This window comes from Plesiocystis pacifica SIR-1, from assembly GCF_000170895.1.
In the GTDB taxonomy this organism is placed as follows: domain Bacteria; phylum Myxococcota_A; class Polyangia; order Nannocystales; family Nannocystaceae; genus Plesiocystis; species Plesiocystis pacifica.
In genome coordinates this window covers 1-57,671 of record NZ_ABCS01000046.1, presented here as the reverse complement: position 1 = coordinate 57,671, position 57,671 = coordinate 1, and the positions used below count along the sequence as shown (strand labels likewise).

The following is a 57,671-nucleotide window of genomic DNA, read 5'->3' as shown; positions in this document are numbered from 1 at the left end:
GGGACGCTCGAGTACATGCCCCGAGAGCGGCTCATGGGCGCGGCTGGGGATGAGCGGAGCGACCAGTTCGCTTTTTGCGTGGCGTTGTGGGAGGCGCTGGCGGGGGTCCACCCCTTTGGGCTCGCCCCTGAGCTCGACGAACAGCTCGCCGCCTTGGCGGGGCCGCCCCGAGGGCGACGGAGGGTCCCACGCCGGCTGCGAGCGCCGCTCGAGCGCGGGCTGGCGTCGCTGCCGGGGGATCGCTGGCCGACGATGGCGAGGCTGCTCGAGGCGCTCCGAGGAGCCGAGAGGCCGCGGCTGGGTTTGTGGGCAGGCTCGGCGCTGGTGCTCGCGCTCCTGGTCGGGGGGCTGGGCGCGGCGGTGACATCCGCGCCTGAATTTCAGATCCACGAGGACCCGGTCAGTGATACAGACGAGGCCATCCGGGAGATCCGCAAAGGGGTCGCCAAGCACGACGGCGATGCTGTCCTTCAGGGTCTGCGCTCGGGCTACACCGCCGCGAAGCGGGAAGGTCGGCGAGCGGACTTTCGTGATCTAGCGATGGAGGTCGCGCCCAAGCTCGAGGAGCAGGGCGAGCGGGATGTGGCCATCTACGCCCTGCATGTGGCGATCCGGTTCTGTCAGGACCTCAAGGACGAGCAATCTCTTTCCCACGCCCAGAGCCAGTTCGAGCGACTCACGAACCAGCCCTGAGTTCGTCAATCGAGGGGATCGGAGGCATCGAAGCAGGTGACGGTGCCGTCCTCGTTGCTGACACCGTCCTCGCACCAAAACAAGGTCCCGCCGCAGTCGGAGCCAGGCCAACAGATCGCCCCAACGCAGCAGATCGCTTCGGCGTTGGTCGGAGGAACGGGCCCATCGAGCATCGGCTCGCACATCCCAGGTTGGGCGCAGGCGTCGGCGAGGGGGGTGTAGGCGACGACCAGCTGCGCGATGGGATCGTAGACCTCGCCGTAGCGCACGTGAAAGGGCACCGCTCCCGCCGCACAGGGCACGGATCCCTTGAGATGGACTTGCCCGGTGGCGTCGAGGCACACGTCTGCGTCGAGCACGGGCGCGTCTGGTCCCGTGTACTCGCAGACCGGCGCGCTGTCGCACAGGTCGCGGTAGTCCGCGAGGGCTGGGCGGGGCGCCGAGGACAGCGCGAAGCCGAACAGCACGGGCAGGATGATGGTGGATTTTTTGGTCATCCCTGGATCCTACTCGTGGGCCCAGAGTGGCTCTGTACGTCGTTCTGACCGGCTTTAGATGTTGTCGAGCCGGCGTGCTCAAAAAAGGTCGGCTCCCGGGCGAACGTTCCATGGGCGCCGCGCAGGGGCTGGGAGATGACCCCAGCACCGAGCGGTAGACCCAATGCCGACCCTGCAGCTCGCACCACTACTCGCCAAGACGGAACGTCACATCCTCCTCGCCGTCCTCCGCGACCACCCACACTGGAGACTGAGCGAGCTGTTGCGGCTCATTGAGGGTGATGGGCCTCGCGCAGCGTTGCTTCGTGATCTGCGGATTGAGGAGCTCCTGTCCACGGAGGTCACAGTCATCGTACGCGGCCCCCTCACCACCGATCGAGACCGAGAGCGGCTCGAGGCCGCCCAACAGTCGTCTGGCGAACTTTTTGACGAGTTTGTCCGAGAGGTCCTGCACGAAGCATCGACGGCGGGTCCTGGCTGGGTCTCCGCGGGCTACCTGCGCGAGCGCGTTGGCGGTACACGTTGGAAGCTCCAGGCGTCCCTCGCTCGCTTGATCGACGCAGGTGTCGTCGAGCGTACGGGGCGAACGAGCTCGACCCGCTACCGTCGACTCTCAAAAAACGAGACTTCGCACTGAGCGTCCGGATGAAGCAAACCCAGGCACGTTTTGGCCGTCATGTCCGAAGCCTGCGTAAGGCGCGAGGTCTGACACAAGAGGCGCTCGCGGAACGCTCAGGGCTCTCCGCTGACACGATCCGACGCCTCGAGCACGGCGGCTTCTCACCCCTCTGTGCCAACAAGGGTGAGACAGCGAAGCCCCCGAGATTAGTGTAGAGGGCGAGAACCAGCCAGCTGATGACTCAGACAACCAAACCACGCCAGACTCAGCCCGAAGTACAGGTGGTGGCAAAACCAAAGCGGCGGCGCTTCACGGCCAAGTACAAGCGCAGGATCCTCGCGCAAGCCGATGCCTGCACCAAGCCTGGTGAGGTCAGCGCGCTGCTGCGTCGTGAGGGCTTGTACTCGTCACACCTGTCGAGCTGGAGGCAAGCCCGCGAGCTCGGTGAACTCGCGGCCCTCGAGCCGAAAAAGCGCGGGCCCAAGTCGAAGACCGACCCCCGCGATCAAAAGATCGCCGAGCTCGAGAAGCAGCTCGCCAAGGAGCGCGCCCGCCGTGAGCGCGCCGAGGCCCTCGTCGAGGTCCAAAAAAAATTGGCATCGATGCTCGAGGAACTCGGCAAGGACGAGGAGCCATGATCGACATCGTCAACCGGGTCGCCCCCGAGCTCGGCGTCGAGTCGACATGCGCCGCTCTCGGCCTGTCTCGTGCGACCTACTACCGCAAGCGCTACGGGGAGCTCCACGGACCCAAGCGGCCGCGCCCGAAGCCCTCGCGCGCGCTGTCGGGACAAGAGCGCCAGGCGGTGCTCGATACCCTCCACGAACAACGCTTCGTCGACCAAGCCCCTGCTGAGGTCTACGGGCGGCTGCTCGACGAAGGCAAGCACCTGTGCTCGGTCCGCACCATGTACCGGATCTTGACCGACAACGACGAAGTCCGCGAACGCAGGAACCAGCGCGTGCATCCCCCCAACGCCACCCCGCGGCTGTGCGCGAGGGCGCCAAACCAGGTGTGGACCTGGGACATCACCAAGCTGCTCGGCCCGCGCAAGTGGACCTACTTCTACCTCTACGTCGTCCTCGACCTCTTCAGTCGCTACGTCGTCGGCTGGCTCATCGCCGAGGCCGAGTCGGCAGGTCTAGCGCAGCGGCTCATCACCGAGACCTGCGCTCGGCAGGAGATCGAGCCGAAGGTGCTCACGCTGCACCAAGATCGCGGCTCGCCGATGACCTCCAAGACCTTCGCGCAGACCTGCGCCGACCTAGGCGTGACCAAGAGCTTCTCGAGGCCACGGGTCTCGAACGACAACCCCTTCTCCGAGTCCCACTTCAAGACGCTGAAGTACCGACCCGAGTACCCCGGGCGCTTCGATGACCTCGCCGCTGCCGAGAGCCACTGCCGCGACTTCTTCAGCTGGTACAACCACGAACATCTCCACAGCGGCCTGGGGCTGATGACCCCCCACGACATCCACCATGGCCTCGCTGAGGAGCGGCAGGAGGCCCGTGCCCGAGCGCTCGCCGCCGCATTCGCAGCGCATCCCGAGCGCTTCCCAAACGGACCCCCAACACCGCCCTCGCTGCCGACCGAGATCTGGATCAACCAGCCCTCGAACAAGACCATCGACACCCACGCGAGTCCCGCAGCGGGACACTAAACCCAACCCGAAGCTGTCTCATTTTCATTGACACCTTCCGCACCGAGCCTCGACACAGTGACCAAGCTGTGCGCAGGGCTCGACCTCATGGCGAGCACCCTGTTCATGAGCTTCGAGACGGGGGCGAGAGACGAGGCTCAGGAACTGATCGACCTCGTTCTTTCCCGCTGCACGCGCGATCTGGAGTTTGTGACCGGGATACTTCGGCTGTTGTTCGACGAGCTCAGCCGCCGGGCTGACGACCCAGACCAGGATTGAGCGAAACAATCAGCACGGACCTATCATGCGGCCAACAGATGAAGGCCTAGGCCGCGGTGAGTCCACCGCGAGCGGGGCGAGGCCCTGGACCGGTAGCGCGAGCAGGGTCCCGCAGGTGCGGCGCCCTCGGACGCGCTCACTACGAGGCCTGCGAGCAACGTGGTCAGGAACATCAATCAGCCGCTCGAACACGCTGAGCCGGTGGGCCGGCTCGTGCTTAGGAGCAGCCTGCGGCCAGCTTTGCGGGGCTCTGGCACTGGGGTTGCGCGCAGTGGGCGCGGGCCGCTAGCGTCATCGTGTGCAGACGCCGCGTGTGCCTCCCAAGCCGAGCTCGCTCGTTTCGTTCAGCCCCAAAACGGGCGCGCGGCTGGGCGAGGTCCCGGTTGCGGCGCCTGAAGATGTCGCTGCCACGGTCGCACGGGCGAGGCTTGCCCAGGTCGAGTGGGCCGGCCTGGATGTCGAGGAGCGCAACGCAAGACTCCTACGCTTTCGCGAAGTCCTGCTCGCGCGGGCGGACGAGATCGCCGCGCGCGTCTCGGAGGAGAACGGGAAGCCGGCCATCGAGTCCATGGGCTTGCTCGCCCCGATCTGCGCGACCATCGAGCTGCACACGGACCTAGCCAAGCGCCTCGCGCGAGGGCAAAAGGTCAGCCCGACCTTCTTTTTGGGCGCTCGCGCGGTGATCCACCACGAGCCCCTCGGTGTGGCGGGCTTCATTCTGCCGTGGAATTTCCCGTTCGAGCTGGGCGTCAAACACATGATCCCCGCGCTCGCGGCGGGCAACGCCGTCGTCCAAAAACCATCGCAGGCTAACCCGCTCATCGGCGAGCTGATCGTACGGCTGTTCGCAGAAGCTGGGCTCCCCAAAGACCTCGTGCAGGTCGTCCATGGCTACGCGGAGACGGGCAAGGCCCTGGTCGACGCGGCGGACACCATCTGCTTTGTCGGCTCGACCGCGACGGGCAAGCAGATCATGCGGCAAGCGGCCGAGACCTTGACTCCGGTCTTGCTGGAGCTCGGGGGCAACGACGCCGCGATCGTACGGCGCGACGCAGACATCCCGCTCACGGCCCGGGGGCTGATCAACAGCACCTGTTACAACGCCGGCCAAGTGTGCAACGGGGTCGAGCGCATCTATGTCCCCCACGAGCTCATCGACCCGCTGCTCGTGGAGCTCCAGCGGCTCATCCCCCGCCTGCGCTTAGCCTTCGAGGCCTCGGGCGACGACTACGAGCTCGGGCCGTTCATCTGGCCGCCGCAGCTCGAGGTATACGAGGAGCACACCGCCGACGCCCTGGCCAAGGGCGCGAAGGTGCATTGTGGGGGGGAGGTCGTCCGCCGAGGCGGCGGGCTGTACTGGCCCCCGACGCTGCTCACCGGGATGACCCACGAGATGTTGATGATGCGCGAGGAAACCTTCGGGCCCTTCATTGCGATCATGAGCGTCAGCGACGACGACGAGGCCGTCGCCCTCGCCAACGACTCCCGCTATGGCCTCGGCGCGAGCGTGTGGACGCGAGACACCGCGGCGGGTGAGGCCCTCGCCCGTCGGCTGCGCGCGGGCTCGGTGATGATCAACAACGCCATGCAGATCGGTGGCTGCGCGACCTTGCCCTTTGGCGGTGACGGCGACTCGGGGGTGGGTCGGGCTCAGGGTGAGCAGGTGTTCTTCCACTACGTGGCGACCAAGAGCGTGATGACGAGCCCTGGCAGCTCGGCCTCGCTGTGGATGCCCTACGGCCCTGAGGCTCAGCGCTTTTTTCGCGGGCTCTCGCGGACCTTCTACGCCTCAAAGCTGGGAGCGCGGGCAGCAGGCATTTACGACCTCATCGTCGGTCGTCCACAACTCTAGCGACAAGCGTCCCATGACCAAAATCAAGACTGAGACCCTCCCCTCGATCCCCCTCGACCTGTCCCCCGAGCAGGCGCGCGCGCGCGCGTTCGAATGCGAGCTCGCGCGGACCGCCTACAACTACACCTTCAGCTACCTCAGACCCGTCTCGCTAGCGGCGAAGGTTCCCCCGGGGCAGGGCTTCAACGAGGAGTACGTCGTCAAGTTTGGGGCCGCCGTCGAGGCTGTCGCGGAGAACTACCTCGCGGTCATGAAGACCCTGCTCGGCGAGGAGCTCGAGGGCCAAGCCAAGAAGCTGCTTTGGGACGGGGTCAAGGCCCTGCGCCGGGCGGTCCAGAGCGCGGAGGACGAGTCGAGGCTCGAGCTCGACGAGGCCAGCGTCGAAGGCCTCGAGTCCTTGCTCGAGGTGCTCGAGCTGCCCAACGACTTGGTTACCATCCTCGCAGGACTCGAGCAGTCCTTCGCAGCCTACCGGCGCTCGGGGCCCACGGCGCTACTCGAGTACCCGCTACGCGACACCCTCGTCCACAGCGCGCGCCACCTGCTGACGGCGAGCTCGACAGCGGACTTCGCCAAGCTATTCCAGACGCTCCCGCAGCCACTGAGCCTGTCGATTCCGCCGCGAGACTGGATGCAGCTCGGCACGGACGAGCAACCCTGGGAACAGGACTGGTACTTTGGCTACGAGCAGATCGCTGGCTACAACACGACCCGGCTCATGGGGGTCAAGTCCGCCGCTGAACCCGAGCGCGGCGGGGTCGAACTTGGGGAGCTCCTCGCCAAGATGCCGATCTCGGACGAGCAGCTCCAGCACAGCGTCGGCGACCCCAGCCTCACGCTGGAGCAGGCCGTGTCCGCGAAGCGCCTGTACGTCTGCGACTACAGCATGTTCGCGGGCATCGAGGCCGGTGAGCTGTTCGGGCGCCAGCGCTACCTCAGCGCTCCGCTCGCGTTGTTCTACTGGAACCCGAGCCCGCCCCCGGGCTACCCCCCGGTCAACGAGCACTCCGACGGCGCCATGCAGCCCGTCGCCATTCAACTCGGCCAAGAGCACCACCCCGAGCGCACCCCCATCTTCACCCCCGCAGACGGCACCAAGTGGGCCGTGGCCAAGTACTTTGTCCAAAACGCGTGCGGGGTCGAGCACGAGACCATCGCCCACCTCACCAAGACCCACCTGGTGATCGAGCCGATGATCGTGGCGACTCACCGGCGGCTGCCGAGCGTCCACCCGATCTTTGTGCTCTTGCAGCCTCACTTCCAGTTCACGCTGGCTATCAACGAGGCCGCGATGAGCAGCTTGATCATCCCCGGGGGGACGATTCCGGTCGTGCTATCGCCTAGCTGGAAGGGCAGCATGGACTTGATTCGGGGGGCGAGCGAGGACTGGCGCTTCGACGAGCAGACGCCACAGAGCTTGTTCGTTCGCCGTGGGGTGGGCGATGACGCTCTTCCCCAGTTCCCGTTCCGGGACGACACCTCGCTGATCTGGGCCGCGCTGGTGAAGTTCGTGCGCGGCTACATCGAGCTCTACTACACCTCGGACGCCGAGGTCGTCGCCGATGCCGAGATCCAAGCTTGGGTAAACGAGCTGAGCGCGTCGGACTGCGCGGCGGTCAAGGGAATGGACGGGCTACAAAGGATGGAGCGGGACGGGCGTGAGGTCGCCGTGATCACGACCCGGGAGTACCTCACCCGCGTGGTCGCGATGATGATCTACATCGCCGGGCCGCTGCACGCCTCGGTCAACTACGCTCAGTACCCGCTGATGTCCTTCATCCCCAGCGTCTCGGGCACGGCCTACAAGGCCCCACCCACCGCGAGCGAGGTGGTCGAGGACCCCTTGGAGTGGATGCCCCCTCTGGACATCGCGCTGTATCAGCTGTCCTTCCTCTACATCCTGAGCGCGATCCAGTACGACACCTTCGGCGTGTACAGCCCCAACCCGAGGAAGCCCTACTTCCTCGACCCAGCCGCGCGGGCGCTCGTCGGCGAGTTCCGCTACGAGCTCGCGCAGATCGAGCGCACGATCCACGAGCGCAACCTCCACCGGCCCTACCCCTACCAGCTCCAGCTGCCCTCGCGCATGCCTAACAGCATCAGCAGCTGAGCGGAGCGCGTAGCTGTGCGGCGGCGAGGTCCTGTGCGCCCCAAGCCCGGTAGTGGGCGAGGCACTGCTCGAGGGCCGTGTCGACGAAGAGCTTGTGCCCGGCGCGTTGGGCCTGCGTGGCGAGCCGCTGCGAGGCGAGCCCGGCCAGCCACTGGAGCTGCTGTTCACTCGCCCCCTCGCTCGCTCGCATGTAGAGATCCAGCGCGTCCCCAGGGCGGCCGCCCAAACTAGCCAGCTCGGCGTCCACGAGAGTGAGCATGGGCGCGTAGCTCTCGGCCCGGTAGAAGCGAGTCCACCGCTCCAGCACGGCCCGGTGGCGGTGCAGCGCCCGGAGGTCTCGCCGCCGTGTTTGCCGCGAGCTACTCCGCGCGCGCTCAGCGAGGAGCACGCTGGCTGCCGTGGCGAATACGGTCGTCGCCCAGTAGCCGTAGAGGCTGCGCTCGTAGTCCCGTGACATCGCCTGGGCCACGGGCCACGCGGCCGCGTAGTCTCGGTAGAGCACGTGCAGCCAGACCAGACGGGTCGCTATGGTGTCGTGGAAGAAGGCCGAGGCGAAGGCGTCCAGTTCGGGGGCGGGGGCGTCGGAGGAGCCGGTGCGGAGGCGGTCGATGAGCCAGTGCGTCCCCCGGACCGCTCGCTCGTTGTCGGGGTGGGGCTCGAGGCGAGCACGGGTCTCGAGTTCCCGGATTCGCGGGGGCACTTCGTCGAGGGGCGTCCCGGCCTCGAAGTGCAGCATGGATCCGATGCTCACGAATTGCGCTGCGGTCCCGTGTAGGCCGAGATCGCAGCAGCGATCGAAGCGGGGCTGGACCTGCCGCAGGCAGTCCTTGAAGGACCGGTCGCGCGGCTCGAAGAACAACGAGAAGATGTTGATGGCTGCGCGATCGCGCATCGATAGCGTGTCCTCGCCCTCGGCGAACTCGCACATCTGCGCCCACAGCTCCTGGGAGGCGGATGCCCTACCCACGATCGCCAAGCCGATGCTGGTCAGTCCAATGCCGAAGGAGAAGCCCTCGTGGCGGCCGCGGCGAGCGATCATCCTGGCGTGCCGGCCGATCAACCAACGCGCTCGTTTGCCTTGCCGGAGGTTGGCGAGGGAGAGGTAGATCGGGGGCAGCATGCTCATGAGGGTGCGCTGGCGGGGCTCGGCGACGATCTGGAGCTCGACGAGCGGGCGATCTCGAAGCCGCGAGAGCGCCCGGGCGCCTCGGACGAAGCGCCACAGCGCGGCTAGGCTCGACACGTGCTCGGGCAGACGAAGCCCGAGCCGCTGGAGCTCCGCGCCGCCTAGGGCCACGACCTGCTCGTTGCGGCTGTTGAAGAACAGCCTGAACAACCGCTCGACCGCGACATTCTCGTAGTCCGCCGGGGTCAAGGTCCAGGCGAGCAGGTCGTCGTAGAGTCGGTCTTCGACGCAGGGGTCGTCTGTGACCCGGGCCCAGCCGAAGGTGATGGCCAGGCACAGCGCATAGTGCTCGCCCCCGCACCGAGCGTCGTCCATGAACGGGGCGGCAAGGGCTTGTGCGCGCGCGAAGTAGGTCTCGGCCAGGGCGTGGGAGGACTGCGCCATGGCTCGCTCTCCCGCCAAGCAGCTGTAGCGTGCGAGCCGCAGCCGCTCCTCCAGGCAGCTCGGCGCTGCGGCGCTGGCATGGAACTGATCGAGCGCCCGGAACAGCAGCCCGTCGTCGCGGGTGCGCTCGTGGCGAGCGAGCAGGCCCTCCCCCAGCGCGTGGTGAAGGACCGCTCGTCGCTCTGGGCTGAGGGCGGCGATCGTGACCTCCCGGACGCGATCGTGCGCGGTCTCGAGCCACACGCCCTGGCGGCCCTCGTTGCGGACGATCAGTGCGCTGTCTTGGAGCTGGCTCGCCGCGCCCGTCGACGCCTCCGGACACAGCTCGAGGGCGAGGGCGCCAGCGAGGGGGCCGCCCGCGAGGGCGATGAGCTCGAGCAAGGCTCGCTGACCCTCGGGGAGTAGGTCGAGGCGGGTCCGGATGAAGGCGTCGAGATCCGAGTCCGCAGCGCTGACGTTTGAGAGCGCCTGGACGAGCTGGATGATGAAAAAGGGGTTGCCCGCCGAGCGCAGCGCGATGCGCTCGGTCGTCAGGGCGTCGAGCTCGCGCCCGTGCTGCTGCTGAGCTAGGAGCCGGGTCAAGCGCTGAGCGCTGGACGTCGACAAGGGCCGCAGTTCGATATCGAGGTCCGTCCGCCCGAGGAGCTCGCTGCCCTCGAGCCGCTCGCGGATGGTGGGCTGCCCCGCGTCGCTGCGCAGCGCGAGGATGAGGGTGAGGCCTGCGGGCGGGGAGCGCAAGACAGCCTCGAGGAGCTCGATGCTGTCGATGTCCGTCCACTGGAAGTCATCGATCTGGATGACCAGGTCGGTCTCATGGGTGAGCTTGGCGAGCAGGGCGGACAGCTCTGCGCGGGACTCGGCGCGGAGCTCTCGCGCGCTGAGCTCGGGATGCTGAGCGCTGGGCCACATGTCCTCGAGCACGGGGAAGGCCTGAGCGAGAGTGCTCGCCCCCCGAGGGCGCAGCGCCTCGCGTTCCTGGGGAAGCAGCTTGTGCAGGTAGACCGAGAGCCCGTCGATGACCTCGTCGACCCCCTTGTAGGGGATGGCCTCGTGCTCGCGGCAGCGACCTTGAAGGACGAGGCTGCCCCGCCCACGCAGCCACCCTCGGAAGTGGCGCAGGAGCTCGGACTTGCCCTGTCCGCTCGGGCCGCGCACGTGGACGACGACCGGTCGCGCGCGCCCTTGGGTGGTGTTGAACAGGGCGCGCAGCTGAGCGAGCTCCCGCGCGCGGCCGACGAGCTCTGCAGGGGAGCCCGGCACGTGGACACGCCGCCGCTCCTCGCTAGCGAGGCCGTCGAGGCGCACGCTCAGCTCCTCGACATCGGGGCGCTCGTCAGGCTCGCGCGCGAGCAGCTCGACGCACAAGTCGCGCAGCGGCTCGGGGACACGGTCGAGCTCGGGGCAGGGGAGAAGCGGCTCGTGTTTGCGCGCGAGCAGCTCGAGGAAGTTTCCGACATGTGGCCGGTGGCCGGTCAAGCACTCGAACAAGATGACCCCGACGGCGTAGAGGTCGGCGGCCGCGTCCGCGCGCCCTCCACGGGCCTGCTCGGGCGCCATGTAGGCCGGGGTCCCGAGGATGTTCCCCGAGTGGGTCATGCCCTGGTCTGGGTCCTCGAGTTCGGAGACGAGCCCGAAGTCCAAGAGCACGACACGGCCCTGCCTGGTGACGAGGATGTTCGACGGCTTGAGGTCTCGGTGAATGCAGTTTCGGGCGTGGAGCACCCCTAGGCCCGCTGCGAGCTGGCGGAAGGCCTCGAGTAGGCGCTCCAGAGGCGGGTGCTCGCCCGTGGGGGTGCCCCGACGGACCCAGTGAACGAAGGGCTCGCCCGCGATCAGCTCCATTGTGAAAAAGGGGCGCTCGCCGTCGACGATGTACAGCTCGAGCAGCTCGATCAAGTTGGGGTGGTGGACATCGCAGAGCGCCCGGAACTCGCGCTTGAACCGGTACAGGTGGCTCGCAGATGCGCGCGCCAAGGTCTTGAGCGCGACGCATGGCCCACCGTCGCTCGGTCTCGCCGCGTAGACCTCTCCCATGCCACCGGCGCCCAAAGGCCGCTCGATGACGTAGTCGCCGATTCGCTCGCGGGGGCTGGGTCTCCTACCAAAGCGCCGGGGCGCCGTGTCGTCGAAGGTCTCGGTTGCGCCGGACTCCATCGAAAGCGTCCTCGCTAGCGGCGGTGCGGATTTCTCCGGGTCCGGCATCTAGCCATGATAGCAATTCCCCGGCCCTCGCTCCGGGGATTGGCGCGCGACTCAGGCCGTGCCCTACCACACCGTTCTTCGGGTGTTTCCGCACCAGAGCCGCACTGCAAGGACCCGCTCTAAGCCTACGTCGACGGCGGGCGCTTCAAGCTGATCGAGCGGTTGGGTTCGGGGGCCTTCGGCGTCGTCTACCTCGCCGAGGACAACCAGCTCGGCCGCGAGGTCGCGCTCAAGGTCATGCCGCGCGGCGACCCGGAGGTGGCCGACCGCGAGGGCAAGATGCTCGCGGCGCTGAGCCACCCCAACGTGGTCACGATCTTCGACCACGGGCAGGCCGATGACTGCCGCTGGCTCGTGCTCGAGATCCTGCGCGGGCCCACCCTAGCGCAGTGGTGCGAGGGCAAGAGCAAGCGGGAGATCCTCGCGCGCTATCTCGAGGCGGGGGCCGGGCTCGACGCGGCGCACCGGCGGGGGTTGGTGCATCAGGACTTCAAGCCCACGAACGTGCGCCTCGACGAGGACGGGCACGCCGTGGTGATCGACTTTGGCCTGGCTCGGAACGCGGAGTCCCTCGACGGGCTCACCCCGGGGAGTGGGAGCCCCGAGGCCGTCGGCGGGACGCTGCTGTACATGGCGCGGGAGCGGCTGCTCGGGAAGCTGGGGAGTCCGGCGAGCGACCAGTTCGCGTTTTGTGTCGCGCTGTGGGAGGCGCTCTCGGGGGAGCGGCCCTTTGGGGAGCAAAGCGACGTGGACGCGCGGGTGCTCGAGCTGTCGAGGGCTCCGCGGGGTGGGCAGGGGATCGGGCGGCGGGTGCGGGCGGTGTTGGAGCGTGGGATGGCGCCGTTGCCTGGGGAGCGGTGGCCGACGATGACGGTGCTGCTCGAGGCGCTGGAGGAGGCGGTTCGGCCAGCGCCGCGGTGGCCGTGGGTGGCTGGGGGTGTGTGCGTGGGGCTGCTCGGGCTGGCGATGGGGTCGAGGCTCGTGACGCAGCCCGGGCTCGTGCTGCCGAGCGTCGTCCTCCCCGAGCCTGAACCCGACCCTGAGCCCGTCGCCGCCATCACGGAGATCCGCGACGCCCTCGAAGCGCGCGACCACAACCGCGCCCGGCAGGCGCTCGACAACGCTCGGCCGGTCTTGCGACGGGCGGGGCGACTGCGCGAGTTTGTCGATGAGGCGCAGATGGTGGCGGAGCGCTTCGAGGATGACGGACTGACCCACGAAGCGCTCGACGTGTGGATGATGGTCTTTCGCGCCGCCGAAGACCTCGACGACGAGACGCTCGAGGACACGGCCGACGAGAAGATCAAGGAGCTCGCCGGGAAGCTCTGACTCCCGACCGCGCCGCCTGGCAGAGCGCGATCCTAATAAGGGAAGGCCGTCCCCTCGAAGCAGGTCACCGTCCCGTCCTCGTTGCACACCCCGTCCTCGCACCACACCAGCGTCCCGCCGCAGTCGAAGCCCGGCCAGCAGACCTCGCCGATGCAGCAGATCCCCTGGGCCGTGGTCGAGCCCTCCGAGTACTCTCCGGGGACGCACAAGCCCGCGATCGAGCACGCGCTCTCGAGGGGGATGTACGCGACCACGAGCTGCTGGACAGGGTCGAGGACCTCGCCGTAGCGGGTGTGGAAGGCCACCTCTCCCGTGGAGCAGGGTGACGGGCCTTTGAGCCGGACTTGGCCCGCGCCGTCGAGGCAGACGTCGGCATCGAGGACCGGAGCGTTGGGGCCGGTGTACTCGCAGACGCGGGTGCTGTCGCAGAGGTCGCGGTACTGGGCTGAGGCCGACCCCGGGGTGAGGAGGTAGCCCAGCGCCGCGGTCGTGAGCGCCGCGGCCGTGAGCGCGAGCGAGGTCTTGTGTGACATGGGCGAAATTTTACCCGCGCGGTCTGAGGGGATCGGTTTGGGGTGCTAGGGGGGCGTGAAGGCCTGCCTGGGGGCGAGTCGCAAAAAAGTCGTGGCGGGACCGAACGCTTCGGGGGTGCGGGGTCTCCCCTCGGTGATGAGCTCGCCTGCTAAGTCTCTCCCTACCGAGAAACCAGTCTCTCGCAGAAAGTCAGCGGTCGGGCGTGAGGAGCGCTCGTCAAATGACCGCAGGACTCAAGCTATAGCCGAGCGCCTTGGCTTGACGGTGTAGTCGCAGAAGCTGTCGCCGCTGCCGACGCTCTTGCTCCTTGATGTCTTCGCTCGCCACGCGTTCTTCGTAGATCACGCCATCGCGCAGGAGCGCGTAGATGATGCGCAAGAGCTTGGCCGCCGTTGCCACGATCGCCTTCTTCGGCCCGCGCCGACGCTTGATGCCGTTGAAGTAGCGGCACAGCCTGCTGTTCTTCGTCCTCACCGCCGACCAGGCCGTCTGGATGAGTATCGGCTTGAGCCAGCTCGAGCCCTTCCGGGTCCTCGTACTTCGGGCCTTTCCGGCGGTCGAGTCTGCCTTCGGACAAAGACAGGCCCACGAGACCAGATGATCCGCGCTCGGGAAATGACTCATGTCCGTTCCGATCTGCGCGAGCACTTCGGTCGCGGTCTCCCGACTGAAGCCAGGGATCGCAACCAGCCACTCGACTGCTTCGTCAAAAGGGCGCGGAAGGACCTCTTCGATTCGAGCCCGGATCTGGTCGAGTTCCTTTTGCATCGCGTCGTACATCCGCAGCTCGGACGCCAACATGAACCGGTCATGCGGGCGTAACGTGCCCTTGAGCGACTTGGCGAGCGCCAGCCACTTGTTGGCGTAGATCGACCCTTCGGACAGGTCTGCGAGCTCAGCCGGGTCGATGATCTTCCCGTCGGCCAGTGCCTCGATGATCCGTCGCCCAGATTTGCCCATCACGTTCGAGATCACGTTCCCGAGCTTGATGTTGCAGGCCTCGAGGTGCTTTTGGATCCGTTGCTTGTAGCGTGCTCGCTCGCGCGCCAGCATGCGAGCTGTCCGAGTCAGCTCGCGGAGCTCTTGTTGATCGAGGTCAGGTACATAGCTTGGCCGAAGCAAGCCATGCGCCATCAACTCGGCTAACCACTGCGCATCCTTGACGTCCGTCTTGCGCCCAGGGACGTTCTTGACCTCGTGCGCGTTGGCGAGGTGAAGCTTGAACCCGCACTCCAAGACCTTCCAGACCGGCTTCCAGTAGACGCCGGTCGACTCCATCACGACCTCTTCGACTTCGAGTGATGCGAGCCAGTCAAACAGGTCGACGAGGTCATCCGTGTTGGTCCCGAAGGTCTTGACCTCGTTGCTGACCTTCGCTCCTCGTTGGGTCCGAACGCATGCGACGATGTTCCGCTTGTGAACATCGAGACCTGCGCAATTTTTGTGAAGGGGGTCCATGAGTGCTCCTTTGCTATCGTCGTGAACCTCCCGAAAAGTGAACTCTACCGATCGCGCTCACCTGCGAGGTGCGCTTCGCAGGGGCAGCATTCATGTGTGCGCAGGGAGGTCCAGGGCAGACTCTCAGTCGAACTGTCACGCACCAAGGGTTGGGTGCCCTTCGTTGACGATGCCCGAGCGTACCCGGTTTCGTCCCCCACGTGACGCGCGCGGTGATGCCGACTCTCAGCGCGGTAGACGAAGCGATCTGTCAGCGCGTCGTCCAATCACGGGCGTCGGCGTCGGCCAGCCTGCAGCGTCCGTCGTCCCCCCTCGCTGCCCTCGCCGGTGGCTGCCTCGTCGCCAACGACGGGCAACCACGGCTGAGGGCTCAGGGGAGTCGAAACGGCGTCTGCCAGGAACCTGGACGCGGCTGCAATCGAGTATCGCTGGCGCCTTGGACCAAGCTATGATCGCGCGATGCCACGAGTGTTCATCAGCTACAGCCAAGACTCCGACGAGCACAAGCAGCGCGTACTTGAGCTGACCGAGGCCCTGCGAAGCGATGGCGTCGAAGCGATCGTCGATCAGTACGTGACCGCGCCCTCGCAGGGCTGGGCCCGCTGGATGGCTGACGAGCTCAAAGCTGCGCAGTTTGTGCTCGTTGTTGCCAGTGAAGCCTACCGCAAGAAGGCCGAGGGGGAGGTTCCGACCGGTGCCGGACGGGGTGTCAAATGGGAGTCGCATCTGACCGTGCAGGACATCTACGACGCCGACGCAAGCAACGAAAAAATCATCCCGATCCTACTAGACGGCATCGGAGATGAAGCGATCCCCCAGGTCCTGCGAGCGTGGACCTACTACCGCTGGCCGGCCAATTCGAAGGAGTTGTTGCGGCGGCTCTACAACAAGCCCAAGGTCGTGCCCACCCCTCTCGGGGTGCCCAAGAAATTCGACTGAACACAGCATTCCTGGCCGCGTTGACCCCGTCCTGTCCGAAAACTCGGACGACCTGTTATGCCGCCTCCCGGCTGTAGAACGACAGAGGGTGACCCTCAGCAAAACCCCGTACGCAGCTGTCAGGCGGCCTCTCGTCGTTCTCGTGTGTACCGGTAGTGATGTCCTCCAACGCGTGGGTGGGCCACAACCCGGCCAAGCTCAGGACCTTCTTCAGGGCGACCCTCCGGTACATCCTTCTCGAGCCCGAGATGAGCCAGGTAGCGATGGTAGTAGTCAACGTAGCCGCGGACGACCCTCGAGACCTGGCGCTCGTTCAAGGCGATGATGTGGTCGAGACAGTCTCGCCTTAGGCTCAAAATCCATCGTTAGGTGAAGTATTTTTTCCAAGGCGAACGCGGCGCGATGTTGACCTGTTCGAGACCGAGGCAGTCGGATGCTTGCTCACGTTGAAGAAGTGTAGGATCTCGCGTCGCTCGACGCTCAGGACGAAGAACACGTCGAGAACCTCGAACGTGATCGTTGGTACCACAGCAAAGTCGATCGCCAGCAGTTCGTGACGCTGGTTGGCAAGGAAGGTCGACCACGTCTGTCGAGCCCACGGTCGAGGTGGTCGCTTGGGCATGTATAGCGAGACCGTCGCCTGCGAGACCCCGAACCCGAGCTTGCGCAGCTCGCCTTGGATCCTCGGCGCGGAAGGTGTCAATGAAAATGAGACAGCTTCGGGTTGGGTTTAGTGTCCCGCTGCGGGACTCGCGTGGGTATCGATGGTCTTGTTCGAGGGCTGGTTGATCCAGATCTCGGTCGGCAGCGAGGGCGGTGTTGGGGGTCCGTTTGGGAAGCGCTCGGGATGCGCTGCGAATGCAGCGGCGAGCGCTCGGGCACGGGCCTCCTGCCGCTCCTCAGCGAGGCCATGGTGGATGTCGTGGGGGGTCATCAGCCCCAGGCCGCTGTGGAGATGTTCGTGGTTGTACCAGCTGAAGAAGTCGCGGCAGTGGCTCTCGGCAGCGGCGAGGTCATCGAAGCGCCCGGGGTACTCGGGTCGGTACTTCAGCGTCTTGAAGTGGGACTCGGAGAAGGGGTTGTCGTTCGAGACCCGTGGCCTCGAGAAGCTCTTGGTCACGCCTAGGTCGGCGCAGGTCTGCGCGAAGGTCTTGGAGGTCATCGGCGAGCCGCGATCTTGGTGCAGCGTGAGCACCTTCGGCTCGATCTCCTGCCGAGCGCAGGTCTCGGTGATGAGCCGCTGCGCTAGACCTGCCGACTCGGCCTCGGCGATGAGCCAGCCGACGACGTAGCGACTGAAGAGGTCGAGGACGACGTAGAGGTAGAAGTAGGTCCACTTGCGCGGGCCGAGCAGCTTGGTGATGTCCCAGGTCCACACCTGGTTTGGCGCCCTCGCGCACAGCCGCGGGGTGGCGTTGGGGGGATGCACGCGCTGGTTCCTGCGTTCGCGGACTTCGTCGTTGTCGGTCAAGATCCGGTACATGGTGCGGACCGAGCACAGGTGCTTGCCTTCGTCGAGCAGCCGCCCGTAGACCTCAGCAGGGGCTTGGTCGACGAAGCGTTGTTCGTGGAGGGTATCGAGCACCGCCTGGCGCTCTTGTCCCGACAGCGCGCGCGAGGGCTTCGGGCGCGGCCGCTTGGGTCCGTGGAGCTCCCCGTAGCGCTTGCGGTAGTAGGTCGCACGAGACAGGCCGAGAGCGGCGCATGTCGACTCGACGCCGAGCTCGGGGGCGACCCGGTTGACGATGTCGATCATGGCTCCTCGTCCTTGCCGAGTTCCTCGAGCATCGATGCCAATTTTTTTTGGACCTCGACGAGGGCCTCGGCGCGCTCACGGCGGGCGCGCTCCTTGGCGAGCTGCTTCTCGAGCTCGGCGATCTTTTTATCGCGGGGGTCGGTCTTCGGCTTGGGCCCGCGCTTTTTCGGCTCGAGGGCCGCGAGTTCACCGAGCTCGCGGGCTTGCCTCCAACTCGACAGGTGCGACGAGTACAAGCCCTCACGACGCAGCAGCGCGCTGACCTCACCAGGCTTGGTGCAGGCATCGGCTTGCTCGAGGATCCGGCGCTTGTACTTGGCCGTGAAGCGCCGCCGCTTTGGTTTTGCCACCACCTGTACTTCGGGCTGAGTCTGGCGTGGTTTGGTTGTCTGAGTCATCGGCTGGCTGGTTCTCGCCCTCTACACTAATCTCGGGGGCTTCGCTGTCTCACCCTTGTTGGCACAGAGGGTCACGTGTGGGGGCCGTAGATGCCAAGGGCGCGCAGCAGCCAGGCGGCGTCGCTCGTCTCGAGTACGGTCGGGTTTCCGGGGCGACCGACTCCGGTGATCAGGCCACGGTCGCGGGCGATGGAAGTGAGCGCGCCGTCGACGGTTCCGGACAGGCCGGTTGCGATCAGCAGGCAGGAGCGGTGGATGACTTGCTGCAGCTCTTTCGACGCCGTGTGCCAGTGGTCGAGCTCGCGGGCGAGTGAACTGCGCAGGCGGGCGTCGAGGCGGAAGGCCGTCACACCACGGCTTGCGAGGGTCACGACGAGCCCTCGGGCCGCATCGGAGCTCGGCTGGTGGCTCGCCGCGGTCAACGTCGTGAACGCATCGATGACGTCCGAGAGCTCGAGTGGTTCGTCGTCGAAGAGGACCGCGACGCCCGTGGCCAAAGCGGCCGCGCAATAGGCGAGACGGAAGCGGCGCTCGGCCTCCTGGGTGTCGACGAGGGCCTCGTTGACAATGATCGTCGGCTTCGAGAGGTTGCGCAGACTGATGCCGGCGGGGAGCTCTGCCTCGGTCACCGCGATTGCGAGCTCGACACCCAGCGAGGAGCGCCAAGGGTCGACGATGCTATCGGCGTGGCGGACCGCGAGGTGCTCCTTGGGGGTTCGAGGCGGTCGGGCGCTGCCCTTGTGCGCGCGGACACCCGCCAGCTGATCGCGCAGCTGGATGAACACTTCGCGCAGGGCGCCTCGCCACTCGAGCGGTATCCAGCCTTCGGTCTCGATCGGGTCGCGCGGGAGCGAGAGCGCAGGCAAGCGCGTGGTCAGGACCGAGACCGGGCCATCAGGGGCCATGAACGCGGCGAGCTGGTAGAGGTGACGGGCGAGCTCCATGCGCCGGAACGCCTCGTTGAGTCGGGCGAGGCCGAGGGCGAGGCCGGCTTCCAGCGGCACCCCGGCAGCCCAGGCACCGAACTCATCGAGGAGTATCTCGGTCCCTCCACACAGTGCCGCAGCCGCTGACAGTGCTGCGTCGAGACGCGGGAGCGGGCCGTCGGTGGCGATCTCATGCAGTATGCGCGCGCACAGCGGCCAGAGGAGCCGCTGGCGGACGGGTCGTTCGTGGCGGTCGGCGATCGCGCGGGCCAGGGTTCGCTTGCCGCGAGTGAAGGCTTCGGTGATGGCGGCGTAGAGAAGGGCCTCGTGCTCGTCGCCGTCGATGAGGCGCAGCTCGGCCCCGATATGGAGCACTTGCTCCCAGTCGCCCCGAGCAAACAAGAGCGGAATGAGCACAACTCGGGGCTCGATGCTCTCGGTGGACACGGCCCGGGCACGCTCGAGCAAGCGCCGGGCGGCAGTGACCGACTCGCGGTCGTCGCCATGATCGAGGTGAACCTGGGCCGCACGCGTCAGCCAGTGGGCCTGCTCGCGGCTCTCGACGGTCAAGTTGGCGAGCTGCTCGAGGGCGCGGGCGAGCGCGGGCCAGTCTTCGGCCTGCTCGAGCAGCTTGGCGTAGAGCTTTCTCAGGGGTTGGTCCGTGGGCTTGTCGAGGAGGGCGGTGCGGCAGGTCGCGCACGCGTCCGAGAGCTTGCCGACGGCGCGCAGGGCCGAGGCGAGCGCGAGCGCGACGTCGGCGGCGTGATCGGGTTGAAAGCGCCGGTACAGCTCGAGGCGCTCCTCGAGCAGGGGGATGCGAGCGTTGGGGCGGCCTGCGGCGTCGAGTAGGCCGTCGAGTTGCTTCAGGGCATGCATGCGCATCTCGATGGTGGTATCGCCAGCGAGCTGCTGACGCAGGACAGCCTCAGCCAGCTCGAGGCTCTCGAGTCTCAGCGCGACCTCGGCGAAGTGCAGGCTCAGCAGCGGCGGGCGCTGTCGGGAGTCGAGCAGGGACAGCTCGTCGCAGATCGTCGCGTCGACTTCGCTATCGTCGGTGGTCTCCGCGATCTCGCCGAGCAGCTCGATCGCGGGGGCGTGGGTCGGTTCACGATCGAGGCCGCGGCAGAGGATGGACACGGCGAGCTTGGGATCGTGCACGCGCAACCACGCGATGCGGGCGGCCGAGGTCAGCAAGGTCGCAGCTTCGCTGACCTCGCCTGCGCGGTCGGCCAACTCTTCGTAGAGCGGGACGATCTTGGTACGGTCGTCGGAGGCTGTGAACACGCCGCGCACGGTCTCGATGGCCGCGATCGTGGCTGGGTCGTCGCCGTCGTCGTCGATGAGCGCGTGCGCGCACTCGAGCAGCTGGCGTGTGAGCTCCTCGAGGCCTTCACCGTCATCGAGCTCGAGGGTGGTCTCGCGCACAGAGGAGAGGAGTTCCAGGCGCTCGATGGGCTCCTCGGTCTGTGCGAGCTCGCGCAGCAGTGATGTGCGGCGGTTGCGAAGCTCGAGCTCACGCTGGTCGATCCGAGCGAGCTGCTCGAGAGTACGGTTGACGACCTCTCGCAGCTTGCCGAGGTCCTCGAGCTTGGCCGCCTCGAGGACTGCAGCCTTGGCGGATTCGAGGGCGCCGGCGCGTAGGTGTAGCTCGCTGGCGACGAGCAGCAGCCGGGCGCGCCCGGTGTCTTCGAGCAGTTCCGCCATATCGCGAGCGCGGGACTCGAGTCGGCCCGCGGCCTCGCTCGGGTCGGGGAGGTCAGCCGCGAGCGCGCTGGCTTGGTCGATGACCGCGGGGTCCTCGGGGGCCTGCTCGAGCGCGGCGCTGAGGTTGCGCACGCCCCTTCGGCTATCAGCGAGGCGCTCGAGGTAGATCTGCGCGAGAGCGAGGTGGACCAGGGCGCACCGGGACCCCGGCGGGAGCTCCCGGGTGGCGAGGAAGTGCATGTGCGCGACGATCGACCACTCCTGGCGCGCGCTGGCGAGCTCGAGCAGGGTTTGGCGGGTCTGGGCGTGTGTCGCATCGGCGCTGACGGCCTGGATCAGCAGGTCCCGAGCCTCGTCGCCAGCCTCGGACATGGGCGCTGCGCGGAACTCGTCGGCGAGGAGCATCGCCTGGCGGTAGCCAACCTCGGCGCGCAGCGTGCTCGACAGCGGGAGCGCGATCAGGCGCTCGAGGATCTTCGACTCGTCGAGCTTGCGGCCGAGGAGGTTGTAGATCTTGGCCAGCTCGAGCAGAGCTGGCTGAGACTCCGGGGCGCGCTCGACGAGGGCAGTGAGCAGGATGGCTTCGGCTTCGGCGCCACACCCAAGCTTGACGAGGGCGCGTGCGGCGACGGCCGCGTTGTCGGCAGCGCGCTCGTCGGGGATGTCGGGACTCCTCGCGGCGTTGCTCAGGGGCTCGACGGCCTCGACGAGGTGGCCCTGGCGCAAGAGCAGGCGGCCGAGGCCCTCGCTCGCGCCGCCGCTCTCGGCGTCGAGGTGCAAGGCTTCGAGGTAGCGCTGTTTGGCTTCCTCCTCGTAGTCGTCGTGGGGCGAGAGCAAGTCGGCGAGCAAGATCAAGAGCGCGGGTTGGTGCGCATGGGAGAGGTCGGACAGCCGCGCCAACAAGCAGCCGCGGATGTTGTGGACCGAGTCCGTACCAGACAGCAAGACCCGAGCGCGGACGCCTGCGAGCCTGTTCGCCCTTGGGTCGGCGAGGTAGGCGTCGAGGTAGAAGTGCGCGGCCTCGCGGGGTCGCCGGGAGACGCGCCAGAGCAGCTCGCCGATGTAGAAGTCGACCTTTGCCTTGCGGGTCGAGTCGCCGAGCCGAGCGAGCTCGCACGAGCGCGCGATCAAGATGGGGGCGAGCTTCTCGCCGCGACGCTCGTTGCGATAGAAGCGGGTAAGCTCCCGGAGATCGTCGTTGGCCAGGGAGCCGAGCTGATGGAGGCGAGCGTAGACCGCCATGGCGCCAGCGCCGTCGTTCGTTAGGTCGCGCCGCACTCGCGCGAGGAGCGTCATCAGCCCGAGGCGCGGGTTTTGAGCCGCGCACATCTCGGGGTACCGATTCCGAGGATCGTCGGAGCCGTCGAGCTCGTAGCGAAGTTCGGCCTCGAGGTGAGACGCGAGGTCGGCGTAGTTCCCTTCTTTCCGCAGACAGTCGACCAGTTGGAGGTGGAGGTGGTCGATGAGCGAGACCTTCACCCATCGCGCGAGCCCGTCGCCCGCGGCGTGCTCACCCTCGGGGAGGAGCACGCCAAGGTCCGCGAGCTGGGAGAGCAGCGCTCGATGTTGGTCGAGCTGGAGGTTGATCGTCTCGAACGCAAGGCTGGAGAGGATCTCGAGACCTTCGAGTATGGCCCGCCTCGCCTGTGCGTACTCTCCGAGGTGCGCGCACAGGGCCGTGGCCATGCACTTGAGGTTCAGGACTCGGGGGAGCCCGTAGAGCTCGGGATGGACGCGCTCGTACAGGGCGACGAGCGGACGCCAGCGCCGGTGCTGGCCGTAGAGTTCGGCGAGCGTGGAGGCGCTCTCGGCCCGGCTCGGGTCATCTGTGGTCACGACCTCCAGAGCGGCCATCGCCTCCTCGACGCGGTCGAGGGGGCCGAGCAGCAGCCGCACTCGCTCTTCGAGGGCTGTGACCCGGACGAGGCCATCCGTCTGCTCGGCGATCATCGCCAGCATGCGCGCACCACGCTCGGCGTCGGTAGCGAAGACATTGTCGAGCGTGGCTCGGTCAGTCGAGACCGACCCCACTCCGATATACTTGAGAGCTCGCAGCCATAGCTCAAGCAGGACATCGCTCAGGTCGGCCTCGCTATATCGCTCCGAGCGCTCGTAGAGTCGCGCGAGTTCGTCGAGTGCGACGACGTCGCGCGTGTCGAGATCGGCCGCCTCGATCCAGAGCCTTCGGGCGTCGACTTCACGATCGAGCGTCTCCGCAGCGATCTTGCCCATGCGCAGGTAGACACCGGCCAGCTCTTGAGGTGTAGTGAAGACGTCGAACATCTTCTGGTAGTTGTCGTAGAGCTCCTGAAACCGGAAGTGACTCGCGTACAGGTGCTCGAGGTGCTCGAGCGCCGTGATGTTCTCCGACTCCATGTCGAGCACTCGCGTGTAGGCGACGATCGCGCGATCGGGATCCTTGCACTCGGTCTCCAAGATCGCGGCCAAACGCAGGCAAGCATCGACGAATTCGTCGCCCTCGAGCACCTCTGCGTTGATTCGTCGCTCGATGATCTCTACGAGTTCGTCGTAGCTTCCGCCCGCGGAGTAGATTCGATCGAGACACCTCAGCGCGCGCCCATGGTCGGGCTCGAAATCGTCGAGAATAATCTGACAGATGAATCGAGCGCCGAGGGGGTCACCGAGGTGTTGTTCACGGACCTCGGCGATCAGGATGTTCAAGTCGATCCCATCGAAGTCGACGTCGACGTCGAACTCGAAGTTCAAATCGGCGTCGAAGCTGGCCCGCTCTCGCACGATCTCGAGAGCCTCGACGAGCTCTGCCCAGAGATCGGTCGAGGCCTCGCGAGCGAGCCGCCCCATGTTCTCGATCACGTCGACGCGAGTGTGATCCTCGGTGAGGATCTGCCTCCAGTAGTTGAACGCTGCCTCGAGGTCTCCGGTAACCTGCTCCGCGAGGGTCGCTAGTTCGCTCAGGATCGCCGCCCGCTGCTCCACGCTGTGTTCGTGGTCGAGCCTCACGCGCAGAGGCCACGACAGCTGATCGGTCTTCTCCAGTTTTTCGTAGAGCGTGAGCAGTGCGTTGGCGAGCCCGAGGTGGAAGCGGTCGAGGTCCAGACCAAACTCGAGGATGGCGACCGCGCTCTGCTCGTCTGCGAGCTCTCGCTCGTAGATCTTCGAAGCCTTCAAGCTCAGCGCTGCGCGCCGGGAGCTGTCCTGCGTCGTCTTGACCTCGTCCTCGAGGGCCCTCGCCAGCTCCGCCCATGATCGCTGCTTCTCGAAGAACGAGTACAGCGCGTCGAGGTCACCGACCTCAAGGTAGAGCTCTGCTAGCCTCTCTCGGGCCTTCGCGTTGTCTGGAGCTTCACGAAGCAGATCATTCCACACCGCAATTGCGACGCTGCGATCGGCGATCTCTCGCTCGCTCGTGCGCGCGATTTCGATCAGCCTCTTGCGCCGCTCCTGGCCGTCGCTAATCCTCGCTAGCTCGCGGCGCTGGATGTCAACGTTCCTCTCCCAGTCGCCGACGTCCTTGTAAATCCCCTTGAGACCATACAGCGCCTCTGCGTTGATCGGGTCGTCTGACAAGACCGCCTCGAGGCTGGCGATGGCCTCTTTAGTCTCGTTCGTCCGTGTCTGTGCCAGCTGAGCCGCTCGCAGATTCAGCTCGACTCGGCTGTTCATGTTGGTGTGGATGTTGGCTTGTCGGCGGATACAGTCGATCAGCTGGGACCAGCTCTTTGTTTGCTCGTACTGTTGTCGCTTGGCTTCGAGAAGCTCCAGCAGCATGCGGTTGTCTGCGCGACCCTCGACGAGGCGCTCGAGGATCGTGAGCGTGTCGAGGATCTTACTCGGCAGCCGATAGTGATTCGTGTACACACGCACGATGCTCCAGTAAATGTCGATACGCACATCGTCGTGCTCTGCGCGGGCGAGGTCTTTCTGATAAAGACCGATCAGCTTGGGCCACTTCTCGTGTGCTGTGTAGATCGACTCGATGTGTTGACGTATCTGGGGGTTCTCGGGGGAGGAGGCGGCCGCTGCGCGGAGCCAGGTACGTACGCTTCGCAGCGGGTTCTTCGCCTCGATCTTCGAGGCTTTTTGAATGAGCCGCCACTGCGCCGCTTCGAAGTCTTCTTCGAGGAAGTCGCCGCTCGCCAGCGGCGTCATCACCGTCGAGGAGGGGGCCGCGCCCTGTGTCGTCGCCGAGTTGCTCGGTCGCAGCCGCCCGATCTCGTGACGGAGGGCGGTGAGGAGGGTGGCGCAGTCAGTGGTTCGATGGGTGCGCTCGCGGGCGATCGAGCCTCGCAGAGCCTGCTTAAGCCCGTCATCACACTCGAGGTCGTCGACCTGAGACGCGAGCACGGTCTCGGGCTTGGTCGGATCACTGCCGCGGAGGGCGAACATGATGCACAGCGCAAGGCTGTAGATGTCGGCGCGATGGTCTGCGGTGCTCGCGTCTTCGAATTGCTCGGGCGCGCCGTACCGGATCGTGCCCATGGCGGCCCCGACGTTGGTCCGGAGATCCGAGTCTTCTGCCCGGGCCAGGTCGAAGTCGGTGATCCACCCGCTGCCGAATCGGTCGAGGAGAATGTTCGAAGGCTTGATGTCCCGATGGATCACGCCGTCGCTGTGGGCATATTCCAGCGCTTCGATGACATTAGCGAGCACGCGGAGGGCCCCGAGCCGACCGATGTTGCCATCTCGAATCGCCTCGCGGAGGTTCCCGCCCTCGAACCATGGCATGACGTAGAAGTAGATGTGATTGTGCTCTTGGACAGCCTCGATGATGGGGACGATCGCGTCGTGCTTGAGCGTGGCCATCTTGCGAGCGCCGCTCACGAACCGCTCGAGCCGACCGTGGGATCGAGTCGAGCCCCGGAGAATTTTGACCGCGACCAAGGTCTCGGTGTGTCGGTCATGAGCCCTCCAGACGTCGGCGAACCCGCCGTCACCGGCGAGTTCAATGAGTCGAAACCGATCCGCGAGGATGTTCCCTGGGTGGAGGATGGGACCGGCGCTGAGCTGCGTCCGAAGTTGCGATATCTCTTCGTGGAGCCGCACCGGCACCCCCGACGGAGAATCGAGGCGTCGCTCGCGTTCGTCGAGCAGGATCGTCAACCGATCGTTGATGGACAGATCGGATGGCAACCCGGTCGACACGGTCTGGGCAGCGCCGAGGGGGGCCGGGACGAGCTCGAGGGTATCGGAGATGTAGCCGTGCAGTTTCGTGTAGTCTCGCGGGAGGACGTAGCGGGTCGCGCCGGCTAGCGCCGCGGGGCAGCTGTCGTCGCGCTCGTCAAAGCAGACTGGGATGAGCTGACCATGATCGAGCTCTCCGCGGTAGAAGAGGTTGAGCGCGATGAGTGCCTCGTAGGTCGTGATCGCGCGGTTGGTGTCCGCGAGCTGCTCTTCAAACTTGATCCGAAATTTGTATGTACATACGACGAAGACGAAGTCGGCATGTGTGAGCTGACTCTGGATCCACCGGGGCCAGCCCTGGGGTGGACTCGGCTCGAAAAGATCGAGCCAAGCGTCGACACCGTCTCGGCGCAGGGATTGAGTGAACTCGAGGACTCGCTGCTGGTGCTGATTCGAGTCGTGCGAATAGCAGATGTAGACTCTCGGCGGAGCGTCGACCGGGAGGTCGAGGGCGCGAGCGACTCGCTCGATGGGGATCGCGTGGAGCACCCCCGCGCGGGAGCGAGAGCGGTGGGGGTGCTCGACCTCGGTGAGCAGACCGACGATGCGACCATCGAGCACGATCGGGCTACCTGCGTATCCTCGCTCGACGAGGGGAGAGCCCTCGTACCTGCGGCTCGACTGGAGTCGCAAGACCGAGCGCCCCTGCTCGCCGACGCGGGCCTTGAAGACACCCTTGGCCTCGCCGCCGGCGTTCGAGTGGAAGCCGTACGTGCGCCAGGGTCGGCCACGGTCGATGTTCCTGGCCTGGGCGAGGGGGGAGGTCCGCTGACCGTGGAGTTGGTCGACCGCGAGTACGACCCAGTCATCGTCGGCGTCGTGCGCGATGATATCGAGGTGGGCGAGGCGAATGGGGTCTGCGCCGCTGCGGAAGATGGAGATGTCGGCGCGCCGCGTGACCTGGCCGTCTTCCATCCGTGCGACGAGTCGCAGCGAAGTGAGCAGCCACCGAGCCTCAATCATGAACCCAGTGCCGACCTTGCGCCCCGCGACGATACGGACGACCCAGCTGCGATCGACGGACACCGGTAAGCTCCTTCAACGACGACTACAGACGGACCGCCTCAGGTCTGGTAGGCGAGCGCACACGTGTAGCATTGCCAGTTCAAGTCTCGCATAGAATGCGACGCGAGCATCGACGCTCACGTGTCCGAACCTCGGCAGCGGAACGTTCGGGGCTGACAGGGCATGGCTGAACATTTGAGCATGAAGAAAAGGCACAACCGCGTCAGGCCGCCTCCCGGCTGTAGAACGACAAGATCAGGGTCCGGGCGTCGTGCTCGGAGTCGTCCGTGAACGCGGGCGGGACCGGGCTCGTCGGCCTCTCGCGTCAACGCCCGCAGCGACACGTGCTCCGGGGGCGTCCCACCGTCTTCTTCGCAGGCTACCTGGCGATCCACACACCAAAGCGCGCGACCCCGTCTTGGCTCACCTCGAGGCTCCGGGCTCCGGGGCTCCGGGGCGACAGACGCATCGTGACGCCGCGTCCGCCCTCGCCTCGCTCAAGGCAGCCGACGATGTAGCTGCCCCCGCGCTCCTGCCCGCTCCCCAAGCCTCGCCGGCCTCTCCGGATTCAGGTCCTGTTTGGCTTCGCTGTCGAGGCTGCACGCTTGGCCGCGTGAAATATTGCTGCTGCCACTCGCGGTTCCGAGCGCCGTGTGCTCCGCATGTGCTCCAACTCCGCGGAACGAGACTCCACGAGCCTCCCTCCCCCGGACCCCCACGGCACAAAGAAACCCGAACGATTTCGGGAGCTTCCGGCCCAACTGCGCGCCATCATTGACGTTTCGCAGAAGCCCCCAATTCGGTTCGAGTCCTGTTGCCGGAGCTCTCAGATTTCGCAATCTAGGCCCCCTTAGACCCTCGTCTACAGGGGTTTAGTATTTCCGGGCGATCCCCCGGATCCCGAATTCATCCAGACTCTGATACGAAACTGACCGCTCGGTAGTCCGCGGGGGCTGTTTCATCCTTGGTAGGCCGAAGCCTCGACTTCGGTGAGGGCTGATCTGAGCCCGCGGCGAGCCCGCGGCGATCCCGCACGAGCCCCAGAACGTCCCTGAGAGCCCCCTCGGCGGCGCTTCCTCGAGCGCCCTCGAGCCGTCGGCTCATCCAGATCTCCCCCGGCCGTCACCGGCCCCTCGGTCCCCCTGGCCGGCTCCGAGAGCCGGTCGAAGATCCCGGGCGTCAGCTCCGGTGCGTGATGGGCGTAGCGCATCGTCGTCCGCACGTCCGAGTACCCCAGCTGTCGAGACACCAGCGACGAGAGCACCCGGCCGCCACCGCGTGGGTGGCGAAGATCTGCCGCTGCGCGTGCACCCCTCCTGGGCCTTCGCGCACACGTACGCGTCGACCTTTCGAACACCGATACGACGCCCCGCTCTCAGACCATCACTCGCAATGATGAAGGCCGAGGGCTCGACAGAGCACGGGTGATTGATCGAGGGCCGTACTCACCATGAACCCGCGCCAACCACGAGCTAGACTGAACCCCGCCCATGGCTGCCCACCAGGACATGGAGACGGTCGAAGCCCTCGCTGGCCTGGTCGAGGGCGTTGCGATCGACGAGCATCTCAGCCCGGCCGAGCTCGACGCCCTCGCGCGTTGGCTCGACGACCACGCCGAGACCCTCAGCGCCGCGCTCCTCCAGCCCCTGCGACAGCGCGTGGGCGAGGCGCTCGCGCGCGGGCTGTTGCCGCCGGACGAGCACGCCGCGCTCCTCGCCTACTGCCACGAGTTTGGGGCCAAGCACACGCCCACGCATCCCTCGACGCGCGAGGCCTTCGCCCGCCTGCAAGGGGTCGCGCTGGGGCTGCTCGCCGACGGGCGGGTCGACGATGCCGAGATCGTGGCGTTGCGCCGGTGGCTCGACGACTACGAAGACTTCCGTCAGCACTTCGTATTCGACGCTTTCTTTCGGGCGCTCGACGATGCCCTCGCCCTCGGGCGAATCAGCGACGAGGCGCGCGTGCGCGTGCGCGGGCTGTGCCAGACCTTCGGTGCGCCGCCGCCTCCGGCCTCGGTCCCGCCCGGGTTCACGCCGGCGCCCGGCCCCTACGACCGGCCCGCCCACGAGCGTCGCTGGCCGCGACTGCCCGAGCTCGCGGGGGCCGAGTTCGTGACCCTCGATCTCGAGACCGCCAACGCCGACCCCGCGAGCGTGTGCGCGATGGGGCTCGCTACGGTTTGCGAGGGGCGGCTCGTCGACGCGGGGGGCGAGCTCGTCGAGCCCCAGAGCCGCTTCGACCCCGTGCACACGCGCCTGCACGGCATCGATCGGCGCGCGGTCCGTGGTGTCGGCCCCTTTGCCGAGCACTGGTTGCCGCTGGCCGAGGAGCTCGCTGGCCGCTGGGTCCTGGCTCACAACGCGACCTTCGCCGCCCGTTGCCTGCGGGCGCTGGCGAGCACCTTCGGTCCCGGCGCGCCCGCGCCCCCGCGCTTGTTGTGCACGCTGCGACTCGCCCGGGCGGTGTGGCCGCGCGAGCCCGGTCACGCGCTCGAGCGACTCGCCGAGGAGTTTGGCCTGAGCGCGCCGCGGCACGACCCCCACGCCGGCGCGCGCTGCTGCGCCGAGCTGGCGCTGTTGATGTGTTCGCTACGAGGCGTCGCGCACCCGAGCCAGCTCGCGCGAGAGCTCGGGGTCGAGCCGATTTCCATCGACCGATGATGGGGCTGGGCTGGGCTGCACCGTCGCTCAATTCGAACTAGGCTCGGTCCCATGCGCGGCCTGATTTGCGTCCTTGCGCTCGTCTCGATCACCAGCTGCACCCAGTTGGGGCCCCCTCCGTCGCAATCCGAGGCCGAGCCCGACAGTGAGTCGGTGCCCGAGGCGAACGACAACGATCGCTGCTACCCCTATTTGCCCGAGCCCTCGGGAAGCTGCCGGACGAGCTGCTCGACTCGTGAGCACTGCGCCGGGAGTCGAGGGCCAGCCGACTTCGAGGAGAAGGGCTGGCCGCTCGACTGCATTCGGGACGAGTGCGTGCCCTTGCCTCCCGAAGCCGTCACGCCGGGGTGAGCCCCTCGGAGCCAGGACCTGCCCCTACTCCGGGAGGTACAGCACCCCGATCGGCCGAACCAGCCCCTCGTCGGGCCCCGTGAACAACGCCCCCTCCAAGCCCCGACCCGGCGAAGGGTCCCCGCTCTCCGCATCAAAGCGCATCACCACCCCGGGCGTCATCTCATCGATGAAGCCGGGGATGAACACCTCACCATCGGAGCCGAGGCTCAGCGAGCCAGTCGCCGCGCCCATGGCGTGGGTGGTGCTGCTCTCCCACTCGAGCTCGCCGCTTTGGTCGTAGCGGCGCAGCCCGCCGGCGAAGTCCGTGGTGAACACGGCGCAGTCGTCCTCGCAGTCGAGCTCCCACGCGACGCCGAGCATGCTGACGAAGCCCAAGCTGTCGGGCAGCGGAGTCGGCTGCTCGAGGAACACGCTGGTCTCCGCACTCTCGAGGTCGACGCGCAGGACCTCGCTGGGCAAGCCCGGGTAGGTCGGCTCGCCGTCGACGGCGACGCTGCCCTGGGTGCTCACGTAGAGCGCCCCGTCAGGGCCGACGGCGAGGTCGTTGGGGCCGTTGAGCCCGCCGGGCATGGCGTCGCCGGCGGCGAACACCTCGATGAACTCGCCGCTCGTCCCGTCGTAGCGCAGCAGCTCGTCGCTCAGGAAGCTCGCCACGTAGAGGTCGCCGTCGGGGGCGATCGCAAAGCCGTAAGGCCGGTGCATGCCGCCGCCTTCGGCGAACACCCCCGCGAAGCTGCCGTCGAGATCAAAGGCGAGGATCGCCGAGTCTTCGGGGCTGTCTCCGCTAGACACCAGCAGCTGGCCCTCGTGCACGCGGAGCGCGTCGGGGTGGAAGAGTCCGCCCTCGCCCGAGGGGATCAGCTCGCCGAGGACCTCACCGGTGGCCGGGTCGATGCTCAGGACGTTGTCGGCGCGGGTGTTGCCGACCAGCAGCCGAGCCGTCTCGACGCCGCCGGTGTCCGTCTCCGAGCTGGTCTCGGTCTCGGTCTCGGTCTCGGTCTCAGTCTCGGTCTCCGTCTCCGTCTCCGTCTCCGTCTCCGTCTCTTCCGAGGTCGTGTCCGTCTCGGTCTCCGTGCCGATGTCCTCGCTCGAGCCGTCGTCCTCGGTCTCGATGACGCAGGCAGACAACGAGGCAAGGGCGAGTAGTCCAGAGCCGGTCACCAGCAGGGTGCGGGGGGTCAGGTGATGCATCGAGCGATGCTAAGGGAAATCCGACCAATCAGTCACCGCACTTTGAAGTCATGACCCATCTCCGAGAACGAGCGAGCCAACGCCCCCGCTTCGAGTGTGTGCCGGTCGGCCGGTATTGACCGCCCTCGCGCGCCCGTGAGAGCGTCGATCGCCTTCGAGTCTTGCCATTGGAGATCGCGGTGAACAGCACATCCACGCGCGAGCGTCCGGAGCAGCGACCATGAGCGGGCCGATCGTCGCCCTCCTCGGCCCGCAAGGCGCGGGCAAGAGCAGCGTGGGTCGCCAGCTCGCGGCGCGCCTGGGCTGGCCGCAGCACAGCGTCGACGCGCACTGCTGGGCGCACTACCGCGAGCTCCCCGAGGTCCTCGCCGCCGAGGACGAGCTGCGCCGCCGCGCGATCGCGGTCGAGGAGCTCGCGCGTCGGGCCTACCTCGACGCCCTCGCGGCGGTGGTCGGCGAGACCCACGGCGAGGCGCACTGGTGGCGGCTGTGGGAGCGCATGCGCGTCCACGCGGCCCTGCGCTGCCTCGAGCGCGAGGGGCCGGCGATCGTCGACTTCGGGGCGGGCCACGCCCGGACCCAGCTCGCGTCCACCCGCGCGGCGCTGCAAGACGGGCTCGCGCGCTGCGAGGTGGCCGTGTGGCTGCAACCTTGGCCCGAGGCCGAGCGCGCGGCGGCCAGCCTCGCCGAGCGCCTGCGCTGCCTTGGCCGCGCGGTCGACGAGCGGACGCTGCGTGGAGACTGCTCCCCCGAGGCTCGGCCGCGAGGGGTCGAGGTCGTGTACACGGGCGAGCTCGAGCCCGGGGCCGTCGCCGACAGGCTCGCCGCGCGCGTTCAGGGCTCGGTGTAGATTCCGCGAGCCAGCGCGCCGGAGGGGTCGAGGGCGCGGGCTAGGGCCTCGTCGAGGCTCGGATCGCGCGAGCTCGAGGGTGGGCGCTCGCCGACGCCGAGGCGGTAGGGCGGGAAGCCGCTGGCGGCGAGCTCGTCTCGCAGGCTCCGCTGAAGGGCAGCCACCCGCGCTCCAGCCTCGGCGTCACGACCGTCGAACAACAGCGGGACCACGAGCACGAGCGAGCGACCGTCGGCCACGCGCAGCGAGCAGGGCCGATCCAAGCCCGCGTCGCGCAGCCGCGCGTCGAGCTGCGCGAGGGCCCGCCGCAGCTCGGCCCCGCGCTGCGGCAGGGCGCAGGCCAACCACGACAGACCGCAGCCCGCGTCGAGGGGAGACTGCCCCGGCGCGCGTGGACGCGGCGTCGCCCACCAAGCCAGCGCGAGGCCCTCCTGGCGACGCTCGGCGAAGGCCCGGCCGCCTTGCTCGGGGAGCGCGCGCAGCCGCTCGCAGCGCCCGTCGAGGACCGCCTCGAGGCGGCGCCACCCGTCGGCGAGCTGGTCTGCGTCCTCGCCAAACACCGCCCCCCGGGCAGCCCAGCGCGCGCCGCCCCAGCGCGCCGCGAGCTCGCGCCTCGCCGCCTCACTCAGCGCGGTCCCGGGGCTCGGCGAGGGGCCCGCGAGGCCGAGCTGGTAGACGTCGTCGAAGAGCTGGAGCTGCAGGGGGAGCAGGCGCCCTTGCAGCAGGGGCGCAGCGCGTCGACGAGCTGCGCGAGGGCCTGTGCGTCGCGCAGCGAAATTGAAGGGGAGCGCCCGCGCGGGCGTGGGCTGGAGCTGCAGGGTCATCGCGGTCACCACCGCCAGCGAGGACTGAAAAAAGAGCTGGGTGCCGTCGGGTCCGAGGGCGCGGCGCCGCAGGCCCTGCATCGCGCCGACGCTCCCCGTGCGGACGACTCGGCCGTCGGCGAGGGCGAGCTCGAGGCCCGTGATCTGCTCGCTCGGATCCTGCACCCACCCCGAGCACAGCCCGCGCGCGAGGGCGTGCCCCACCACGCTGCCGCTCCCGGGCCCGCCGGTCTGGGGCGGCCACAGGCCCCGGGGCTGCGCCGCGAGGAAGCGGGCCAGGGCGTCGAAGCTGACCCCCGGCTCGAGCTCGACCCACGCCAGCTCGGCGTCGAAGCGGCGCACGGCCTCGAGCCGCTCGAGGCTGAGCACCGCGCAGGGGGTCCTCGGCGGCCGCGCGGCGCCGTAGCCCCAGTTGGCGCCGCGGCTGATCGGGTGCAGGGCCTGGCCATGGCGCGCGGCGATCTGCAGGCACCCCGCGACCTCCTGCGGCGAGGCCGGTCGCAGCAGCGCGAAGGGCTGGCGCGCCCCGGGGCTCGCGTCGTGACTCAAAGCAACCCGGGTCGTCGCGTCGTCGCGCACCTGCGCCTCGCCGAGCAGCGCCCGCCATCCGTCGAGCGCCCGGGCTCGTTGCTCGCTGGCGTCCACCGGGCTCAGCTTAGATCTGATCGAGACCAAAGGGGGGCACCCCCGACCCGAGGTGCGGGGGCAGAGCCCTCCGATCGCGAATATCATCGACGGGTTCCCATGCCCGGACCGCACCCAGCCCTGGCTCGCAGCGCGAGCGCCCTCGCCTTCGAGCTCCCGGACGCGCTCGCCGACGCGATCACCGAGGTCTGGGCCGAGCTCGAAGCGCTCGAGGTCACCACGCCGTCGGCTGCGCTCGAACACGTCTGCGCCGGGCTGACGATCGCCCCCCACCCGTGGGCGAAGCGGCACATCGTGCTCGCCGACCACGTGGTCCTCGAGCCCGAGCGAGCCCTGCGTCTGGCCCTGCTCACCCTCGGTGAGCTCGGCCTCCCCGAGCGACGCAGCTACGAGGGTCGGGTCGAGCACCAGCCGTGGTTTCGCGCCTACCAGCTGCTATCCAGCGCCTACCGCGACGCCGGGCGCCTCGCCGCCCTCGAGCGGCCCCTTCGCTGGCTGGTGGTCGACGCCGTCCTCGACGGCTGCGAACTCGACGGCTGCACCAACGCCATGCAGGAGGCGACGGGGTGGCTGTGGACCAGCTGGCGCATCGACCGTGACGCGGGCCTGGACATCGAGCCCACCCTCGCTCGAATGTGGCGCCTGGCCGAGCGGGGCTTCTCCGGCGACGGCTACGACGACGGCAGCTTCGAGCTGACCTTCGACCAGCTCGCCGACGAGCTCCACGACGCGCGCCTCGCCGCCGAGCTGCGCACGGTCCACGCGCTGATGGACTACGCCTCCTTCCCGTGGCAGGCCTACGAGCGCGCGCAGCTGCGCGAGGCCCTGACCCGCGCCCGCGAGCAGGGCCTCGACCTCGACGCCCTGCGCGAGCTGTGCCGCCCGGTGATCGGGACCTACTTCGAGGGCGAGCTGCCCCTGAGCCCCGGGCAGGTCCCCGAAGGCGAAGAGCCCTGAACTTCAGCCGAGGTAGCGGGCGAGGCGGAAGCCGAGGCGCTCGTTGGCCGTGGCCTGGGGCAGCGCGAGGCGGTCGCAGGCCGCGGGGCCAAAGCGCGCGGAGCTGTGCCAGCCTCCGCCCCGAACGACCCGCAGCGCAGGATACCCCACCGGCCTCGAAGCGGGCGTTCAGGCCATCAGCTCGGTGATCGGCGCGCCCTCGCTGAGCTTCACGGGTCGACCATCAGGGGTCACCAGCTCGGTCTCGGGATCGATGCCCAGGGCCACGAGCGCGGTCGCGTGCAGGTCGGCGATGGTCCGCGGATCGACGACCTCGCGCCCGCCCTCGGGGTCGCTCGAGCCGATGACCTGGCCGCCGCGCAAGCCCCCGCCGGCGATCGCCCAGCTGAAGGCCTGGGGCCAGTGGTCGCGGCCCTCGAGGCGGTTCAGTCGCGGCGTGCGGCCAAACTCGCCCCCGCACAGGACCACGGTCGAGGCCAGCAACTCGCGCTCGCGCAGGTCGGCGATCAGCGCAGCGAAGGCCGGGTCGAGGGCCCCGACGAGCCCGGCGACGAGCTCGTGGTTGTTGGCGTGGGTGTCCCAGCCGCCGAGGCTGACCTCGACGCTGCGGACCCCGGCCTCCACGAGGCGGCGCGCGGCGAGGCAGCCCCGACCAAAGGGCGTGTCGCCGTAGCGCTCGCGCACGGCCTCGGGCTCCTCGTGGATGTCGAAGGCGGCGAGCTGGACCGATCCCATCATCGCCTCGGCCTTGGCGACGACCTCGCGGTGGCCGGTGGCGTCGACCTCGGCCTCGCGCCCGGCGGCGAACTGGGCCTCGACGAAGGCGAGGTCCTCGCGGCGGGCGGCGCTGCGCTCGGGTCCAACGGGCGAGCGCAGGTCGGGCAAGGGCGCGGCCGGATCGCCGGTCACGAAGGCGTCGAGGCCAGGCCCGAGGAAGCCGCCGCGGGCAGGCCACGCGCTCGGCAAGATCGAGACGTGGCGGGGAATCTCGACGCCCACCTCGGGCAGCTCGGCGCAGACGATCGAGCCGAGCGAGGGGTAGGCGAGGGCGGGGTTGGGTCCGTAGCCCGACTTGAGGTAGGCGGTCGCGCGCTCGTGGTCGCCCTCCTTGCTGACGAGCGAGCGGACCAGGGACACGTGCGCCATCTGCTCGGCGAGGGCCTCGAAGCCCGCGGCGAGCTCGATGCCCGGGGCGGCCGTGGCGATCGCTCGGGTGCCGTGGGCGATCGCCTTGCCCGGGTGGGGGTCGAAGGTCTCGAGCTGACTCGGGCCCCCGTCGAGCCACAAGGTGATGATGGCTCCGGGCCGCTCGATGCGACCAGGCTGGGGATTGGCGAGGGCCCTGCCCAGGGTCCACAGGCCGCCCCCGAGGCCGAGCGCCCCCACACCGAAGCCGAGGCGACGAAGAAACGCACGGCGGCCCAGGGGACCTGGCCGGCTCAGTGGTTCCACGCGAACTCCGTGGTGTTGAGCAAGACCCAGTAGAGGTCGGCGAGGGCCTGGCGACGGGGCTCGCCCGCCAGCCCCGCCAGCTTGGCTTCGAAGTGCGCGGCCTCGGCTGCGCTCGGGCGCCGGGTCAACACGGCCAGGTAGGCGACCTCGACCGCGCGCGCGTCATCGTCGTCGAGCCTGGTCAGCGCGGCGATGCGGGTCGCGGCGTTGGCCACCAGGTTGTCTCGCGTCCGCTCGTGGACGAGCTCGCCGTTGAGCAGGAGCAGGCGCTGCGGGATGGTCCCGCCGCCGAGGGAGGCCTCGAGCTCCGCGGCCCCGGCGTCGCCGTAGCGCTCGACGAAGGCCAGCTGCTCCTGATCGCGGACGAAGCGGACGAGCACGTGGGACTCGTGGTCGAGGGTCTCGAGCTTGGCGGCCTGGAGCAGGGCGCCGACGACCTGCTCGGGCCGCAGGCGAGTCAGCGGGAACTGGGCCCAGCTCGAGGTGCGCGCGTCGAGCTCGGCCTCGTCGGCGCCGCCTGTCGGCCCGTAGCTGGCGCGGGCGAAGGTCTCGCTCGCCGCGATGATCGCGATCAGCCGGCGCAGATCGTAGTCGTGCTCGATGAAGTCCTTCGCCAGGCGCTCGAGGGCCGGGGGCACGCTCGCGTCGATGGGCAGATCGTCGACGGGCTCGACGAGGCCGCGGCCGAACATCAGCGCCCAGACCCGATTGACGGTGGCCCGGGCGAAGGCGGGGTTGTCCGGGTGCGTGATCCAAGCCGCGAGCCGGGCGCGATCGCTGGGCACCTGCTCGCGCGCGGGCAACAGCTCCGGGGCAAAGGGCACGCCGGGCTCGAGCTCGGTCGGAGCCTGGCGCTCGTGGTCGTCGTAGACGTAGACCCCGCGCGTATCCTGGACCCCGCGCAGGCTCAGCTCCGAGCGGCCAAAGAAGGCCGCGAGCCCCTGGAAGTCGGTCTGCGACCAGCGCTCGTCGAAGGGGTGGTCGTGGCACTGGGCGCAGTCGAGGCGCACGCCCAGCAGCGCGCGGCTGACCCGACCGGCGAGCACCTCCTCGTCGGGCGCCTGGGTCTCGGGGACCAGGGCCGCGGTCACGAAGTTGGCCGCGGGGTGCTGGGTCCACAGGCCAGAGCTGGTCAGCAAGCTGGTCACGACCACGTCCCACGGCCAGCCGTCGGCGAGGGTGTCGGCGAGCCAGGCGACGAAGCGGCGGCGGCGATAGGCGATCAGCGGGCCCTGCTCGACGCCGACGAAGGCCCGGGCGAAGCGCTCGGCGAAGTACTCGGCGTGGCGGCGATCGGTCAGCAGGTAGCGGGTCCAGCGAGCCAGGACCTCGCCCTCGTCGAGGCCCTCGTCATCACGCAGGAGCTCGAGCGCGCGGACCTCCTCGAGCGAGGGGATGGTGCCCGTGAGCGCGAGCGACAGGCGGCGGGCGACGAGCAGGGTCGGCGCCCGCACAGAGGGCTCGAGCCCGAGCGCCCGGTGGTCGGCGGCGAGGGCCGCGTCGACCTCGGCCGCGACGGCCGCGAGCTCGCCTCGCTGGCTCGGCGCGGCGCCAAGGCGAGCGCGGGTGTCCTGGCCGCGCGCCCCCGCGTCGGAGGGCAGGGCAAAGCCCACGACGAGCCCGGCGAGCCCCACGACGCACAGGCCGACGAAGAGCGCGTCCTTGACCCAGGGCCGCCGAAGACTGCTCGCGGGCGCGTCCGACACGTCGGACCATTGTTGGGTCGCGAGTGGCCCTTGTCGAGCCCGATCGTGCGTCGACCCGCGACTTGGCTATGCTCGGGCACGAGTGGAGGCCGAGGCGACAGGCGGGCGCGTGCTCCAGATCTGGACCTGGCTCCAGCGCTTCGGCGATCGAGCCCTCGGCCTGCTCGCGCTGCTCGTCGTGCTCGCGCTGCTCTCGAGCCTGCCCCTGCTCCAGGTCCTCGTGCTCGGCTACCTGCTCACCGCCGGCGCCCGTGCCCTCGAGCGCGGACGCCTGCGCGAGGCCCTACCCGGGCACGCGCTGTTCGTGCACGTCGGCGGCGTCGCCCTGGGTTTTTGGTTGCTGCTGTGGATCCCCCGCCTGCTGGCCTCGCTCGCGGACTCCGGCCGACTGATCAACCCGGCGAGCCCCAGCCCTGCGCGCCTCGATGGCTTCGCGCTGCTCCTCGCCCTCGCCCTCGTGGTCCACGGACTCGCGGCCTGTGCCCGCGGCGCTCGGCTGCGCTACATGCTCTTGCCTCGGCCGCGCCTCGAGCTCCACGCCCTCGCCCGCCTGTTCACCCGCGAAGGCTACGCCCTCGCCCGCGACCAGGTCTGGGACGCCTTCGCCCGCCTCGAGCTCGGTCGCCTGGTCCGCACGGCCCTGCTCGGGGGCATCACCGCCCTCGCGTGGCTGCTGATCCCGACGACCCTGCTGGCCCTCGGCTCGCGCGCCCCTGCCCTCGGAGTCCTCGGCAGCGTGGCCATGGCGGGGGTCCTCGCCTTCTTGCCCTTCATCCAGCTCCAGGTCAGCGAGGCGGGCTCGCTGCGGCCCCTCGCCGACATTCGGAGCGTTCGCGCGGCCCGAGCCGCGGCGCCCTTCGCCATGGCCGGCGCCCTGGTCCTGACCGTGCTCGCCGCCCTCCCCCTCTACCTGCTCAAGATCGAGCTGATCCCCCGCGAGGCGATGTGGCTCCCAGGTCTGCTCTTCGTCGCCCTGATGCTCCCCGCGAGGCTCGCGTGCGGCCTCGCGCTGCACCGCGGGCGTCGCCTGGCCCAGCCGCGCCACTGGCTGTGGCGAGGGCTCGCGGGGCTCGCGTGGGTCCCCGCCGCCCTCGCCTATGGCGTCGGGCTCTACTTCACGCAGTACCTGTCGTGGTACGGGACGTGGAGCCTCTACGAGCAGCACGCCTTCTTGCTGCCCGTGCCTTTCCTTGGCGGCTAGCCACGGGCAGAGCAAGAAAACTCAGAGCCGTCGTGGACGACGCCACGCCCTCCCTGCCCCACGTCCACGACTCAGAGACTGTGAGGTTTTCACAGTCTCTGACCACTTTAGCCGTCGTGGACGACGCCACGCCCTCCCTGCCCCACGTCCACGACTCAGATCAGCCGTCACCGAAGCGAGGTCTCGGCCTACCAAGGATGAAACGGAGCCCCAGCTGACTACCGAGCGGTCAGTTTCTCATCAGAGACTATCAACGAATCCACGCCCCCCTTGCGGGGGCGACCACATGCCCTCTCAATGGCACGAACTCCATTGCCCACCAAGCCAAAGCGGAGGAGCGGACAGCGACGAAGCGCCCCCGGTCCCAAGCGGCTGTGGGGGCAAAGGAGAACTCAGACGGGCGCGATGCCGCAGTCGTCGACCTCGCTGGGATCGCAGCCGCCGCACTCCCAGCGGAAGTTGTCGAGCAAGACCACCGTGGCCCGCTGGAAGTCGCCCATGTCGGCCAGGAAGAAGGTCAGCTCGACCACCTCCCCGGGCACCACGGAGCCCCGGCCGACGTACCAGCCCGTGCCCGCGAAGTCGCCAAAGCCAGTGCCGGAGAACTCGGGCGCGCCTCCCTTGTACTGGAAGGCGCCGGCGTCCTCGAGCGAGGTCACGGTCAGCGGCGCTCCGTTGACGAACACGACGTTGCCCGTGTAGCTCTCCGAGGTCGACCAGACCACGAACATGTCGTTGTATTTGGTGCCGTACCAGTCGGGGTACTCGGAGCTGAAGTAGGCGAAGTCGAAGATGAAGCCCGAGACGTCCGCGGGCACCTCGAGCGCGAGCTGCAGCCACAGCTTGTCGAAGGGCTCGTTCCACCCCTGGTTGAACCACGCGTCGTGCAGGCTGTCGGAGCAGTCGTTGACCCCGTCGCAGCCCTCGAAGGGCGTGCCGCCCATGCCCTGGTTGGAGCCGTGGGTGGGGCTCAGCGGCTCCGGCAAGCCGCCGCCGTCGGGGTTGTCCGTGGGCCCCTTGAACTGCTGCGAGCTGGACTCGTGGCAGATGCCCAGCGCCGGGGGCTGGTTGATGGGTCCGGTCGAGAGCGCGAGGATCGTCGTCGAGGTGTTGGCCGGGACCTCCTCGGCGTCCGGGCTGAGCCAGGGGTCGTCGTTCGCGGCCCACAGGCGATCGTCGTAGTTGGGCCCGGCGTAGCCGCCGTAGCGCTTGCAGATCCGCCAGCTCTCCCAGTCGGCCGCGACCAGCTCGGCGGCCGTGGCCTGGATGGTCTGATCCGCGGGACCGGGGCAGTCGATGCCGATGGCGTGGATCGGGTCGAGGTCGATGTCGTCCGGGGGGCCGTCGCAGTCTTGATAGGCGAGCAAGCCTGCGCAGCTGAAGGGCGGGCCGCCGGTGTCGGTCTCGGTCTCGGTCTCCGTCTCGGTCTCGGTCTCCGTATCGGTCTCCGTATCCGTATCGGTCTCCGTCTCCGTGTCGGTCTCCGACTCCGTCTCCGTCTCCGAGCTCTCGGAGTCCCCGCCCGAACTGCTCCCCTCGGAGCCGCTGTCCGAGCTGCTCCCGACCTCATCCTCACCGTCGGCGCCCGAGCCCTCGGTCTCGGCGAGGGCGTCGTCGCTGCTGCCGCCCGCGTCGGAGGGCGCCTCCCTCGTGCACGAGGTGGCGATCAATAGCCACGCGCCGAGCAGCGCCCGCCCGTACCCGCGGCCCTCGTCTTCATGCTCGTCCGTCCCCACACCATCGAGGATACTAAAAGGCGCAGGCGCGGCGCACAGATCCGCAGGCGTCGACCTCGAGCGGAGAGCCTGCCCCACGTCCACCACTCACCTTCAACGAGCCTCGCCGCTGCCGACCCGCGCGAGCCACTCCCGGCTCGCCTCGGCCATCGCCTCGGCCTCCGGATCTCGACCCCGCTCGCGCAGCAGCGCCGCGAGCTCGGCGTAGGCGTCGCCCGCGTTGCGGTGGGCCTCGTCCCCGAGGGCGCCATCGAGCGCCCGACGCAGGTCGGCCTCGGCCTCGTCGAGCTCTCCGCGTACCCGCAGCGCTCGACCGCGAACGATCCACGCCGCGTGGGTGAGCTCGTGGTCCTCCCCCAGGCCCTCCACGGCCGTATCTACGGCGAGGCCCGCAGCCTCGAGGGCCCGCGCCTCGTCCCCCAGCTCGAGCTGCGCGCGCGCGACCACGAGGCTGGCCCGGACGTGGTTGTAGCGCTCCGAGTCCGTGCCCTCGAGCAGCGCCCGGGCGGCCAGGGCCCCTCGGGTCGCGTCCTCGAGCTTGCCCTGACGCAGGTGGATCTCGGCGATCGCGATCTTCGGCACGGAGTAGCTGGGGTGCGCCTGGCCCCGGCTCCGCTCGGCGCAGGCCATGGCCCGGCGAAACAGCCGGATCGCCTCGTCGTCGTCGCCCGCCCGCTGGGCCACGGTCGCCAGGTTCTGGTCGACGAGGCCGACCTCCGGGTGGTCCTCCCCGAGCACCGCGACCTGGCGTTCGCGGACCTCGAGCAGCGCGCGACGGGCCGCGCCCAGGTCCCCGAGCGCGGTCTCGACCACGGCCACGTCGTTGAGCATCTGGGTGATCTCGAGCTCGGACCCCAGCTGCTCGTAGAGGGCCTTGGCCTCGAGCTTGCTCGCGCGCGAAGCCTCGAGCTCGCGCGCGACGTACTCGACGTTGCCCTCGACCGAGCGCAGCTCGGCCTGCTCGCGGGTGCGCGGCTCGGGCAGCCCGTCGAGGTGAGCCTGGGCGACGGTGAGCCACTCGCGCGCGGCCTCGTGTCGGTGGTTCCAGGTGCCCAGAGCGTCCGCGAGCAAGGTCGCGGCGAGGGCCGCGGTCGCGTCGTCGCCGGCCCGGACCGCGAGCGCGAAGCCCCGCCGAGCGTCGCGCGCCATCTCGTCCGCGCGCCCCGACTGGACCCGAACGCGGGCCAGGGCGACGGCGACCTCGGCCTGGAGGGGCAAGTAGTCGAGGTCCTCGGCCTCGCGCCCGCAGGCCTCGAGGCTCGCCTCGCTCTCGGCGTAGCGACCGAGGCCGGCGACGCTGCGCGCCCGGGCCAGGCGTCGGCGCTGCTCGGCGACGCGCTCGGCGATCGCGGGGTCTTCGGGGGGCGCGACGGCCTGCAGCAAGGCCTCGAAGTCCGCACATCGCTCGAGGCGCGGGAGCCCCTCGACGGCCTCGACCGCGCGCTCGACCGCCTCGGGCCCGGCGCTGGCGAGGCCCTGGGTGAGGCCGCCAAAGGCCGCGAGGCGTCGGTCCAGGCAGGCTTGCTGCAGCGCGAACATGTGCGTCGACTGGGACTGGTCGCGGTGGGTCGCGGCGCAGGCCTGGGTCGCCGTCGCCCGCCACCGCGAGGCGTAGGCGTCGAGGCGCAGGTCCACGCGGGCGGCGACCTGCTCCGCCGAGCTGGCCCCCGACTCGGCGATCGCGGCCTGGACCGCGCCGCGCTCGGCCTCGGCCCACGCAGCGTCCATGGGGCCCGTGATCCCGGCGCAGGGATCGGCCTCGTCGGCCTCGACCTCGGACTCCCTCAGCCCCAGCCCCAGCCCCACGCCGAGCACGGCCACGCCCGCGAGGGCGAGCCCGAGCCAGCGCCGCGAGCTCGCGGGCGCGGGCTCGAGGGCCTCGAGCAGCGCGTCCATGCTGGGCCAGCGCTCTTCCATGGTCCGAGACAGTCCGCGCTCGAGGGCCTCCCGGAGCACACCAGGGACATCGCGGTTCGCAGGCATCGGTCGTCGGCGCCCCTCCTGGACCGCGACGGCCAAGGTCATGGGCGTGTCCCCGGCGAAGGGCCGCTGCCCCGCGAGCGCCGACCACAGCGCGACGCAAAAGGCGAACTGATCGCTCTGCGCCGTCGCGGCCCGCCCCGCGAATTGCTCCGCGGCCATGAACGCGGGCGTGCCCAGCAGCGCCCCCGTGCGGGTCAGCTCCGTCGACATCGCCGTCGACGCGCCCCCGTCGACGGCGCTCCCCCGGCCGGCCTCGATCTCTGCGTCCTCCGTCCGCGCCAGGCCAAAGTCCAGCACCCGCGGCCGCCCGCTACGGTCGACGAGCACGTTGTCGGGCTTGAAGTCCCGGTGCACCAAGCCCGCCTGGTGGGCCGCCGCCAGACCCCGACCGGCCGCGACGAAGACCTCGAGGATCGCCGCGAGCGAGCGCTTCTCCGCCGCGAGCCAGGCCGACAGGGTCTGCCCCTCGATGAACTCCATGGCCAGGAAGACCTGCCGCCCGTGGCTCCCGACCTCGTAGACGTGGACCACGTTGGGGTGCGAGACCCGAGCCATGGCCTGGGCCTCGCGCATGAGCCTCAGCTGCTGCTCGTCTCCGGCCGCGCGCCCGCGCAGGAGCTTGAGCGCGATGCGGCGGTCGAGGTCGGGGTCGTAGGCGGCGTAGACCGTGCCCATCGCCCCTTGCCCCACGCGCTCGATGAGGACGTAGCGCCCGATCCGATCCCCCGGGCGCGGAGCCCTGGGTGCCCTCGCCGCCCCAATCTCACCCCCGCCCTCGCTCGCGTCGAGGGTCGCCTCCAGGGAGGGCTCGGCCGCGGTCTCCATCAGCGACTCGGGCGCAGCCGCGATCGCGGTCTCCTCCATGGAGAGCTCCCCCGTCGAGCTGCGCTCTTCCCTCACTCGGCTCAGAGTATCGCAGCGGCTCCCCCAGCCTCGGGGTCGGTCGCCCAGGCGCAGGTCAGGCGCAGGGCGACCGTCGACAGTCCCGCTCGAACACGAGGATGAAGCGGTCCGTGCGTCCGCGGACCTCGGGGTCGAAGACCGAGCGATCGAGCTGATCTCGTCCCGTGAACAGCACCTCGCTGCGCTCGACGAGGCGCAGCCCGTGGGCCTCCCAGGCTTCGACGACGAAGCTCGGCTCGATGCGGTGCAGCGCCTGGGCGTCGCGCTGGGCCCGGCCGGGCCCGGCGAGGTGATCGACGACGACCAGGCGCCCCTTCGGCGCGAGGGCGGCGGCGATCTGCGCCATGACTCGGTCGGCGTCGACGGCCGGCCAGTCGTTCTCGACGTCGACGAAGTAGAGATCGTGAAAGCACGCGACCATGAGCGCGGCGTCGAGGCTCCCGGGGGCCAGGCCGAGGTCGTCGAGTTCGCGCTCGTGGAGCATGACCTGGCTGAGCCCGGCGGCCTCAAAGCGCGCGTCGATGTCGGGCCCGACCCACTCATGATAGGCGGCGTTGTTGTGGGCGAGGACCCGACCCTGGGGGCCCACGACGCCCGCGAGGATGTGCGCGTAGTAGCCCCCGCCGGTCAGGAAATCGAGGACCTGGTCCCCGGGCTCGAGGGCGAGGAAGGGCACGACCTCCGCCGGGCGGCTCCGGGCGTCGCGCTCGCGGTCGGCCTCGCTGCGCTGGGGGTCGTCGAGGCTCGCGGGGTCAAAGGTTGGCGTGGGCGCGCAGCCGAGGACCAGCGCCGCGATCACGCCCGCAGCGGCGAATCTGGGGAACATGGAGAGGAGCATGATCAACCTGGAGGTGGCTCGGGGGACTCGGCCAGCGCCGCCCGGAGCTCGTCGGCGAGCGCCCCCGAGGCCTCGGCGAGCAGCTCCCGACCCCGCTCGCGCAGCGCGGCCGGATCGCCCTCGCCCGCGCCTGCCTCGAATGAGCGCGCCTGGGCGAGCAACAGCTCCGCGTGATCGAAGGCCCCGCAGTCGACCTGCCCCTCGCACAGCTCGACGGAGACCCGGATGTCCTCGGCGTCGCCCGTCGGGCGGCCCAGGCGACGCAGGCTCCGCTCGCGCTCGCACACGATGTCGGCGACGAGCGGGTTGTCCCCGATCTGCACCCGCGCCTGCTCGAGCAGCGCGAGGGCCCGCTCGTGCTCCCCCTTGGCCATGTGCACCCGCGCCAGGCCCAGGGTCGGGCGGGCCCGCTTGATGTGCTCGGGGTCGTGGCGCGCGGCCATGATCTCGAGGGCCCGCTCGGCGTGGGTCTCGGCGGCGTCGAGCGCACCCCGCTCGAGCTCCACCCGGCTGAGCACGGCGAGCGCGATGGACAGCTTGGGGTGCTCGGCGCCGAAGCGCTCGGTGTAGATCGCCACCGCCCGCTCGCCCAGGGCGTGGGCCTCGTCGAGCTCGCCGAGGCGGCGGAGGATGCCCGAGAGGTTGACGAACACGACGCCCAGGTTGGGGTGCGTGGGCCCAAACTCGCGCTCGAGCACGACCTGGACCCGGGCGTAAGTGTCCCGGGCGCGCTCGAGCTCCCCGGCCTGGGCCTCGACGGACGCGAGGTTGATGAGCGTGGACGCGACCTTGGGGTGCCCCGGGCCGAGCTCCTCGTCCATGATCGCCACGGCCCGCCCCAGCGGCACGCGGGCCTCGTCGGTGTGGGCCAGGCGCAGCAGGCACAGGCCCTCGCCGTTGTAGAGCGCCGCGAGCTCGGGCCCCGTCCGCCCCGAGCTCTCGAAGGCCTCGATGCCCCGGCGGTACTCGACCAGCGCCGCCTCGTAGTCGCCCTCGCGGTAGGTCAGGCTGGCCCGGGCCATGGTCGTGTCGAGCTCGCTGGCGCCGAGCGACTCGGCCAGGCGCAGCCAGTGGTGCCCGAGGGCGTGCTGGGCCTGGCGCTCGCCCACGACGAAGGCCAGCTCCCGGGCGATGGCGGCCGCCCGCGGGCGCAGCTCGGCGCCCAGGGCCAGGTGAAAGCTCCGCTCGAGCTCGGCCGCGGCGTCTTCGTAGTCGCCCACGGCCGCGCGCAGCGAGCCGCCCGCGTGGACGAAGCTCGCCTGCGTCGGCGCGTGGCTCAGGCCCTCGAGCTCCGGGCGCAGCTCCTCCAAGAGCCCGAGCCCGGCCGCGTAGTCCCCGGTGCGCTGGAGCACCTGCACGCGGTCGAGGGTCTCCGCGACGCGGTCGATCTGGGCGGCGAGGGTCGGATCGGCGGGGCGCAGCTCGGAGCGCGCGAGCTCGTCGAGCTCGCCGCACGCGGCCGGGTCGGGCAGACCCGCGACCCCCGGCACGGCCCGCTCGATCCGCTCGCGCTCGCCCGCGCCCAGGACCTCGACGAGCACCCCGAGCTCGCGGCGGCCGTGGGCGAGGCAGCGCATGCGCTGGTCGAGGACCTCCTCGGACTGCTCCCGGCGCACCCGCGTGGCCTCGCAGGCGCCCCGATGCTCGGCGACCCAGGCGCGCGCGTAGTCGTCGAGGCCGGCGAGGACCTGGGCGCCCGTGACCGCCCCCCAGCTCGAGTCGACGCCCTCGAAGGCGGCCTCGAGCTCGGCGCGTCGCTCGGGGTTCCAGACCGGCGCGAGCTCGGCCTCGGCCCCCGTGCACACCGGCGGCGCCTCGGTCCACTGCCCCCCCGCCAGCAGCGCGCACACGGTCGACAGCCCGAGCAGACCCAAGAGCACGCCCCGTCGCTGCGCGCCCCGATCGCGCAAGAGCAGCGCGACGACCGTGTCCATGTCGGGCCAGCGCGCGGTCGCGTCCACGGCCAGGGCGCGGACGAGCACCGAGCGCACCGGGGACCAGCGCGGCGGCGGACGCAAGCGCCCCTCTCTCATGGCGACCACGATGCTGGGCACCGACTTCCCGCCGTAGGGCCGCTCGCCATAGAGCGCGCGGTAGAGCGAGACCGCGAAGGCGAACTGATCGCTGCGCGCGTCGGCGGGGCAGCCCGCGAACAGCTCCAGCGCCATGAAGGCCGGCGTGCCGACGAGGGTCCCCTCCCGGGTCAGCGAGGTGTCGAGGGTCCCGCTGTGCTCGAGGGCGCGGTCGATCGCCCGCGGGACCCCCGTGCCCGGCGTGGTCACGCCTCCCCCCTGGCTCGCCCGCGCGAGCCCAAAGTCGACGACGAGGGCCTGGCCCTGCTCGTCGATCATCACGTTGCCCGGCTTGAAGTCGCGGTGCACCAGGCCCGCCGCGTGGGCGGCCGCGAGCCCGCGCCCGGCCTGGACGAAGACCGCGAGGATCTCCGCGTGGGAGCGCGGCTCGGCCTTGAGCCACTTGCTCAGGGTCATGCCCTTGATCAGGCTCATGACCAGGTACAGGCGGCCCCGCTCCTCGCCCACGTCGTGGATCGCGACCACGTTGGGGTGCTCGAGGCGCGCGAGGGCCTGGGCCTCACGCAGGACCCGCTGGCGCCCGAGCGAATCTCCCCGGGCCACGTCGATGAACTTGAGCGCGACCTGGCGCTCGAGCTCCGGATCCCAGGCCGAGAACACCACGCCCGAGGCCCCCACGCCGACCCGCGCCGAGAGGACGTAGCGCCCGATCCGCGACAGCGTGCTCAGCTCGGAGTTGTCGTCCAGGGTCTCGCCCAGCTCCTCGCCTCGCCGGGACGTCTCGGCCCCCTCGATCCAGGTCTCGTCCTCGCTCGGCCTCACCGGGGCGGAGTCTAGCTCCGAAGCCCCCGAGGCACCCGGAGCAATGCCGCGCATGTCCTGCAAAACGGGGTGCGCGCGGGCGTATGACGGCCATCGCCAGCTTGGACCCATCGTGGAGTCTGGGCGAGGCTGCGCGCATGGCGATGGAGCACCGGGGGCGCGGAACTCAGTACCCGCATCGCACGCCTCCAGAGACCTCCAGAGACCTTCCGACCCCCCTGGCGAGACCTCCCCCCAGTCGAGCGGTCGTCCGTCGGCGGCAGAGACTCGACCCTCGCGCTCATCGCACGCCTCCACGTCGCAGCGAGGCACGAGCCTCACGGCTAGGGTCGATTCAGCCGACCGGCGATGCGCACGATCAGCCCGCGCGGGAGCAAGGTGGCCCCGCGCGCGCTGACCTTGTTGAGCAGCCCCGGGATCGCCACGCGCTTGCCCTTCGACATGGCTCGGTAGGCGTGGCGGGCCACGTCCTCGGCCGAGGCCACGGTCCCCTGGGTGAACAGGGCGTTCTTGGCGTTGCCCGCGATGTCGCCGAACTCCGTCGCCGTGGGCCCCGGGCAGCTCACCGTCACGCTCACCCCGGTGCCCGCGAGCTCGTGGGCCAGGGCCTCGCTGAAGCTGTTCACGAAGGCCTTGCTGGCGTAGTAGGTCGCCATGTAGGGGCCGGGCTGGAAGCCAGCGGTCGAGCCCAGGTTGAGGATGCGCCCGCGCCCGCGCCCGCGCATGCCCGGCAGCAGCAGGCGGGTCAGGTGGACCAGCGCGCGCACGTTGACGTCGATCTGCCCGAGCTCCCCGGCGACGTCCAGCTCGGCGAAGGCGCCCGTCGAGCCGAAGCCCGCGTTGTTGACCAGGAACTCGACCTCGAGGCCCGCGTCGGCGAGCCAGCGCGCGAGGGTCGGCGCAGCGCTCGGGTCGGCGAGGTCGAGGGCGAGCACGTGGGCGTCCACGCCGTGGGCCTCGCGGAGCTCCTCCGCCAGCGCCCGGAGCCGGTCTTCCCGGCGCGCCACGAGCACCAGGGCGTGCCCGTCGGCGGCGAACAGTCGGGCGAGCTCCCGGCCGAGGCCGGCGGAGGCCCCAGTGACGACTGCGACCTGCTTGGATCGAGGACTCATCGGCGCTGCTGTAGCACGGGGCCGACGGCCAGCGCGAGCGACGAGCCCACTAACCCGGCTTGCGCACCACCAGCACCGAGCCCCGCGCCTCCTGGGCCTCGAGATCGACCGAGGCCGCGAAGGTCTGTGCCTCCCAGGTGGTCGAGAACACCTCGAAGACCTCGACCTCGCCCACGTCGACGCGCGTGTCCTCGGCGTCCGTGCGCACGATCAGGTGGCCCTCGACGTCGGGCACGAGCTTGGCGCAGTTGGTCTCGATCTGCCAGCTCAGCGGGTCCTCGGTGCCTGGCTCGATCACCCCTTCGAGGGCCACGATCAGCGGCCCGGCGTCGTCGACGACGCGCACCTCCGTCCGCGCCTCGGTCCACTCGACGCGGATCTCGATGGGGCCCGAGGGTTGCAGGCCGCTGGCGTTCGGCAGCTCGAGGGTGATGCCCGTCCCCCCGCAGTCAAAGCCCACGCCCAGCAACGACCCGCCCGGGGAGATGCTCGCGAGGACGCAGTCCTGCGCCATGAAGCTGACCGGGCCTTGGCTGGGATCCCCGAGCTCGCCGAGGGCAAAGAGCGGACCCGGCAGCGGATCCGCCGGGGGGTCGCAGCCCAGGCTCGGCTGGGTCGTGCCGTCCTCGACGCACGCGGGCAACAGCAAGGCCCCCACGAGCAGGCCAGCGAGCACGGACGGATCGAGAGCAGGGCAACGCATGCGCCCATCATCGCGCCTCGACGCGCCCGGGTCGAGGGGGGAATCGACCCCGAGCGCTCGAGGGCTCTCACTGGACGGCGGAGTCCGAGAACTCCTGGTGGCCCGTGTTCTCGCACCGCGCGGCCACGAGGAGGGAGGAGGGTGTGCTCGACCAGCGGGACGAGTTCCATGCCCTGCAGGGGGGTGCAGGTCCAGCGCCAGGCAGATCCTCGGTACTTCGCCCGACACCCTCGGCGAAGCTGTGGAGCTCGCGTGGGCCTTGCGAGAACGGCCAGTCTCGGCATTCAGGCGACGGCGTCGCGAGCCACCTCGAGCACGGTGTACTGGTGGGCCTTGGCCGTGGCCACGCCGACGCGCACGACCAGCTCGCCGCGCTGGGCCTGCTCCGGGCTCATGGTGTCGTTGAGGTCGCAGCGCACGTAGTAGGACTGATCGGGGCTGGCGCCATCGGCCAGGGCGCCCGTCTCCCACAGCTCGAAGAGCAGCTCCCCAAGCTCGTTGCGCAGGCAGGTCCAGGCGAAGCTGTCGGAGCTGTCATGGACGGCCATGCGCTCGGGGATGCCGACCTCCGACAACCAGGCCAGGGCATCGAAGCCGCGCAGGCGGGCCGGGATGGGGCTGAAGCTGGGCTCGTAGACGTAGAACTCGCTGTGCGTTAGATCGACCATGACTGCCTCGCTCTGGTAGGGTCGGGGGTCGGGTATTCGTTCCCAAAAACAAGGCTAAACGGTCCGAGAGGCCCAGCAATGCGGTCTCAGCGTGCGTCATCGGCTTACCTCGCCGCCCTGAATGATCCCCGCGCCAAAGGTGACTCCCCCTCGAAGCGAGCTTTTCGGGTTCGCCGCGGCCGTGGGCTCCTCGGCCACGCTCCGACGACTCGTGGCCCTCAGCGGGCGTCGAACTCGGCCTGGGCCGCGGCCTGATCCCCCAGCAACAGCACCGCGCTGCACCGCGCCGACACGCCCGCGCCGACCTTGGTCATCGTCGTGCTCACGCAGTTGGCCACGCCCCCGCTGCTCGCCGAGACCTCGACGCTGGCCGCGTTGCCGCTGACGTACTCCCACTGCACCTCGACGGCGGCGCCCTTGGGCGCGCAGGCGTCGAGGTCGGCGTCGCGCTTGACCAGGCCCGCGGTGATGTAGCGCTCGGCGTTGCGCGTGGGCGTCTCGAGCTCGCAGTGCAGGTTGCGGGCCTCGAAGCCGTCGCGGGACAGGCTCGGCAGGTTGACCTCGCTGACCTCGGGCTCCGGCTCGGGCTCGGGCGCCGCCTCGGGCTCCGGCTCGACCTCGGGCTCCGGCTCCGCCATCTCCGGCTCGGGCTCCGGCGCCGCCTCGGCGGGCGCGTCCGTCCCCTCCGAGGGCGGCGTGGTCGGCTCGGCAGGCTCGCAGGCGAAGACAGCCAAGAGCGCGATGGGGAGAACGAGAGCGGGTAGGCCGTGACGCTGCATGACGCGATCTTGCCACAAGCGTTCGCGAAGGTCGGCAATGTCGGACCTTACAGGGCGCTTTCAATGCAGGTTCTGTGAGCGACGCAGGAGCCGCTCGATGGAAGGTCCATGATTCACTGGAGATCACCCACGGCGAGCCTCTGGATCCCCTAGGCTCGCGCGCGGACGGCCGGTGGCGGCCGCCCGATCGGGTCTCCCGCTGGGAGATCAAAGTGTCATGAAACGAGGCGCGCACCAGTGGCCCAGATGGATGGCTTCGACGAACCCATCGTGACTGCGGGAGACCCCGAGGCTCCGCGGCTCGAGTCCCTCGAGGGCGCCGTCTCGGCGACGACCTCCGCCGTCGACGAGACCCTGGGTGCCGAGGCGCGGGCGCGTACGCAGGCTTCCAGGGGCGCGCGCCCGCGCTCCCTCGAGGACACCGTCGCTCCTGGCGAGAGCGGGCCCGGCCGTCGGCGCCCCGTCGTCTACGCGCGCGGCGGGCTCATCGATCGCTACGTCATCCTCGACAAGCTCGGCGCCGGGGCGATGGGGGTCGTCTACGCCGCCCACGACCCCGAGCTCGATCGCAAGGTCGCGCTCAAGCTGGTCCGGCCGTCCGCCGACGGCGTATCCGGAGAGAGCCGCACCCGGCTGCTGCGCGAGGCCCAGGCCCTCGCCAAGCTCGACCACCCCAACGTCGTCGGCGTGCACGACGTGGGCACCGTCGGCGAGCAGGTGTGGATCGCCATGCAGTTCGTCGAGGGCCGCACCCTCGGGGCCTGGAAGCGCGAGGCCAGGGCGAGCTGGGCCGAGGTCCTGGCCCTGATGCTGCAGGCCGGCGAGGGCCTGGCCGCGGCCCACGAGGCCGGCCTGCTGCACCGCGACTTCAAGCCCGACAACGTGATGGTCGGCGACGACGGGGTGGTCCGGGTGATGGACTTTGGCCTGGCCCGGGCGCACCGCGAGGCGCCGACGGACGCGAGCAGCCGCGCCGCCCTCGAGGCCGCCGCGGTGTCGACGAGCCCGGGCCTGTCCGCCGAGCTGACCCGCGCGGGCGCGATGATGGGCACGCCGGCCTACATGTCCCGGGAGCAGTTCGCCGGCGACCCCGTCGAGGCCACGACGGACCAGTTCTCCTTTTGCGTGACGCTGTGGGAGCTCGTCTACGGCGAGCGCCCCTTCGGCGGCGGCTCGCCCTTCGAGATCGCCAACGCCGTCGCAACCGGCGAGCGGCGAGCGCCCCCGCCAGGGGTGAGCGCGCCTCGGTGGCTGCGCCGCGCCTGCGAGCGTGGCCTCGCCCCCGAGGCGAGCGCCCGCCATCCAGACATGCGCGCGCTGCTGACCGCCCTCGAGCGCGGCCAGGCCCGAGAGCGCGCCAAGCGAGGCCGCCGCTGGGCCCTCGCCGGGCTCGGCTTCGCGGCGGCGATCGGCGCGGGCGTGGTCGGCCAGCAGCGCCACGATCATCGCCAGCGCGTCGCGGGCTGCCAGGCCGAGGGCGAGTCCATCGACGCGGTCTGGAACGCCTCGGCCCGGGCGGCGCTGCGCGAGGGGCTGCTCGCCACGGGGGTCCCCTACGCGCCCGAGACCGCCGACAAGGCCATCCCCTGGCTCGACGCCCAGGCGAAGTCCTGGCGCGAGACCGCGACCACGGCCTGCACCCGACACGTGGTCGAGGGCCGCTGGGGCGCGCCCACCCACGCCAAGGCGCGGTGGTGCCTCGAGGAGAGCCGGCGCGAGCTCTCGGCCCGGATCGCGACCATGCGCGACGCCGACGCGGTCGTCGTCCGGCAGGCCGTGAAGGCGGCGACCAGCATGGCCCCGCCCGCGAACTGCATCGACGAGGACGCCCTCGCGGCCATGCCCCCTCCCCCGCCGCCGGCCCAGCGAGACGAGGTCGCCGCCGTCCAGGCCCAGCTCAGCCGCGCGGCCTACCTGCGCACCGCCGCCAAGCTCGACGAGGGCCACGCGCTCGTCGAGGACGCCCGCGCCCGCGCCGACGCCCTCGCCTGGCCCCCGCTGCAGATCGCGGCCACCTACTCCCTGGCCGTATCTCACGAGCGCCTGGCGAACTACGACGAGGCCGAGCAGCTCGCCGTCGCGGCCTACCTGGAGGCCGTGCGCACCCGCTCGTGGGCCCAGGCCGCCGAGGCGGCGTCCGAGCTGGCCTACATCGTCGGCTACAACCAGACCCGCTTCGACGAGGGCTTGCTGTGGGTCGAGCACGCCCGCGCGATCCGGACCCACGGCGGCGACCCCCTCGAGCTCGGCGCGGCCAAGACCTTCGGCGATCTGGCCGCCGTCCACTACAAAAAAGCCGACTACGCCGCGGCCATCACCAACTTCGAGGCCGCCCTCGCCATCCAGCGACGGGCCCTCGGCGCCGACCACCCCCACGTCGCCCGCGACGAGCTCAACCTCGGCTCGACGCTCTACTCCTCCGGCGAGTACCCCGAGGCCCGGGCCAAGCTCGCCGAGTCCGTGACGATGATGCGCGCCGCCTACGGCCCCCACCACCCGGACACGGCCAACGCCCTCAACTCCCTGGGCGCGGCGCACCTGGGCCTGGGCGAATACGACGAGGCCGCCCTCGCCCTCGAGGAGTCCGTCGACATTTACGAGGCCATCCTCGGCCCGCGCCACGAGGACGTCGGCGACGGCCTGGCCAACCTCGCCGTCGTCTACCGCAACAAGCAGGACTACGAGCGCGCCCGCGAGCTGTCCATGGAGGCCCTCGACATCCTCGAAGAGATCCACGGCCCCGACGACCTCGGGCTCACCGCCACGCTCATGGTCCTGGCCAACCTCGACATCCAAGAGGGCGAGCTCGCCAGGGCCCGGGCGAGCTACGAGCGCGTGCTGGCCATCCAGGACAAGGCGCTCGGCCCCGAGCACCCCGAGACCGCCATGGCCCTCAACAACCTCGGCTACCTCGTCAACGCCCAGGGCGACTACCCCGGCGGCCTGGCCTACTACGAGCGCGCCCTCGCCATCCGCAAAGCCTCCCTGGGCGCCGAGCACCCCAAGGTCGCGATCACCCTCGGGGGCATCGGCGAGCTCCACCAGCAAGCCGGCGAGCTCGGGCGGGCGCGGGCGGCCATCGAGGAGGGCCTGACGATCCTCGAGGCGAGCGTGGGCCCCGAGACCGAGCACGTCGCCAAGTACCTGGTCGTGCTCGCCGACATCGCCCTCGCCCAGCGGGAGCTCGACGACGCCGCCGACTTTGCCCAGCGCTGCATCGACATCCGCACGAACGACGAGGCCGCCGCGACCGCCCTGGCCCAGCCGCGGTGGGTGCTGGCGCGGGCGCTGTGGCTTCAGTCCAAGGGCCGCGGCGACGAGGCCGAGCGCGCGCGCGAGCTGGCGACCCAGGCCCGCGACGCATTGCGCGAGGCAGGGCCGGAGGAGGCCGAGACCCTCGCCGCCGTCGAGGCCTGGCTCAGCGAGCGTTGACGGTCCTCAGTCGCGCACTTTCGAGGGCGCCGACGGGAGTGCAGGCCGCCGAACTATTCGCGCTCGCCCTCGATGGCCCGCACGCTCCACGCCACCAGCACGCCGCCGAGGCCCGCGACCGCGGCGAACACCGCCAGCCCGGGCCGCTCGAGCAACCACGCCCCGGTGCCAAAGAGCAGGCCGTAGATCAGCGCCAGCGCCCCGACGATGCCGACCGCGAGGGTCCAGGTCCCGCGTCGCCCCGCGCTCGCTTCGGGCGCGAGGGCGCGGACGGGGCCCCACCAGCCAAAGGGCCGCACCCGGGCGTAGAACTCGACCAAGGCCGCGGGCTCGGGCCGAGCCGTGAGCGCGAGGGAGCCGAGCGCGACGACCAGGGACACGCCCGTGACGACGACGGTCCGACCGATGGGCAAGAGCGCGCCGCTGGCCGAGAGCGGCTCGATGGCCCAGGGGATCGGCGCGAAGGTGACGGTCAGCGCGGTCACGGCCGAGGCGACGCAGGCGACGATCTCCGTGGTCGCCGAGATCCGCCACCACAGCCAGCGCAGCAGGTAGATCGGACCCACGCCCGCGAGGAAGGCGAGGAAGAACTCGAACAACCACCGCACGGACTCGGCCTGCCACGCGGCGACGGCCGCGAGCACCAAGGTCGCCACGCTGGCCCAGCGCGCGACCCGGACGTAGTGCTCGGCCTCGGCCTCGGGGCGCAGGTGGGGTCGGTAGACGTCGTTGACGAAAAAAGCCGCGGCCAGGTTGACGTGGGTGTCGACCGTCGACATGAACGCGGCGAGCAAGCTGACGGCGACGACACCCAAGAGCCCCGTGGGCAGGTAGCGGCGCAGCATGACCACGTAGGCCCGCTCGGCGTCGACGCTGGCCACGGGCTCGCCCGCAGACACCGCGTCGCCCACGGACACCGTGGCTTCGACGCGCCAGTCGGGCGCCTCTTCGGCGTGGACCAGGGGCACCTCGACGCGCTCGCCGGTGTCCTCGCTGGCCACGGCGACGACGCGCGCGTGGGTGTCGACCTCGACCACTTGGCCGTCGACGGGGCTGGGCACGGACAGCGCGGGCAGGACCACCAGCGAGGCCAGGCCGACGACGATCCACGGCCACGGGCGCAGGGCGTAGTGGGCGATGGCGTACCACAGCGCGGCGAGCATGCCCTGGCGCTCGTCGGCGCAGGCCGAGATGCGCTGGACCGTGACCGGGCTGCCGTCGGCGTCTTCGTGGGCCCACCACGACACGCCCAGGTAGACGGCGAGGGCGGCCAGGGCGTAGCTGGCCCCGCTGCCGCCAAACTCGACCTCGGCCGTGGGCACCAGGGCGAGCACCGAGCTGTCCGACCCGACCGCGGCCTCGACCGCCGCGAGCCCTCCGACCGCGCGCCAGCTGATCACCGCCAGGGCCACGGCGCCCACGGCCGCGAGCACGAACTGGACCAGATCCGTGATCACCACGCCCCAAAAGCCCGCCAGCAGCGAGTAGGACACGGCCCCGAGGCAGGCGATGGTGACCGAGAGGGTGCGGTCGAGGCCGAACAGGACCTCGAGGATCTTGCTGGCCGAGAGCATCACCCACACGAGGATCCAGGGGTTGGCGACGGCCGCCTGGTAGACGCCGAGGAAGGCCCGGAGCCGGCGCGCGCCCGCGGTGCCGTAGCGCAGCTCGGTCAGCTCGGCCTTGGTCACCACCTTCGCCCGCCGCCACCACCGGGCAAACACGAACACGGTGATGACCCCGCTGATCGCGTAGCACCACCACACCCAGTTGCGCCAGATGCCCTCCTCGCGGACCCAGCCGCTGACCAGCAGGGGCGTGTCCGAGGCGAAGCTGGTCGCGACCATGGAGGTCCCGGCCAGCCACCACGGCAAGCTGCGGCCCGAGAGGAAGTACTCCTCGGTGCTCGCGCTGGCCCGCTCGCGCATGACCAGGCCCACGCCCACGGCGAAGGCGAAGTAGAGCACGATGATGGCGCCGTCGATCCAGTGCAGGCCCGCCACCGCCACTCCCGTGACCTACCACGAGTCCCCGGTGAGCCGCACCCGTGTCCCCGCTGGGGCGAAGCTGATAGCTTCGAGCCCAGGTCATGGCAGGGGAACCAATCGTGCTGCTCGCCAACGGGGTCGCGGGCGCGGGCGTCGGGCCCTCGGCCGAGCGCCTCGCGGCTCGCCAGCCGGGCCTCGACGCCCTCGTCGAAGGGGTCAGCGCGGTCGAGCGCGACCTCGCCGTGCACAGCGTCGGCCTCGGCGGCTGGCCCAACTTGCTCGGCGAGCTCGAGCTCGACGCGGCGGTGATGGACGGCGACACCCGGCGCACCGGGGCCGTCGGGGCCCTGCGCGGGGTGGTCTCGGCCTGCCGCGTGGCCCTGCACGTGCTCCGCGACCTCGACCACGAGATCCTCGTCGGCGCCGGGGCGGCTCGCTTCGCCGCCGAGATCGGAGTCGTCGGGGCCGCGGGCGAGGACGGGCTGACCCCGGAGGCCCGCGCGGTGTGGTGGCGACGGCTGAGCGCCTCGATGACCGAGGATCAGCGCGCCGCCTTCCCGGACACCTCGCTCTTGCCCCTGACCGGCGCCCTCGCCGAGCCCGACTCCGTCCGCGACACCACGGTGTTCCTATGCCGCGACGCCAACGCGGGCCTGCACGCGGCGACGAGCACCTCGGGCTGGGCGTGGAAGTACCCCGGCCGCCTCGGCGACGCGCCCATCGCTGGCGCGGGCTTTTACGCCGACAGCCGCTTCGGCGCGGCGGCCTGCACCCACACCGGCGAGATGGCGATCCGCGCGGGCACGGCCCGGACCATCGTCCTCGCCCTGCGCCTGGGCAAGACCCTGCGCGAGGCCGTGGACCTGGCCGTCGAGGAGCTCGTCGAGCTCGAGACCGGCTGCCTCGGGCCCCTGGTCATCCACGCCCTCGACGCCCGCGGCGGCCACCGGGTCGTCGCGCTGCGCTGCAGCGAGCCGGTGTTCTTTTGGTACTGGCGCGAGGGCATGGCCGCGCCCGAGCGCCGCGAGGCCGAGGCGGTGGGCTGAGCCGTGCGCTACGCCGTCGACATTGGCGGGACCAAGACGGCCCTCGGCGTGTTCTCCGACGACGCGCTCGAGCTCCTCGACGCCCGCGTCCTGCCCACCCCGCGCGCGTCCTGGGAGGCCTTCGAAGCCGGCGTGGGCGAGGCCCTCGAGACTCTCGCCGCGCGCCACGGTCCGCCGACGCGCCTTGGGGTCAGCGTCGCGGGAGTGGTCCACCCCAACACCGGCGTGGTCCGCTGCACCAACGTGCCCGCGGTCCACGGCCAGCCCCTCGCCCAGCGCCTCGAAGCGCGCCTGGGCTTGCCCGTACGCGTGGCCAACGACGCCGACTGCTTCGCCCTCGCCGAGGCGCGCCACGGCGAGGGGCAGGGCGCGGGCGTGATGCTCGGGCTGATCCTCGGCACGGGCGTGGGCGGAGCCGTGGTCGTCGCGGGCCAGCTGCTCCCGGGGCGCTCGGGGCTCAGCGGCGAGTGGGGCCACGGCAACCAACTCCAAGACCGCGTCGCCGCCCTCGGCCTGCGCGTGCGCACCTGCCCCTGCGGCCTCGGGACCTGCCTCGACCTCTACGGCGCCGGCCGGGGCCTGGGCAAGGTCTACACCGACGTGTGCGAGCTGCACTTCGACGCCCCCCCCGAGACCACCTCCGCCAAGGCCATCGTCGCCGCGTGGCGGGCGGGCCAGGCCCCGGCCGAGCGAGCCGTGGCCCTGTGGCTGACCCTCGTCGCCCCCGCGGTCGCGTCGCTCGTCAACGTCCTCGACCCGCAGCGGGTGGTGGTCGGCGGCGGCATGGCCAACGACGGCGCCCTGCTCCAGGCCCTCGACGCCCGCGTCCGCGAGCTCAGCCTCGCCGACCACGACCGCGCCCTCGTCGTCCCCGGGCGCTTCATCAACGACGGCTCCCTGCGCGGCGCCGCGAGCTTGTGAGCGGCCCATGGCGAGCCTCCCCCTCGAGATCTGCGTCGACGACCTCGGCGACGCCTGGGCAGCCGTCGAGGCCGGGGCCGACCGCATCGAGCTGTGCGCCGCCCTGGCCCTCGGCGGGCTGACCCCCTCGCCGGGCGCCATGCTCGAGGCCGCGGCCCTGCCCGTCCCCGTCCACGCGATGGTCCGCCCCCGCG

At 70.0% G+C, this 57,671-nt stretch carries 37 protein-coding genes and 1 pseudogene (1 of these 38 running past the window's edge); 17 read left to right on the top strand and 21 right to left on the bottom strand.

From position 1 onward, the window contains the following. On the top strand, positions 1-693 hold the end of the coding sequence (locus PPSIR1_RS43500; protein ID WP_232296530.1) for a serine/threonine-protein kinase. Its footprint begins 744 nt before the window's first position; the window shows 693 of its 1,437 coding nt (coding positions 745-1,437); its start codon lies off the left edge, out of view; it ends in the stop codon at positions 691-693. A gap of 5 nt (positions 694-698) precedes the next feature. On the opposite strand, the gene PPSIR1_RS22370 is transcribed toward PPSIR1_RS43500, so the two are convergent. Beyond that, entirely contained in the window at positions 699-1,190 is a 492-nt protein-coding gene (locus PPSIR1_RS22370) for a hypothetical protein (RefSeq protein WP_006973434.1), read from the bottom strand. A 187-nt stretch (positions 1,191-1,377) separates the two neighbouring features. Further along, positions 1,378-1,644 carry a hypothetical protein gene (locus PPSIR1_RS48150; RefSeq protein WP_006973433.1) on the bottom strand — a complete coding sequence of 89 codons (267 nt, stop codon included), beginning with the start codon at positions 1,642-1,644 and terminating at the stop codon, positions 1,378-1,380. Between the two features lie 191 nt (positions 1,645-1,835). Here PPSIR1_RS48150 and PPSIR1_RS46435 point away from each other — a divergent pair. From PPSIR1_RS46435 to PPSIR1_RS22340, 5 genes and pseudogenes are all read left to right on the top strand, one after another. Next, a pseudogene (locus PPSIR1_RS46435) lies at positions 1,836-1,976 on the top strand (helix-turn-helix domain-containing protein); the annotation flags it as partial. A gap of 69 nt (positions 1,977-2,045) precedes the next feature. Beyond that, positions 2,046-3,469 (top strand): IS3 family transposase gene (locus PPSIR1_RS22355; protein ID WP_086001597.1). Its coding sequence is split into 2 segments (ribosomal slippage): positions 2,046-2,402 and positions 2,405-3,469, totalling 1,422 coding nucleotides; the frame shifts between segments, so codons are not numbered across the junction. A gap of 57 nt (positions 3,470-3,526) precedes the next feature. Further along, the gene (locus PPSIR1_RS22350) at positions 3,527-3,727 is read left to right on the top strand and encodes a hypothetical protein (RefSeq protein WP_006973431.1); all 201 of its coding nucleotides are present in this window, start codon (positions 3,527-3,529) and stop codon (positions 3,725-3,727) included. 298 nt (positions 3,728-4,025) lie between these two features. After that, on the top strand, positions 4,026-5,579 hold the full coding sequence (locus PPSIR1_RS22345; RefSeq protein WP_086001596.1) for an aldehyde dehydrogenase family protein: 1,554 nt from the start codon (positions 4,026-4,028) through the stop codon (positions 5,577-5,579). 13 nt (positions 5,580-5,592) lie between these two features. Continuing rightward, positions 5,593-7,689 carry a lipoxygenase family protein gene (locus PPSIR1_RS22340; RefSeq protein WP_006973429.1) on the top strand — a complete coding sequence of 699 codons (2,097 nt, stop codon included), beginning with the start codon at positions 5,593-5,595 and terminating at the stop codon, positions 7,687-7,689. Here PPSIR1_RS22340 and PPSIR1_RS22335 read toward each other — a convergent pair. Further along, positions 7,679-11,413, bottom strand: a complete 3,735-nt coding sequence (locus PPSIR1_RS22335; protein ID WP_198154587.1) for a serine/threonine-protein kinase — start codon at positions 11,411-11,413, stop codon at positions 7,679-7,681. The two genes, PPSIR1_RS22340 and PPSIR1_RS22335, sit on opposite strands and share 11 nt — an antisense overlap. A 198-nt stretch (positions 11,414-11,611) precedes the next feature. Between PPSIR1_RS22335 and PPSIR1_RS43495 the strand changes: the two genes are divergently transcribed. Further along, positions 11,612-12,790: a protein kinase domain-containing protein gene (locus PPSIR1_RS43495; protein WP_086001594.1), complete on the top strand. Its 1,179-nt coding sequence runs from the start codon at positions 11,612-11,614 to the stop codon at positions 12,788-12,790. Positions 12,791-12,822: 32 nt separating this feature from the next. On the opposite strand, the gene PPSIR1_RS22325 is transcribed toward PPSIR1_RS43495, so the two are convergent. Both PPSIR1_RS22325 and PPSIR1_RS22320 read right to left on the bottom strand, forming a co-directional pair. Then, positions 12,823-13,323: a hypothetical protein gene (locus tag PPSIR1_RS22325; RefSeq protein ID WP_006973426.1), complete on the bottom strand. Its 501-nt coding sequence runs from the start codon at positions 13,321-13,323 to the stop codon at positions 12,823-12,825. 217 nt (positions 13,324-13,540) lie between these two features. After that, positions 13,541-14,782, bottom strand: coding sequence for an IS110 family RNA-guided transposase (locus tag PPSIR1_RS22320; RefSeq protein ID WP_006969375.1), 1,242 nt, complete (start codon positions 14,780-14,782; stop codon positions 13,541-13,543). A 459-nt stretch (positions 14,783-15,241) separates the two neighbouring features. Here PPSIR1_RS22320 and PPSIR1_RS22315 point away from each other — a divergent pair, with 459 nt between their 5' ends. Next, on the top strand, positions 15,242-15,721 hold the full coding sequence (locus PPSIR1_RS22315; RefSeq protein WP_086001593.1) for an SEFIR domain-containing protein: 480 nt from the start codon (positions 15,242-15,244) through the stop codon (positions 15,719-15,721). A gap of 730 nt (positions 15,722-16,451) precedes the next feature. On the opposite strand, the gene PPSIR1_RS22305 is transcribed toward PPSIR1_RS22315, so the two are convergent. Together PPSIR1_RS22305 and PPSIR1_RS22295 are read right to left on the bottom strand one after the other, a co-directional pair. After that, positions 16,452-17,875, bottom strand: a protein-coding gene (locus PPSIR1_RS22305; RefSeq protein WP_086001592.1) for an IS3 family transposase whose coding sequence is annotated in 2 segments (ribosomal slippage) — positions 16,452-17,516 and positions 17,519-17,875 — 1,422 coding nt in all. Because the reading frame shifts where the segments join, the coding sequence is not laid out codon by codon here. A gap of 71 nt (positions 17,876-17,946) precedes the next feature. Beyond that, positions 17,947-26,583, bottom strand: a complete 8,637-nt coding sequence (locus PPSIR1_RS22295; RefSeq protein WP_006973422.1) for a protein kinase domain-containing protein — start codon at positions 26,581-26,583, stop codon at positions 17,947-17,949. 1,580 nt (positions 26,584-28,163) lie between these two features. Between PPSIR1_RS22295 and PPSIR1_RS43490 the strand changes: the two genes are divergently transcribed. Both PPSIR1_RS43490 and PPSIR1_RS43485 read left to right on the top strand, forming a co-directional pair. Continuing rightward, complete coding sequence (locus PPSIR1_RS43490; protein WP_006973420.1) at positions 28,164-29,333, top strand: exonuclease domain-containing protein; 1,170 nt, start codon at positions 28,164-28,166, stop codon at positions 29,331-29,333. Between the two features lie 153 nt (positions 29,334-29,486). Beyond that, positions 29,487-29,684, top strand: a complete 198-nt coding sequence (locus PPSIR1_RS43485; protein ID WP_157595841.1) for a hypothetical protein — start codon at positions 29,487-29,489, stop codon at positions 29,682-29,684. A 24-nt stretch (positions 29,685-29,708) separates the two neighbouring features. On the opposite strand, the gene PPSIR1_RS22285 is transcribed toward PPSIR1_RS43485, so the two are convergent. Next, positions 29,709-30,878: a Vgb family protein gene (locus PPSIR1_RS22285; protein ID WP_157595840.1), complete on the bottom strand. Its 1,170-nt coding sequence runs from the start codon at positions 30,876-30,878 to the stop codon at positions 29,709-29,711. A 220-nt stretch (positions 30,879-31,098) separates the two neighbouring features. Between PPSIR1_RS22285 and PPSIR1_RS22280 the strand changes: the two genes are divergently transcribed. After that, positions 31,099-31,728: a hypothetical protein gene (locus tag PPSIR1_RS22280; RefSeq protein ID WP_006973417.1), complete on the top strand. Its 630-nt coding sequence runs from the start codon at positions 31,099-31,101 to the stop codon at positions 31,726-31,728. Here PPSIR1_RS22280 and PPSIR1_RS22275 read toward each other — a convergent pair. Then, positions 31,713-33,197 carry an FAD-binding oxidoreductase gene (locus PPSIR1_RS22275; protein WP_006973416.1) on the bottom strand — a complete coding sequence of 495 codons (1,485 nt, stop codon included), beginning with the start codon at positions 33,195-33,197 and terminating at the stop codon, positions 31,713-31,715. The genes PPSIR1_RS22280 and PPSIR1_RS22275 overlap by 16 nt on opposite strands. Before the next feature lie 99 nt (positions 33,198-33,296). Here PPSIR1_RS22275 and PPSIR1_RS22270 point away from each other — a divergent pair, with 99 nt between their 5' ends. Then, a complete protein-coding gene (locus PPSIR1_RS22270) occupies positions 33,297-34,154 on the top strand; it encodes a hypothetical protein (protein WP_006973415.1) in 858 nt (285 codons plus the stop codon). A gap of 3 nt (positions 34,155-34,157) precedes the next feature. On the opposite strand, the gene PPSIR1_RS48145 is transcribed toward PPSIR1_RS22270, so the two are convergent. The 3 genes from PPSIR1_RS48145 to PPSIR1_RS22260 are packed head-to-tail and all read right to left on the bottom strand — an operon-like array spanning position 34,158 to position 37,312. Then, complete coding sequence (locus PPSIR1_RS48145) at positions 34,158-34,304, bottom strand: hypothetical protein (protein ID WP_006973414.1); 147 nt, start codon at positions 34,302-34,304, stop codon at positions 34,158-34,160. 18 nt (positions 34,305-34,322) lie between these two features. Beyond that, positions 34,323-35,540: a DUF1501 domain-containing protein gene (locus PPSIR1_RS22265; protein WP_006973413.1), complete on the bottom strand. Its 1,218-nt coding sequence runs from the start codon at positions 35,538-35,540 to the stop codon at positions 34,323-34,325. Between the two features lie 53 nt (positions 35,541-35,593). After that, positions 35,594-37,312 (bottom strand): DUF1553 domain-containing protein, encoded by a 1,719-nt coding sequence (locus PPSIR1_RS22260; RefSeq protein WP_006973412.1) that lies wholly within the window; start codon positions 37,310-37,312, stop codon positions 35,594-35,596. Between the two features lie 82 nt (positions 37,313-37,394). On the opposite strand from PPSIR1_RS22260, the gene PPSIR1_RS22255 reads away from it, so the two are divergent. Further along, on the top strand, positions 37,395-38,513 hold the full coding sequence (locus PPSIR1_RS22255) for a hypothetical protein (RefSeq protein ID WP_006973411.1): 1,119 nt from the start codon (positions 37,395-37,397) through the stop codon (positions 38,511-38,513). 392 nt (positions 38,514-38,905) lie between these two features. Here the strand turns inward: PPSIR1_RS22255 and PPSIR1_RS22250 are convergent, their stop codons facing one another. From PPSIR1_RS22250 to PPSIR1_RS48140, 8 genes are all read right to left on the bottom strand, one after another. Continuing rightward, positions 38,906-40,249, bottom strand: coding sequence for a hypothetical protein (locus PPSIR1_RS22250; RefSeq protein ID WP_006973410.1), 1,344 nt, complete (start codon positions 40,247-40,249; stop codon positions 38,906-38,908). 93 nt (positions 40,250-40,342) lie between these two features. After that, a complete protein-coding gene (locus PPSIR1_RS22245) occupies positions 40,343-43,132 on the bottom strand; it encodes a serine/threonine-protein kinase (RefSeq protein ID WP_157595838.1) in 2,790 nt (929 codons plus the stop codon). 58 nt (positions 43,133-43,190) lie between these two features. After that, the gene (locus PPSIR1_RS22240) at positions 43,191-43,961 is read right to left on the bottom strand and encodes a hypothetical protein (protein WP_157595837.1); all 771 of its coding nucleotides are present in this window, start codon (positions 43,959-43,961) and stop codon (positions 43,191-43,193) included. Between the two features lie 14 nt (positions 43,962-43,975). Next, positions 43,976-46,828, bottom strand: a complete 2,853-nt coding sequence (locus PPSIR1_RS22235) for a serine/threonine-protein kinase (RefSeq protein WP_006973407.1) — start codon at positions 46,826-46,828, stop codon at positions 43,976-43,978. A gap of 323 nt (positions 46,829-47,151) precedes the next feature. Then, on the bottom strand, positions 47,152-47,940 hold the full coding sequence (locus PPSIR1_RS22230) for an SDR family NAD(P)-dependent oxidoreductase (RefSeq protein WP_006973406.1): 789 nt from the start codon (positions 47,938-47,940) through the stop codon (positions 47,152-47,154). A 49-nt stretch (positions 47,941-47,989) separates the two neighbouring features. Continuing rightward, positions 47,990-48,643, bottom strand: a complete 654-nt coding sequence (locus PPSIR1_RS22225) for a hypothetical protein (protein WP_157595836.1) — start codon at positions 48,641-48,643, stop codon at positions 47,990-47,992. Positions 48,644-48,927: 284 nt separating this feature from the next. Next, a complete protein-coding gene (locus PPSIR1_RS22220; RefSeq protein ID WP_006973404.1) occupies positions 48,928-49,311 on the bottom strand; it encodes a hypothetical protein in 384 nt (127 codons plus the stop codon). Between the two features lie 218 nt (positions 49,312-49,529). Then, entirely contained in the window at positions 49,530-50,045 is a 516-nt protein-coding gene (locus PPSIR1_RS48140; RefSeq protein WP_006973403.1) for a hypothetical protein, read from the bottom strand. Positions 50,046-50,360: 315 nt separating this feature from the next. Here PPSIR1_RS48140 and PPSIR1_RS22210 point away from each other — a divergent pair, with 315 nt between their 5' ends. Beyond that, positions 50,361-53,522 (top strand): serine/threonine-protein kinase, encoded by a 3,162-nt coding sequence (locus PPSIR1_RS22210; protein WP_198154586.1) that lies wholly within the window; start codon positions 50,361-50,363, stop codon positions 53,520-53,522. A gap of 53 nt (positions 53,523-53,575) precedes the next feature. Here the strand turns inward: PPSIR1_RS22210 and PPSIR1_RS43480 are convergent, their stop codons facing one another. Further along, a complete protein-coding gene (locus PPSIR1_RS43480) occupies positions 53,576-55,531 on the bottom strand; it encodes a sodium:solute symporter family protein (RefSeq protein WP_006973401.1) in 1,956 nt (651 codons plus the stop codon). Between the two features lie 95 nt (positions 55,532-55,626). On the opposite strand from PPSIR1_RS43480, the gene PPSIR1_RS22200 reads away from it, so the two are divergent. The 3 genes from PPSIR1_RS22200 to PPSIR1_RS22190 all read left to right on the top strand — a co-directional run. After that, positions 55,627-56,556: an isoaspartyl peptidase/L-asparaginase gene (locus PPSIR1_RS22200; protein ID WP_045116535.1), complete on the top strand. Its 930-nt coding sequence runs from the start codon at positions 55,627-55,629 to the stop codon at positions 56,554-56,556. A 3-nt stretch (positions 56,557-56,559) separates the two neighbouring features. Then, positions 56,560-57,477: an ROK family protein gene (locus tag PPSIR1_RS22195; protein ID WP_006973399.1), complete on the top strand. Its 918-nt coding sequence runs from the start codon at positions 56,560-56,562 to the stop codon at positions 57,475-57,477. Between the two features lie 7 nt (positions 57,478-57,484). Beyond that, positions 57,485-57,671 (top strand): copper homeostasis protein CutC (locus PPSIR1_RS22190; RefSeq protein WP_006973398.1); only part of this gene is annotated, 187 nt, incomplete at its 3' end.

Excerpts from the sequence above, each read along its gene's own strand:
- PPSIR1_RS22370 (WP_006973434.1), bottom strand. The coding sequence starts at position 1,190 with ATGACCAAAAAATCCACCATCATCCTGCCCGTGCTGTTCGGCTTCGCG.
- PPSIR1_RS22340 (WP_006973429.1), top strand. The coding sequence starts at position 5,593 with ATGACCAAAATCAAGACTGAGACCCTCCCCTCGATCCCCCTCGACCTG.
- PPSIR1_RS22335 (WP_198154587.1), bottom strand. The coding sequence starts at position 11,413 with ATGGAGTCCGGCGCAACCGAGACCTTCGACGACACGGCGCCCCGGCGC.
- PPSIR1_RS22325 (WP_006973426.1), bottom strand. The coding sequence starts at position 13,323 with ATGTCACACAAGACCTCGCTCGCGCTCACGGCCGCGGCGCTCACGACC.
- PPSIR1_RS22320 (WP_006969375.1), bottom strand. The coding sequence starts at position 14,782 with ATGGACCCCCTTCACAAAAATTGCGCAGGTCTCGATGTTCACAAGCGG.
- PPSIR1_RS22315 (WP_086001593.1), top strand. The coding sequence starts at position 15,242 with ATGCCACGAGTGTTCATCAGCTACAGCCAAGACTCCGACGAGCACAAG.
- PPSIR1_RS22295 (WP_006973422.1), bottom strand. The coding sequence starts at position 26,583 with ATGGAAGACGGCCAGGTCACGCGGCGCGCCGACATCTCCATCTTCCGC.
- PPSIR1_RS43490 (WP_006973420.1), top strand. The coding sequence starts at position 28,164 with ATGGCTGCCCACCAGGACATGGAGACGGTCGAAGCCCTCGCTGGCCTG.
- PPSIR1_RS22285 (WP_157595840.1), bottom strand. The coding sequence starts at position 30,878 with ATGCATCACCTGACCCCCCGCACCCTGCTGGTGACCGGCTCTGGACTA.
- PPSIR1_RS22280 (WP_006973417.1), top strand. The coding sequence starts at position 31,099 with ATGAGCGGGCCGATCGTCGCCCTCCTCGGCCCGCAAGGCGCGGGCAAG.
- PPSIR1_RS22270 (WP_006973415.1), top strand. The coding sequence starts at position 33,297 with ATGCCCGGACCGCACCCAGCCCTGGCTCGCAGCGCGAGCGCCCTCGCC.
- PPSIR1_RS22240 (WP_157595837.1), bottom strand. The coding sequence starts at position 43,961 with ATGTTCCCCAGATTCGCCGCTGCGGGCGTGATCGCGGCGCTGGTCCTC.
- PPSIR1_RS22230 (WP_006973406.1), bottom strand. The coding sequence starts at position 47,940 with ATGAGTCCTCGATCCAAGCAGGTCGCAGTCGTCACTGGGGCCTCCGCC.
- PPSIR1_RS22225 (WP_157595836.1), bottom strand. The coding sequence starts at position 48,643 with ATGCGTTGCCCTGCTCTCGATCCGTCCGTGCTCGCTGGCCTGCTCGTG.
- PPSIR1_RS22220 (WP_006973404.1), bottom strand. The coding sequence starts at position 49,311 with ATGGTCGATCTAACGCACAGCGAGTTCTACGTCTACGAGCCCAGCTTC.